Annotated in this window: 58 protein-coding genes, 2 tRNA genes and 1 pseudogene; 25 read left to right on the top strand and 36 right to left on the bottom strand. The window is 51.6% G+C overall.

From position 1 onward, the window contains the following. Positions 1–265, bottom strand: a pseudogene (locus RJ53_RS02770) (hypothetical protein); the annotation flags it as partial. Between the two features lie 282 nt (positions 266–547). On the opposite strand from RJ53_RS02770, the gene RJ53_RS02775 reads away from it, so the two are divergent. The 14 genes from RJ53_RS02775 (at position 548) to RJ53_RS02840 (ending at position 21,854) form a co-directional block, all read left to right on the top strand. Then, entirely contained in the window at positions 548–2,443 is a 1,896-nt protein-coding gene (locus tag RJ53_RS02775) for an ATP-dependent nuclease (RefSeq protein WP_211530099.1), read from the top strand. Then, positions 2,433–4,352 (top strand): UvrD-helicase domain-containing protein, encoded by a 1,920-nt coding sequence (locus RJ53_RS02780; protein ID WP_211530100.1) that lies wholly within the window; start codon positions 2,433–2,435, stop codon positions 4,350–4,352. Before RJ53_RS02775 ends, RJ53_RS02780 begins: the two co-directional genes overlap by 11 nt. A gap of 70 nt (positions 4,353–4,422) precedes the next feature. Continuing rightward, a complete protein-coding gene (locus tag RJ53_RS02785; protein WP_211530101.1) occupies positions 4,423–5,343 on the top strand; it encodes a hypothetical protein in 921 nt (306 codons plus the stop codon). Continuing rightward, positions 5,336–5,875, top strand: a complete 540-nt coding sequence (locus tag RJ53_RS02790; RefSeq protein WP_246495955.1) for a BREX protein BrxB domain-containing protein — start codon at positions 5,336–5,338, stop codon at positions 5,873–5,875. The genes RJ53_RS02785 and RJ53_RS02790 overlap by 8 nt, the downstream gene beginning before the upstream one ends. A gap of 5 nt (positions 5,876–5,880) precedes the next feature. Then, entirely contained in the window at positions 5,881–9,348 is a 3,468-nt protein-coding gene (gene brxC, locus RJ53_RS02795) for a BREX system P-loop protein BrxC (RefSeq protein ID WP_211530103.1), read from the top strand. Next, positions 9,345–12,626, top strand: coding sequence for an Eco57I restriction-modification methylase domain-containing protein (locus RJ53_RS02800; RefSeq protein WP_211530104.1), 3,282 nt, complete (start codon positions 9,345–9,347; stop codon positions 12,624–12,626). The genes brxC and RJ53_RS02800 overlap by 4 nt, the downstream gene beginning before the upstream one ends. A 19-nt stretch (positions 12,627–12,645) precedes the next feature. Further along, on the top strand, positions 12,646–14,289 hold the full coding sequence (locus RJ53_RS02805; protein ID WP_211530105.1) for a DUF2254 family protein: 1,644 nt from the start codon (positions 12,646–12,648) through the stop codon (positions 14,287–14,289). 63 nt (positions 14,290–14,352) lie between these two features. Further along, a complete protein-coding gene (locus RJ53_RS02810; RefSeq protein WP_211530106.1) occupies positions 14,353–14,760 on the top strand; it encodes a hypothetical protein in 408 nt (135 codons plus the stop codon). Beyond that, entirely contained in the window at positions 14,757–15,854 is a 1,098-nt protein-coding gene (locus tag RJ53_RS02815) for an AAA family ATPase (RefSeq protein ID WP_211530107.1), read from the top strand. Before RJ53_RS02810 ends, RJ53_RS02815 begins: the two co-directional genes overlap by 4 nt. Before the next feature lie 4 nt (positions 15,855–15,858). Continuing rightward, on the top strand, positions 15,859–16,533 hold the full coding sequence (locus tag RJ53_RS02820) for a DUF4276 family protein (RefSeq protein ID WP_211530108.1): 675 nt from the start codon (positions 15,859–15,861) through the stop codon (positions 16,531–16,533). Further along, entirely contained in the window at positions 16,530–18,827 is a 2,298-nt protein-coding gene (gene pglZ, locus RJ53_RS02825; RefSeq protein WP_211530109.1) for a BREX-1 system phosphatase PglZ type B, read from the top strand. Before RJ53_RS02820 ends, pglZ begins: the two co-directional genes overlap by 4 nt. Before the next feature lie 4 nt (positions 18,828–18,831). Then, a complete protein-coding gene (gene brxL, locus RJ53_RS02830; protein WP_211530110.1) occupies positions 18,832–20,868 on the top strand; it encodes a BREX system Lon protease-like protein BrxL in 2,037 nt (678 codons plus the stop codon). Between the two features lie 76 nt (positions 20,869–20,944). Then, positions 20,945–21,382 carry an EVE domain-containing protein gene (locus RJ53_RS02835; protein WP_211530111.1) on the top strand — a complete coding sequence of 146 codons (438 nt, stop codon included), beginning with the start codon at positions 20,945–20,947 and terminating at the stop codon, positions 21,380–21,382. 7 nt (positions 21,383–21,389) lie between these two features. Beyond that, entirely contained in the window at positions 21,390–21,854 is a 465-nt protein-coding gene (locus RJ53_RS02840) for a DUF365 domain-containing protein (protein WP_211530112.1), read from the top strand. 289 nt (positions 21,855–22,143) lie between these two features. Here the strand turns inward: RJ53_RS02840 and RJ53_RS11840 are convergent, their stop codons facing one another. Beyond that, positions 22,144–23,040 (bottom strand): PDDEXK nuclease domain-containing protein, encoded by an 897-nt coding sequence (locus RJ53_RS11840; RefSeq protein WP_343221820.1) that lies wholly within the window; start codon positions 23,038–23,040, stop codon positions 22,144–22,146. 388 nt (positions 23,041–23,428) lie between these two features. Continuing rightward, the gene (locus tag RJ53_RS02850; protein ID WP_246495970.1) at positions 23,429–24,373 is read right to left on the bottom strand and encodes a PDDEXK nuclease domain-containing protein; all 945 of its coding nucleotides are present in this window, start codon (positions 24,371–24,373) and stop codon (positions 23,429–23,431) included. Between RJ53_RS02850 and RJ53_RS02855 the strand changes: the two genes are divergently transcribed. The 4 genes from RJ53_RS02855 to RJ53_RS02870 all read left to right on the top strand — a co-directional run bounded on the left by RJ53_RS02855 (position 24,351) and on the right by RJ53_RS02870 (position 27,319). Further along, the gene (locus RJ53_RS02855) at positions 24,351–24,794 is read left to right on the top strand and encodes a DUF365 domain-containing protein (RefSeq protein WP_211530115.1); all 444 of its coding nucleotides are present in this window, start codon (positions 24,351–24,353) and stop codon (positions 24,792–24,794) included. The two genes, RJ53_RS02850 and RJ53_RS02855, sit on opposite strands and share 23 nt — an antisense overlap. A 148-nt stretch (positions 24,795–24,942) precedes the next feature. Beyond that, the gene (locus RJ53_RS02860; protein ID WP_211530116.1) at positions 24,943–26,088 is read left to right on the top strand and encodes an AAA family ATPase; all 1,146 of its coding nucleotides are present in this window, start codon (positions 24,943–24,945) and stop codon (positions 26,086–26,088) included. Positions 26,089–26,092: 4 nt separating this feature from the next. Then, on the top strand, positions 26,093–26,770 hold the full coding sequence (locus RJ53_RS02865; RefSeq protein WP_211530117.1) for a DUF4276 family protein: 678 nt from the start codon (positions 26,093–26,095) through the stop codon (positions 26,768–26,770). Between the two features lie 33 nt (positions 26,771–26,803). Then, positions 26,804–27,319: a TATA-box-binding protein gene (locus RJ53_RS02870; protein ID WP_211530118.1), complete on the top strand. Its 516-nt coding sequence runs from the start codon at positions 26,804–26,806 to the stop codon at positions 27,317–27,319. A 253-nt stretch (positions 27,320–27,572) separates the two neighbouring features. Here RJ53_RS02870 and RJ53_RS02875 read toward each other — a convergent pair whose 3' ends face one another. Beyond that, positions 27,573–27,899, bottom strand: coding sequence for a HepT-like ribonuclease domain-containing protein (locus RJ53_RS02875; RefSeq protein WP_211530119.1), 327 nt, complete (start codon positions 27,897–27,899; stop codon positions 27,573–27,575). Continuing rightward, a complete protein-coding gene (locus tag RJ53_RS02880; RefSeq protein WP_211530120.1) occupies positions 27,889–28,209 on the bottom strand; it encodes a nucleotidyltransferase family protein in 321 nt (106 codons plus the stop codon). Before RJ53_RS02880 ends, RJ53_RS02875 begins: the two co-directional genes overlap by 11 nt. A 134-nt stretch (positions 28,210–28,343) precedes the next feature. On the opposite strand from RJ53_RS02880, the gene RJ53_RS02885 reads away from it, so the two are divergent. After that, positions 28,344–29,669, top strand: a complete 1,326-nt coding sequence (locus RJ53_RS02885; protein WP_211530121.1) for a sodium-dependent transporter — start codon at positions 28,344–28,346, stop codon at positions 29,667–29,669. 95 nt (positions 29,670–29,764) lie between these two features. On the opposite strand, the gene RJ53_RS02890 is transcribed toward RJ53_RS02885, so the two are convergent. Genes RJ53_RS02890 through RJ53_RS02905 form a run of 4 tightly spaced genes read right to left on the bottom strand, consistent with a single transcriptional unit; the run spans position 29,765 to position 32,673 of the window. Then, the gene (locus RJ53_RS02890) at positions 29,765–30,004 is read right to left on the bottom strand and encodes a type II toxin-antitoxin system MqsA family antitoxin (RefSeq protein WP_211530122.1); all 240 of its coding nucleotides are present in this window, start codon (positions 30,002–30,004) and stop codon (positions 29,765–29,767) included. Next, complete coding sequence (locus RJ53_RS02895; RefSeq protein ID WP_211530123.1) at positions 30,001–31,956, bottom strand: type B DNA-directed DNA polymerase; 1,956 nt, start codon at positions 31,954–31,956, stop codon at positions 30,001–30,003. Before RJ53_RS02895 ends, RJ53_RS02890 begins: the two co-directional genes overlap by 4 nt. Then, on the bottom strand, positions 31,943–32,170 hold the full coding sequence (locus RJ53_RS02900; RefSeq protein ID WP_211530124.1) for a hypothetical protein: 228 nt from the start codon (positions 32,168–32,170) through the stop codon (positions 31,943–31,945). The genes RJ53_RS02895 and RJ53_RS02900 overlap by 14 nt, the downstream gene beginning before the upstream one ends. After that, positions 32,170–32,673, bottom strand: coding sequence for a hypothetical protein (locus RJ53_RS02905; RefSeq protein ID WP_211530125.1), 504 nt, complete (start codon positions 32,671–32,673; stop codon positions 32,170–32,172). Before RJ53_RS02905 ends, RJ53_RS02900 begins: the two co-directional genes overlap by 1 nt. Before the next feature lie 103 nt (positions 32,674–32,776). Here RJ53_RS02905 and RJ53_RS02910 point away from each other — a divergent pair, with 103 nt between their 5' ends. Further along, positions 32,777–34,075 (top strand): STAS domain-containing protein, encoded by a 1,299-nt coding sequence (locus RJ53_RS02910; RefSeq protein WP_211530126.1) that lies wholly within the window; start codon positions 32,777–32,779, stop codon positions 34,073–34,075. An 8-nt stretch (positions 34,076–34,083) separates the two neighbouring features. After that, positions 34,084–35,145 carry a magnesium/cobalt transporter CorA gene (gene corA, locus RJ53_RS02915; RefSeq protein WP_211530127.1) on the top strand — a complete coding sequence of 354 codons (1,062 nt, stop codon included), beginning with the start codon at positions 34,084–34,086 and terminating at the stop codon, positions 35,143–35,145. Here the strand turns inward: corA and RJ53_RS02920 are convergent. The 27 genes from RJ53_RS02920 to RJ53_RS03050 all read right to left on the bottom strand — a co-directional run bounded on the left by RJ53_RS02920 (position 35,118) and on the right by RJ53_RS03050 (position 54,274). After that, a complete protein-coding gene (locus tag RJ53_RS02920) occupies positions 35,118–35,825 on the bottom strand; it encodes a hypothetical protein (protein ID WP_211530128.1) in 708 nt (235 codons plus the stop codon). The genes corA and RJ53_RS02920 overlap by 28 nt on opposite strands. A 9-nt stretch (positions 35,826–35,834) precedes the next feature. Beyond that, complete coding sequence (locus RJ53_RS02925) at positions 35,835–37,511, bottom strand: glutamate--tRNA ligase (protein ID WP_211530129.1); 1,677 nt, start codon at positions 37,509–37,511, stop codon at positions 35,835–35,837. Between the two features lies 1 nt (position 37,512). Further along, positions 37,513–38,475 carry a polyprenyl synthetase family protein gene (locus RJ53_RS02930; protein WP_211530130.1) on the bottom strand — a complete coding sequence of 321 codons (963 nt, stop codon included), beginning with the start codon at positions 38,473–38,475 and terminating at the stop codon, positions 37,513–37,515. Between the two features lie 13 nt (positions 38,476–38,488). Further along, positions 38,489–39,829, bottom strand: a complete 1,341-nt coding sequence (locus tag RJ53_RS02935) for an RNase J family beta-CASP ribonuclease (RefSeq protein WP_211530131.1) — start codon at positions 39,827–39,829, stop codon at positions 38,489–38,491. Next, on the bottom strand, positions 39,795–40,901 hold the full coding sequence (fni, locus tag RJ53_RS02940; protein ID WP_211530132.1) for a type 2 isopentenyl-diphosphate Delta-isomerase: 1,107 nt from the start codon (positions 40,899–40,901) through the stop codon (positions 39,795–39,797). The genes RJ53_RS02935 and fni overlap by 35 nt, the downstream gene beginning before the upstream one ends. Continuing rightward, positions 40,898–41,659, bottom strand: coding sequence for an isopentenyl phosphate kinase (locus tag RJ53_RS02945; RefSeq protein WP_211530133.1), 762 nt, complete (start codon positions 41,657–41,659; stop codon positions 40,898–40,900). Before RJ53_RS02945 ends, fni begins: the two co-directional genes overlap by 4 nt. Beyond that, on the bottom strand, positions 41,652–42,521 hold the full coding sequence (gene mvk, locus RJ53_RS02950; RefSeq protein WP_211530134.1) for a mevalonate kinase: 870 nt from the start codon (positions 42,519–42,521) through the stop codon (positions 41,652–41,654). Before mvk ends, RJ53_RS02945 begins: the two co-directional genes overlap by 8 nt. 1 nt (position 42,522) lies before the next feature. After that, positions 42,523–43,311 carry an AmmeMemoRadiSam system protein B gene (gene amrB, locus RJ53_RS02955; RefSeq protein WP_211530135.1) on the bottom strand — a complete coding sequence of 263 codons (789 nt, stop codon included), beginning with the start codon at positions 43,309–43,311 and terminating at the stop codon, positions 42,523–42,525. A gap of 38 nt (positions 43,312–43,349) precedes the next feature. Beyond that, complete coding sequence (gene rpsB, locus RJ53_RS02960) at positions 43,350–43,973, bottom strand: 30S ribosomal protein S2 (RefSeq protein WP_211530136.1); 624 nt, start codon at positions 43,971–43,973, stop codon at positions 43,350–43,352. After that, positions 43,970–45,160 (bottom strand): phosphopyruvate hydratase, encoded by a 1,191-nt coding sequence (gene eno, locus RJ53_RS02965; protein WP_211530137.1) that lies wholly within the window; start codon positions 45,158–45,160, stop codon positions 43,970–43,972. Before eno ends, rpsB begins: the two co-directional genes overlap by 4 nt. Next, a complete protein-coding gene (locus RJ53_RS02970; RefSeq protein ID WP_211530138.1) occupies positions 45,157–45,351 on the bottom strand; it encodes a DNA-directed RNA polymerase subunit K in 195 nt (64 codons plus the stop codon). Before RJ53_RS02970 ends, eno begins: the two co-directional genes overlap by 4 nt. A gap of 31 nt (positions 45,352–45,382) precedes the next feature. Beyond that, positions 45,383–45,457 (bottom strand) — tRNA-Pro (locus tag RJ53_RS02975). Then, positions 45,458–45,646, bottom strand: coding sequence for a DNA-directed RNA polymerase subunit N (locus RJ53_RS02980; RefSeq protein WP_211530139.1), 189 nt, complete (start codon positions 45,644–45,646; stop codon positions 45,458–45,460). Between the two features lie 32 nt (positions 45,647–45,678). Next, on the bottom strand, positions 45,679–46,080 hold the full coding sequence (locus tag RJ53_RS02985) for a 30S ribosomal protein S9 (RefSeq protein WP_211530140.1): 402 nt from the start codon (positions 46,078–46,080) through the stop codon (positions 45,679–45,681). Between the two features lie 13 nt (positions 46,081–46,093). Then, positions 46,094–46,516: a 50S ribosomal protein L13 gene (locus RJ53_RS02990; protein ID WP_211530141.1), complete on the bottom strand. Its 423-nt coding sequence runs from the start codon at positions 46,514–46,516 to the stop codon at positions 46,094–46,096. Positions 46,517–46,522: 6 nt separating this feature from the next. Further along, positions 46,523–46,885, bottom strand: coding sequence for a 50S ribosomal protein L18e (locus tag RJ53_RS02995; RefSeq protein ID WP_211530142.1), 363 nt, complete (start codon positions 46,883–46,885; stop codon positions 46,523–46,525). Further along, positions 46,886–47,713, bottom strand: a complete 828-nt coding sequence (locus RJ53_RS03000) for a DNA-directed RNA polymerase subunit D (protein WP_211530143.1) — start codon at positions 47,711–47,713, stop codon at positions 46,886–46,888. Then, positions 47,713–48,108, bottom strand: a complete 396-nt coding sequence (locus RJ53_RS03005; RefSeq protein ID WP_211530144.1) for a 30S ribosomal protein S11 — start codon at positions 48,106–48,108, stop codon at positions 47,713–47,715. Before RJ53_RS03005 ends, RJ53_RS03000 begins: the two co-directional genes overlap by 1 nt. A gap of 2 nt (positions 48,109–48,110) precedes the next feature. Then, entirely contained in the window at positions 48,111–48,656 is a 546-nt protein-coding gene (locus RJ53_RS03010) for a 30S ribosomal protein S4 (RefSeq protein ID WP_211530145.1), read from the bottom strand. A gap of 12 nt (positions 48,657–48,668) precedes the next feature. Then, entirely contained in the window at positions 48,669–49,115 is a 447-nt protein-coding gene (locus RJ53_RS03015) for a 30S ribosomal protein S13 (protein ID WP_211530146.1), read from the bottom strand. Between the two features lie 28 nt (positions 49,116–49,143). Continuing rightward, a tRNA-Ser gene (locus RJ53_RS03020) sits at positions 49,144–49,228 on the bottom strand. A 106-nt stretch (positions 49,229–49,334) separates the two neighbouring features. After that, entirely contained in the window at positions 49,335–50,303 is a 969-nt protein-coding gene (locus RJ53_RS03025) for a deoxyhypusine synthase (protein WP_211530147.1), read from the bottom strand. An 86-nt stretch (positions 50,304–50,389) separates the two neighbouring features. Continuing rightward, a complete protein-coding gene (locus RJ53_RS03030) occupies positions 50,390–51,166 on the bottom strand; it encodes a CBS domain-containing protein (RefSeq protein ID WP_211530148.1) in 777 nt (258 codons plus the stop codon). Continuing rightward, complete coding sequence (locus RJ53_RS03035) at positions 51,163–51,999, bottom strand: CBS domain-containing protein (RefSeq protein ID WP_211530149.1); 837 nt, start codon at positions 51,997–51,999, stop codon at positions 51,163–51,165. The genes RJ53_RS03030 and RJ53_RS03035 overlap by 4 nt, the downstream gene beginning before the upstream one ends. 5 nt (positions 52,000–52,004) lie before the next feature. After that, positions 52,005–52,946: a CBS domain-containing protein gene (locus RJ53_RS03040; RefSeq protein ID WP_211530150.1), complete on the bottom strand. Its 942-nt coding sequence runs from the start codon at positions 52,944–52,946 to the stop codon at positions 52,005–52,007. Positions 52,947–52,955: 9 nt separating this feature from the next. Next, positions 52,956–53,714, bottom strand: a complete 759-nt coding sequence (locus RJ53_RS03045) for a CBS domain-containing protein (RefSeq protein WP_211530151.1) — start codon at positions 53,712–53,714, stop codon at positions 52,956–52,958. After that, positions 53,711–54,274 carry a CBS domain-containing protein gene (locus RJ53_RS03050; protein ID WP_211530152.1) on the bottom strand — a complete coding sequence of 188 codons (564 nt, stop codon included), beginning with the start codon at positions 54,272–54,274 and terminating at the stop codon, positions 53,711–53,713. The genes RJ53_RS03045 and RJ53_RS03050 overlap by 4 nt, the downstream gene beginning before the upstream one ends. Positions 54,275–54,494: 220 nt before the next feature. Between RJ53_RS03050 and RJ53_RS03055 the strand changes: the two genes are divergently transcribed. The 4 genes from RJ53_RS03055 (at position 54,495) to RJ53_RS03070 (ending at position 57,308) form a co-directional block, all read left to right on the top strand. Beyond that, positions 54,495–55,136 carry an Era-like GTP-binding protein gene (locus RJ53_RS03055; protein WP_211530153.1) on the top strand — a complete coding sequence of 214 codons (642 nt, stop codon included), beginning with the start codon at positions 54,495–54,497 and terminating at the stop codon, positions 55,134–55,136. 6 nt (positions 55,137–55,142) lie between these two features. After that, positions 55,143–55,520: a DUF2073 domain-containing protein gene (locus RJ53_RS03060; protein WP_211530154.1), complete on the top strand. Its 378-nt coding sequence runs from the start codon at positions 55,143–55,145 to the stop codon at positions 55,518–55,520. A gap of 7 nt (positions 55,521–55,527) precedes the next feature. Then, positions 55,528–55,914: a Zn-ribbon domain-containing protein gene (locus RJ53_RS03065; protein WP_211530155.1), complete on the top strand. Its 387-nt coding sequence runs from the start codon at positions 55,528–55,530 to the stop codon at positions 55,912–55,914. Positions 55,915–56,141: 227 nt separating this feature from the next. Further along, entirely contained in the window at positions 56,142–57,308 is a 1,167-nt protein-coding gene (locus RJ53_RS03070; protein WP_211530156.1) for a KamA family radical SAM protein, read from the top strand. Positions 57,309–57,494: the final 186 nt, after the last annotated feature.

The following is a 57,494-nucleotide window of genomic DNA, read 5'->3' on the forward strand; positions in this document are numbered from 1 at the left end:
ACTCGGCACGAACTTCAGGTCGGTTGATCCAGTTATGAGACCTCTTAATGCTGAAGTTATCCGTCAGTTTGTAGCTGATGAGTGCTCGAAGCAGATTATTGATATCGATACCTCTTGTCTTGTGTTTCCTGAAAATATCGCGAAAGTCAAGGGCTTCATACAGCTGATTAACGAGGAAAATAGTACCGATAGGAAAGGATATATTCTCATTCGGCGCAATTTCATTTGTTCTTAGTTTTGTTTGCATTTTGGTCGATTCAAACATCACTAAGAACACATTTATTTCTTGTTAATGGCAAAGTTGGGCTAAAGGAGGTGGATAAGATGAAACTGAGATTGACAAAGACATATATTGTAATACAATGGACATTGGAAAATTCTAACAGGCAAATTTGATCTGCAATTCAATCTTCATTATTATGTTGTGATGTCTTGGAGAGTTATATGGGGTGGTGTTTACCGTACTAATAATTCCAAATGGATTGAATCATATTTGCCTATGTGACCGATCAATTAATTCTCACTTTAAAGGAAAAAGGCGGATATAATGTATCTTTCCGAAATAAAACTTTGGAACTTCAGAAAGTTTGGAATGATTGGGGAGTCGATCGAAAATTCACAACCTGGTTTATCGATCCAATTTAGTGAAGGAATGAACGTTCTTATTGGCGAGAATGATTCGGGTAAGACGGCAATTATTGATGCAATCCGTTACACTCTAGGAACTCAAAGTGGGGATTGGATCCGCTTGAGTGAATCTGATTTTCATATAGAAAGAGGACAAAGGGCGCAAGAATTGCGAATCGAGTGTACTTTCCGCGGTTTTACAGATCAGGAAGCAGGGAGGTTTCTAGAATGGATTGGATATGAGGATGTTGAAGGTTCCAAATATTATGTCCTTAATGTTCGATATACTGCAAGAAATAAGGGAAATCGAATTTTTACAGATTTGCGAGCGGGTCCTGACCAAATTGGAACTTCGATAGATGGTGAGGCAAGATCACTTTTACGTATTACTTATCTCAAGCCTCTGCGTGATGCAGATGCAGAATTAACTCCTGGAAGACGTTCACGTTTTGCTCAAATTCTCAAAGCTCACACTCTTTTTCAAAAAGATGGATCCAATAGGCATGATCTGGAAGTAATTTTTGACAATGCGAATGAAGCTATCGAAGGTTACTTCCAACAGAACGAAGATGGTTCTAACGCCAGTGAACTGATGAAACTATTGAATATATATGTGGAAGCATTTTTCCCTCAAAATGAACCTTACGTGCCTTCCGTCACGATTTCTGGGAGTGATTTGTTTGATATTCTCCAACGCCTCTCATTATCACTTGGTCAAAATCCTTCTGGACTTGGGGCAGCTAACCTCTTGTTTATGGCGACAGAACTGTTATTATTACAATCTGAAGAGAATGTCGGCCTGAAACTTGCGCTGATCGAGGAATTAGAAGCTCATTTACATCCACAGGCCCAGCTTCGTCTCATTCATTATCTAAAAGAAAAATCTACAAAGGGTCAATACATTCTAACCACTCATAGCACCACTTTGGGTTCAAGCATTCCACTTGAGAGCCTGATACTCTGCAAAGAGGGTAAAGCTTTCCCAATGGGAAGTAATTATACAAAACTTAAGCAAAGAAACTATGATTATCTTTATCGATTCTTGGATGCAACCAAGGCAAACCTGTTTTTCGCTCGTGGCGTGTTGCTCGTAGAAGGTGATGCTGAAAATCTTCTGATTCCAACCCTCGCTAAAATAATTGATCGGCCGCTGCACCGCTATGGTGTTTCAATTGTGAATGTAGGTAGTACAGCATTTTCCCATTTTGTGGAAATCTTTCGTCGTCAAGATGACCAACCAATGGGAATCAAAGTTGCCCTCATCACCGATATGGATGTTAAACCTTTAGAGTACAACGAAGTATACCGTGAGGAAAAAAAGGAAGAGCAAACCGAATCTGATATAGAATCTGCCAAAGAACAAAGAATATTGAAACTCTCAATATATACTAATGACGAAATTAAAGTATTTATTTCACCAAACTGGACTTTGGAATACGAATTTGCTCTTTCATCAAAGTTTCAAAAGGATTTCTATAAATCACTATTATTGGCAGAAAAAATAGCAAACTCACAGAGTGGCATTCCCCAAGAAAGAAAGACTGGGGAAGTCGATGAGATGGTTGAGGTAAATTATAATAAATGGTTAGAGGAATGGGATGGCGACCCTCGAATCTATGAAAAAATCGCTTTTGAAATCTACAAAAAGGGGCTGCTTGATAAAGGAATCTCAAAGGCCATAACCGCCCAAGTATTTGCAGAGACTATAGAGGCTAAATCACCGAAATCCGATCTTCTGGAAGCCAATTCTATTCAATATCTTTTCGATGCCATCTACCATGTTACTGAGCCGAGGGAACAATCCAATGTTCATTGAGATAACTGAGGATGATATCGTCTATGCGGAGAAATTGCTACTTCCAGCAGGACAGTCCTTCAATGATGAGCGTAGGGCATTCATTCGCTGCATGGAGTCACGCGATGTCATTGCCTGCCCTGGAAGCGGTAAAACAACCGCGTTACTCGCTAAACTTGTGATATTGGCAAGAAAGGTGCCATTTGAGGAGAATCGCGGGATCTGTGTCTTAACGCACACGAATGTAGCAATTGATGAGATAAAACGACGAGCGGGTCATGCAGCTGATGTATTATTTCAGTACCCTAACTATTTCGGTACAATACAGAGCTTTGTTAACCAGTTTTTGGCAATACCTGGTTATAAATCAGAATTTGGAAATGCTATTGTTGCAATCGATAACGACCGCTTTTTTTCTATACTGGAAAAAATGTACTTAAGAGGAGACTACGGATTTAAGCGTTGGATGGCAGAAAAAGGTGGAATAAGCACCCTTGGAAATTACTGGCTTCATCCAGAGACGTTGAAAGTTGGAAGAAGTCTAGATGAACCGATACGTAACCTCGGGGAACATACACCAACACATCAAAAAATAACTGATATCAGGATGAAGGTTTTGAAGAGCGGTTTTCTCAGTTTTAATGACGCATATTCTATCGCGTTAAGATATATACATCTCGTTCCAACAATTCACCAGGCATTTCAAAACCGTTTTTGTATGGTATTCCTTGATGAGGCTCAAGATACATACGAGCATCAGTTTCGGGTTTTGGATGCCATTTTTCAATCGGAAAAACTCTTGGTCCAACGCATAGGTGATCCCAATCAGGCCATCTTCAATTCAGATAAGGAGAGTGATAGGGTATGGGAACCACAATCTCCGCTTAAATTCTCAGACTCCCACCGTTATGGTGAGACAATTTCCAAGTTGTTGACTTCTGTCCGGTTTTATAACGATATCTCTTTAAGAGGTTTCCAATCAAGGATTTCTTATACCCCTCAGTTAATTACTTTTTTACCGGGTGAGGAACATCAAGTTTTACAAGCATTTGTGAAACTGGTTCATAAGTTTGAGTTGTCTGAAAATCCATGCTATGCAATTGGCTGGATAGGAAAGGACAAAACTGACGAAAATAAACTCTGTATTCCAGCATACTTTCCTCAGTATAATAGATATCAGAAACAATCTAACATGCATTTTTCCAATTTGATTTCTTATGCCGCGTATGCTATCAAAAATGCAAAAACGGAGTCTTTAAAACACTTTTTTGAAGTCATTCTCCAAGGTGTTGCTGATGCGCTTGATGATGCCGGGATTAAAATCGAGGAGTCTAATCGGTCTTATACCCGACATAATGTTGAGAAATTTTTGAAACGGCAGAATGGGAATGGATATAATGAATTTCGTTCGCAAATCATAGTCCATTACCTCCGGGCTCTTGATTCATGCCTTGGTGCGATTGAACTCAGGGATTTTATCAAAGCATCTATTGTGCAAAACTGGTCAATAAATGATACAGAATCATTTCTGATCTCCGATAAGATCGACTTCACAAATCAACCTGATACAAAGGAACCGATCAATCAGTTTATTTCAGATAGTGGGATAGTAGTGAATGTCGGAACTGTTCACTCTGTTAAAGGCGAGACGCATGCTGCTACGTTATACCTAGAAACAGATTATTATGGGAAAACGGATGCACAGCGATTAATTAACTTCCTTAAAGGGGAAAGAAATTCGAGTGAATTAAAGAAAAAACGTCATATTTATAACCTAAAAGTTGTACACGTTGCTTTTAGTCGTCCAAAACATTTGTTAGCCTTTGCATGCCAGGCATTAAATGTTGATGAACATAAAGGAGAATTGAAGAATAATGGTTGGGAGATTCATTCAGTCTCAGAGCTTATCTGTGATAGAGAGGAAGTATGATGACCTTTACTGGATCAAACACCATTGAGTAAATGAGCCTCAACACTGTCACCCACCAGCTGCGAAGCAATTGGCCTTCGATCAGGAAAATTCTCTTCGCTGGGGTAATTCACTAGGCGGCGATCTCTATCTCGCTTTATTATTCCCCTCAAAATCAAATCTAACCCTTTATAAATGTGGAAGGAACATACTTCCTTTTGTGCCAGGAAAAACGCCTAAGGCAGAGAAGAAATCAGACGATATTGGCCAAGATAGCACTGCAAGTGCCCATACTGGCCGTACCCTGATGTTCAATGAATTATCACACATTCTTGATATTACACCTATTGATTGCTCAATCAGTGAGATCAAGCGGTTGGTTTATGAGGAGAATATTCTACAAAAAAGCAGCTTCTCCAGCAGAAAAATGAGTTTTTATCGTTTAAAGCTCCTGTATACTCTCGATATCCAAAATACCGCCTTTAAAACCCTTCGTTTCTTCTGGAATAAAGCGCCGGATGAGAGGCCGCTAATTGCTCTGGAAGCTGCTCTTGCACGAGATCACATCCTGCGCTATTCCGCGCAAAAAATTCTCCCTCTTAAATGTGATACGCTGATAACAAAGGAAGAGATGATCAAAAACATCCAGCAGGAATATGGTAAGCTCTATACTCAAAACGTACTAGAATCAACTTCCCGCAATCTCCTCTCATCCTGGGTACAATCCGGCCATCTGAGCGGAAGGGTGAAGAAGAGTCGGAGAAAAGCAACAGCAGGTCCTGCATCCCTTACATATGCCCTCCTCCTTGGCCAGCTCTCAGGTGTAGAGGGGTCATCACTCTTTGAAACTGTCTTAGTGCATGCACTGGATGCAACCGATACCGAGATCCAAGCATACCTCCATGCTGCGATGAGGAAAGGGTGGCTTATGTACCGGAATGCCGGAGGTATCATTGAACTTACAATAACATTGGATCTGAATGGAGAGGTGAAGAAGAATGGGCATGATTGAGAACCTTATTGATGCATATCAGCGGCAGGTATCGCTCCCCTGGGAAGAGATGCTTTCGGAACAGGAGAAGATCTGGTTCTGTGTCTATGAGCCCCCCTATGAGCGGCGAATAGAGGCACGCCTCGAAGAGTTCAGGATCAAGACTCTTGAATCAGGCCATTTATGGAGGCATATCAATATTGCAGGGGCATTTGAATCATGGCTGATCGAAAACGAGTATCATGAAGAGTACTTCAGAGTCCCCTCCGATCTCGAATATGATCTTTTGGATTTCATCAGGCACCTCGTTCTTCTTTTGAGGAAGGAGATAGAAGAGACGGATGCGAATACCATTGTTGCAGTCACCGGGATCGGATCCCTCTACGGGATCGTCCGTGCCAGTGCAGTCATCGATCAGGCGGTCAAAGAGACCCCGATACCAGGGAGGCTGGTATTCTTCTTCCCAGGAGATCGTGATGCGAGAAACTACCGTCTCTTAAAAGCCCGGGATGGGTGGAATTATCTTGCGACGCCCATTGAAGCAGAGGAGTGATACTAGTGAACGAATATGACACAATCCTGAATAAACAGGTTTTTTATAGCGATCCGACGAGCTACACCATACCAAATGACGGTGTAACCAAAGTCGGCCCAATCACCGATGAGAATCAGCTTGCAGTAGCCCGGTACGAACTTGCCAACTTCGTCTGTGAGGGATCATACCATCAGGGGCTCAAGGCGATCCTTGAGTCGTTCCTTGATAATCTCGACAATCCGGTTCAGCCTGCGGTATGGGTGAGCGGGTTCTTCGGATCAGGCAAATCGCACCTCGTCCGTGTACTTGAGTTCCTCTGGAGTGATCTTCCCTTTCCTGATGGAGCAACTGCACGGGATATCGCCTCACTCCCGCAGGATATCAAAGATGCTTTAAAGCAACTCACCACCGAGGGGAGAAGAAATGGCGGCATATGGTCTGCGGCAGGAACCCTGAGTTCCGGGGTTGGAGACAACCCCCGGAACGCCATCCTCCAGGTGGTCCTCCGTGCAGCAGGTCTCCCTGACAACATCGATCTTGCACGGATTCATCTCTGGCTTGCTGAGTACGGAATCCTTGAATCAATGCAACAATGTCTCTCTGAACAGGGGAAGCAAAAGGATATGTCACGGCCTTTCGTCTCAACTGCCTTTGCAGAAGCCCTCATCGCTCTCCATCCTGATTTTACAACCCGTTCCCCCGAAGAGGCACGTGAAGATCTCCGCCGCCAGTTTAAAACCGATTTTCATGTGACGAATGCCGTTATGGCAGAGATGCTCAATGAGATCTTTGCCATGAAGAGCACCCAGAAAGGGAAGATGCCGCTCGTCTTAATTGTCCTTGACGAGGTCCAGCAGTACCTGACTATCGGTGAGGGTGCAGACCAGCTCCTGGCATTTCAGGGAGTGATCGAAGATATCAGCAGCAGGTTCAGATCACGGCTACTGATCGTCGCAACCGGTCAGGAGGCACTCCTGGCAAATAAACTTCTGCAGCGGTTGCAGGGGCGGTTCTCTCAGCGTGTCACTCTCGATTCTAAAGATGTCGATGTGGTCCTCCGGCAGACGGTCCTTCGGAAGAAAGAGTCGATGAAGGCACCGCTTGAAGAGATCCTCGACTCGGTCAACGGCGAGATCTCACGCCATCTTGACGGATCAAAACTTGCACACCGGTTTGATGATGAACGGGTACTCCCCCTCGATTATCCCCTCCTGCCAAGCAGGAAACGATTCTGGGAGCGGGTGCTCCATTCGGTGGATACCGGCGGGATGAGCACACAGCTCCGAAACCAGCTCCGTATCACTTTTGATGGGGCGAAGAGGTATGCAGATAAACCACTGGGAACAGTAATTCCGGCAGATTTCATCTATTCCCAGCAGAAGACACACCTGATCAGGAATAATATCCTCTCACAGCAGATCTCAGAGAATATCGCAAAAGAGGATGATGGAACGCCTGAAGGGGAGCTGAAGTCGCGGATCTGCGCCCTCCTCTTCCTGATACAGCAGATAGACGAGTCTTTTGGACTCCGTGCAACGCCGGATACACTGGCCGATCTCCTGATCACCGATCTCGCCAGCGGATCAGAGAACCTCAGGCGGGAGATCCCCGGGCTCCTTGAGGATCTCCATGAGGGCGGTGTCATCGCAAAGGTCGGGGATGAGTATCGTATCCAGACTGAAGAGGGGAGTGTCTGGGAGGGCGAGTACCAGAAGCGGAAGACCGATTACAAAGCAGATGACACACAGGTGATCTTTAAAAGAAACGAACTCCTGCAGGCACATCTTCGCGACCATCTGGGCAGGATCACAATCACACAGGGGGAGACCAGGACCCCCCGTGATATTGACCTCGCCTATTTCTCGTCTCTCAGACCGGAGATCGGATCAAAGATCCCGATCTGGATCAGGCATGGCTGGGAGGTCTCCGAGTCGGCAGTGAAGGCAGATGCAGCAGCAGAAGGAAATGACAGCCCGCTTGTGATGGCATTTATCCCAAAGAGAGACCATGACGCCTTCAGAGATGAGATCGCAGGGCTCCTTGCCGCTGAGAATGTGATAGCGGACCGGCCCGCACCGACGACACCGGAGGGTGATCAGGCACGATCAAATATCCAGGCAAAGAAGACCGGGCATATCCAGCGGATTGAGCGGATCATCGGTACACTACTCTCCAACGCATCGGTCTATCTTGGAGGGGGGATGAAGATCGAGGGTGACTCGTTAGCCGGTGCCATCCAGACAGCTGCAGCACGTGCGGTCATCCGGATGTACCCCCGCTTCCCTGAAGCCGATACGAAGGGTTGGGATCAGGTGATCACAAGGGTGAAGAGCAGTGATCAGACACCCCTGAAGAAGATCGGATATGAGAGGGGACCCGAGGAGCAGCCGGTCTGTAAAGAGATCCTGAAACGGCTGGCGAACCCAAAGAACGGAAATGAATTGAGAAAGTCTCTTGACCAGCCGCCGTTTGGCTGGCCGCGTGATGCAGTCGATGGTGCGGTGATGGTGCTTGTTGCATCGAACCATCTGAAGGCGAGCATAAACGGAAAGCCGTTATCGGCAGTGGATCTAGACCGGCAGCAGATTGGAAAAGCAACCTTTGCTGCTGAAAACATTGTCCTGACACAGACCGAGAGGCTGGCGGCCCGATCATTGTACCGGGAGTTTGGGCTGAGCACTGAGGCGGGCCGGGAGACTGAGGAGGCGATCCGATTCTTAACCGCTCTTGAAACACTTCTTTACAAGACCGGTGGTGAGCCTCCGCTTCCGCAGGTAATAAAGCCGGGGTACCTCCCTGAACTTCATGGGTATTCAGGGAATCAGCTTGTCCGGGAGCTGGTGATCAGGCAGGATGAGATCAAGGCCGACATAGGGCGCTGGCAGACAGTTGTAACCAGGATTTCGGTTAAGAGACCGGGCTGGGAGGCACTTTGGCACCTGATCGACCATGCCGGAGGGCTGCCTGAACTTGACGAGATCCGATCCGAAGCAGCGGTGATCACAGAATACCGGAGCCTCCTTGCTGATCCCGATCCGGTAGAGCCGCTACTTTCCGATCTGCGGAACGGGCTCCGGGAAGCGATCAGGGAGGGGAGAGAGCGGGTTGAAGCCGCACGTTCTGGTGTCATGGCCGCACTTAAAGACGATCCCCTCTGGCTGAAGCTCTCTGATGGTGATCGTGCCGGGCTGATCCGAACCTATACTCTTGAGGAGCTCCCCCCCTTAAAGACAGGAACCGATGCTGAGATCATCGAGCAGCTGAAGAAGACGCCGCTTCGATCCTTTGATGGGGCTGTCCGGCTTATTGAGGGGGCACTCACCAGTATTAGGGAGAGGGCGGCACAGATTCTTGAGCCGAAGACGGTGATGGTTCCTCTTGGGAGATCTCTGACCGTGAAGACAATTGAGGACCTTGATGAGTATTTTGCAGAGGTACGGGGCAGGGTTCTTGCAGAACTTGAGAAGGGCAATCCGGTGATGCTGAAATGACCGTCCTCTCCCGTGAGGACCGGGGCGCCCTCGATACCGCCGTCCAGGCGGCTCGTCGGGTGGCAGAAGCAGGGGCACGAAATGCACTCTCTGTCCTCGGCATCTGTGACGAGAAGAAGCCGCCTCATCTGACTCTGGAGCAGGCAGAACTCCGGCGGCTGCTCCGGGTAGAACTGAGGCGGCTTGGGGGGGTTAATGCAGAGGGGTTTGAGGCACTCATCCGGGCGGTCGCCTATGAGCAGTGGCACAGGATGCTCTTTGCCCGGTTCCTTGCCGAGAACGATCTCCTCTTCCACCCAACATACAAGGTTGCTGTCACACTCGCCGAGTGCGGGGAGATCGCCCGCGAAGAGAACCGGGATCTCTTTGAGCTTGCGGCAGAGTATGCCGAATGGATGCTCCCCGGCATCTTCAGGCAGGATGATCCGCTCCTTTCGATCCGGTATGCACCCGAAGATACCGCAGGGCTTCATTCGATCCTCTCCGGGATCTCTGATCTGACTTTCCTTGCCGAGGATGCACTCGGCTGGACGTACCAGTTCTGGCAGACCGAGAAGAAGAAAGAGGTGAACGTATCTGAGCGGAAGATAGAAGGGTATGATCTCTGTGCTGTCACGCAGCTCTTCACCGAGCCCTATATGGTGCAGTTCCTCTTAGAGAATACGCTTGGAGCCTGGTGGCTCTCACTCCATCCGGAGAGCAGGCTCCGATCTGAATGGGTCTATTACAAGGAGCAGGTCCAGCACGACTTCTCGACCTGGCCAACCGCCATCAACGATCTCAGAATCCTTGATCCCTGCTGTGGATCAGGGCATTTTCTGGTCCGGGCGTTCCATATGCTCCTTGCGATGCGGCAGGAGCTCGGTGAGGATGACGAGTCTGCCATCGCCGCAATCATCGGAAAGAACCTTCACGGCCTCGAACTCGACCCCCGGTGCATCCAGATCGCCACCTTCGCCCTCGCCCTTGAGGCATGGAAGGCGGGATTCTCACCGACGAAGTCATACCTGCCGGTACCAAACCTCGCCTGCACCGGTATCCCGATCAAAGCTGAGAAAGAGGAGTGGCTCCGGCTCGCGGGCGGGGATGGTTCGCTTGAGATAGAGCTTGAGAAGTACTATGAGCTCTTTAAGAATGCCGACACCCTCGGAAGCCTGATTCAGGTCGATTCCGGCGAGACACTTGCGAACGCCGAAACCCTGAAGAAGGCATTTGAGCGGGCAATTAAGAAGGAGAAGGATGCCGGTGATCCGGTTGCCGCGATCTTCGGGGAGACGGCACACGGGGTGATGAAGGCGGTGGATCTTCTGTCGCGGAAGTATGACTGTGTCGTGACGAATGTGCCGTATCTCTCCGGTGGAAAGCATGGGAGTCTCCTGAAGTCATTCTGCCAAGATAATTATTCTGATGCAAAGAATGATATTGCAACGGTCTTTCTCAAACGATGCCTCTCGTTATGCCGGAGAGGCGGGAAAGTCAGTGCCGTCATGCCGCAGAACTGGCTCTTTCTGAAATCCTATATGAAGTTCCGGGAGGGGTTGCTGAAGCAGGAGCGGTGGGATCTGCTGGCGAGGCTTGGAGAAGGAGGTTTTCATAGCTCTGCCGCCGCAGGTGCATTTACCATTCTCCTGAGTATCAGCCATACACAGGCACCAGAGGGGCATATGCTCTGCGGGCTCGATGTATCGGAGGAGCGTAGCGCGGCGGCGAAGGCCGGGGCTCTCGTTGATGCAGAGATGAAGTGCGTGGAGCAGAAGGGGCAGTTGGAGAATCCGGATGGAAGAATTGTTTTTGAAATGAATACTAATGAAACATTACTATCTACAATTTCTTACTGCTATCATGGATTAACTTCTGGCGATATGCCAAGAATGAAATTCTGTTACTGGGAGATTACTGAATTAATGGATATTTGGATGCCATATCAAGGAACTATCTCAAATCATATTTTTTTCGGAGGAAATGAATGTTTATTACGATGGGAACACGGTAACGGAGCTATTCGTATATTGCCTGGAGCTCGAAGGGATGGTTTGGAAGCGTGGGGTAAACAGGGGGTCTTAATAAGTCAAATGAGAGTTCTTCCATCAACCATCTTTAAAAAAGAGGCATATGATAACAATACTGCAGTTATAGTCCCCCATAACCCCGCCCACCTCCCTGCCATCTGGTGCTTCTGCTCCTCCCCCGAATACAACACAGCAGTCCGTAAAATCGATCAAAGCCTCAAAGTCACCAACGCTACCCTCGTCAAAGTCCCCTTCGACATCGACCACTGGACGAAAGTTGCCGAGGAGCAGTACCCTCATGGCCTTCCAGAACCCTATTCAGACGATCCCACCCAGTGGCTCTTCCACGGCCACCCCTGCGGCTCGGTCATCTGGGACGAAGAGACAAAAAGGCTCACCCACGGGCCGATCAGGACCGATGCAACCGTCCTCCATGTCGCCATTGCCCGCCTCCTCGGGTACCGCTGGCCCGCCGAGACCGATCCCGGGATGGAGCTTGCCGCAGAAGCACGGGAATGGGTGAAAAGATGCGATGCCCTCCTCCCGTTCGCCGATGATGACGGCATCGCCGGTATCCCCTCGCTCCGGGGAGAAGGGCGGCTTGTGGATCGGCTGCGGTCGCTCCTTGCCGCCGCATACGGGACTGCGTGGTCGCCTGAGATGGAGAACAAGCTCCTCCGGGCGGCTGGCTATACAAAGAATGACGGACAGCTGAAAGGGGATCTCGAGAGTCTCCTCAGGGACGGCTTCTTCGCCTCACACTCACAGCTCTTCCACCACCGCCCCTTCATCTGGCAAATATGGGACGGGAGGCCGGACGGGTTTTCGGTCCTCCTCAACTATCATAAACTGGATCGGCGCAACCTTGAGCGGCTCATCTACACCTACCTCGGCGGCTGGATCACCCAGCAGCGATCCGAAGTCGCCGCCGGAAACCCGGGTTCAGAAGAGCGGCTGGTTGCCGCCCTCGACCTGAAAGGACGGCTTGAGAAGATACTTGAGGGTGAGAAGCCCTATGATATTTTTATCAGGTGGAAACCGATCCATGAACAACCTATCGGCTGGGATCCCGATCTCAATGATGGTATCCGTCTGAATATCCGGCCATTTGTTGAGGCGGGGGTGCTTCGATCCACCCCGAAGATCCACTGGAGGACAGACCGGGGGAAAGATCCGGTGCCAAACGCATCCGGGACGATGGAACGGCATAACGACCGGCACTTCAAAATCGATGAGAAGAAGCAGGCAAGAGTGGATTGGGATCTATAACTATATCACCGTGATGACAATGAGCGATAACCAGTACACAGATCCGCAAGGAAAACCTGGAACGTTTACCAATAGGGTAAGGCGTACATTTCTCGAGCTTGATGAAAAACATCCAAAGCAGTTCTGGTTTCTATTCTACGCTCTTATATTCTTCATTGCCGCTATTCTAGGAGCAGGCTTTGGACTCCTATTTCCGTACAAAGCAATCGATGTCAATAGTGCCAGATACATTCTGAGCGCACTTATTCAAAGCCAGGCTGCTGTGATCTCAATTGTAATATCATTGACATTGATTGCAGTACAATTGACAGCACAAATATATTCACCCCGTATCACTGAATTTTTCAAGAGTCATATCAATATGTGGTGCTTCTTGGCTAGTTATATTATATCGATAGCATTTAGCTCGTTTTTACTGATACTTCTTGTAGGGACCGATCTCACTAATAGTGCAACTGTAAGGATACTCCTCTACTTTTCCCTATTTCTCGCAATTTTTTTGTTTTTTGCTCTAATACCATATATTTACATCACCATGAACCTACTAAATGCCGACACTGTTATTAAACGGCTTACAGCTGCTATCCAAATACCTGATAGTCTTGATCCTGAACATGATCCGTTTCAGCCAGTATTTGATGTTATTTATGGTGCAATTAAGCGTTTTGACTTTATTGCTATGAGTAATGGATTCACACAAATAGTAAATAACTATGAAAAAATTGTAATGGATAATCGAAAACACGCCCAACTAGAATATATTAATTCTAGATTTTTTGATGATTTTAAGCGATGTGGTGTTTTACTCATTGAAATACGAGAAGAGAAATTTGTATTTGAGGTTGTCCATAAGCTCTCTCTCATCATCAATTGGAGTGTTAAAAATGAATTAAAATCATCATTTCATTGGTGTATCATAACTTTATGCGAAATTGGTGTTAAATCCGCAGAAAATGGAATGCGTTCCCCTTTAAATGAGACTATAACCTCAATAGATGAAATTATTCAAGACATAGAGCTTGAAGTCGGTCCAAACGATCTGAATATCAACTCTAAGATCTACCAATTGATAAAGTGTCAGGAGAAGCTAGGAATCACCGCAGTATCGAACAATATTGAGGATTCTGCAAAAAAAGCGGTTGATTCGATTCAAAGCAATATTGAAAGAATTATAGAATTTAATACAAACAATAATTATGACATCTTTTTGGATTTTTATTTAACCATAGGGAAGGACGCACTAGAGAAGCACTCCGCTCTTGTTATGATTGAAGTATTGGATTCAATTGAAAAAACTTATAACATAGCCATTACGCATAAAAATATAAAGCTAGCGGATGATTGTCTCCGAACACTCAAATCTCTCGGGCTCATCGCTGGAAAACTTGGATTGAAAAAACAAATTAGCAATATTTTAAACAGTATTTTTCATATTACTGTTAAAGCTCGCGATAAGAAACTGGACCAACTTTATCGGACAGGTCTTGAACAATTAGCAGAAATACGACTAACGTATCCAGATATCTTTGATAAACACCAATGGCCAGACTATAGGTTTGATGGTATTTCAGATTTTTATGTAGAAAGGAATTTTGACATAGAAGAAGAAGTCATAATTTTGGATCATCAAATAATTGATGATTGGATAAAAAAAAAGAGATGATTATATCAATCACTTAAGGAAAATGGAGATTATATGATCCAAAAAGTCTTAGAATCTGTCGCATTGGTTAGACAGAAAACAATTAGATGCCATAAATTTGAAGATATCAACCCCTTCGTTGCTGCCACCCCCGGTTCAGAAGAGCGGCTTGTTGCCGCCCTTGACCTGAAAACACGGCTTAAGAAGATACTTGAGGGTGAAGACCCCTATGATATTTTTATCAGGTGGAAACCCCTGCATGAGCAACCGATCGGATGGGACCCGGATCTTAATGATGGCATCCGGTTGAATATCCGGCCATTTGTTGAGGCGGGGGTGCTTCGATCCACCCCGAAGATCCACTGGAGGACAGACCGTGGCAAAGATCCGGTGCCGAATGCATCCGGGACGGTGGAGCGGCATAACGACCGGCACTTCAAAATCGATGAAAAGAAGCAGGCACGGGAAAGAGCGAAAGGAGAAGAGAAATGAGGAAACTGGATACGATCCATATTTCGGGTTTTAAATCGATAAAGAACCTGGATGTCACCTTACACGATCTCAATGTCATGATCGGTGCAAATGGTGCCGGAAAGACCAATTTTATCTCCATCTTCCGGCTCCTGAACGAGATGGTTGAGGGGAGGCTCCAGTTCGCAGTGGCAAAAGCAGGAGGGGTCCGCTCACTCCTGCATTATGGTCCAAAGACCACAAAGAAGATCGAGGTCAATCTCCGTTTCGGAAAGAATGGATACTCCTGCATCTGGGATAGTGCAGGGGATGAAGGTCTTATCTTCCAACGAGAAGAAACAGAGTTCTATGGTCATGGACCGGATGCAACCCCGTACTATGATCTGGTTGAAACAGGTCATCGGGAGACAAAGCTGAATAATTATGCAAAATTACCTGGTCACCAGGTATCGCGTTTTGTTCTTGAGAGCCTGAAGAGTTGGCGGGTCTATCATTTTCATGATACCAGCAATGAATCCCCGATAAAAGCGATAGAACAGATCAATGACAATATGTACTTCAGGTACAATGCATCGAATCTTGCTCCATTTCTCTACTACCTACAAAAAATCCATGAAAAAAACTATAATGATATAAGAGATATGGTTCGGCTTGCCGCACCGTTCTTCGATGATTTTATCCTCAGACCACTCCCAGAGAACAATGACCTGATAAAGCTTGAATGGAAGGAGAAAAACTCAGACTACCCATTCCTTGCCCACCACCTTTCAGACGGGACACTCCGGTTCATCTGCCTTGCAACACTCCTCCTCCAGCCGGATCTCCCGGAGTTAATCCTCATTGACGAGCCGGAACTTGGCCTGCATCCGTATGCCCTGAATATCGTTGCAGACCTGATCATGAGTGCATCAAAACGCTCACAGATCATCCTCTCAACACAGTCTGTCAGTCTGATCAACCAGTTTGAACCTGAAGATATCCTTGTCGTTGACCGCCATGATGGAGAGACGACGATCAAACGGCTTGTTCCAGAAGATCTCGAAGACTGGCTCTCTGACTACTCTCTTGGCGAGCTCTGGGAGATGAACATCCTCGGCGGAAAACCCCAGCGGTGATTGCATGATCAGGTTAAAGATCATCTGTGAAGGTCAGACCGAAGAAAGTTTTATCAAAGAAGTAGTAACGCTCTATCTCAAAAAGTTCCAGATTGAGGTCATAGCGATCATCCTCCCCACATCGATCAGAGAGAGGACATATCGCGGAGGAATTGGACCCTATTCTCGTGTAAGAAAAGATATTCTCCGATCTTTTGAGAGGGATGGGGCCTATGTCACAACCATGTTTGACCTCTATAAATTGCATCATTCATTTCCCGGGAAGGGTGAGTCAGAAAAAATTTCGGATATCTATGAACGTGTCAGGGTGATTGAAGAGGCACTTATGGCGGATATTAACAACCGCTTCTTCATCCCCTATATCCAGCTCCATGAGTTTGAAGCTCTCCTATTCTCAGACATCTCTACCATTGATGAACTATTGATACCCAGCTCTCAATCCAAGATCCCAGAGTTAGAAACCATTATCCGAAACCATCCAAATGGTCCGGAATCGATTAATGATGGTGAAGAGACAGCCCCATCAAAAAGGCTTCTGAAATTGTACCCCTCATACAAGAAGAGAACACGAGGCATTCAGATTGCAATGAGAATACCTCTTGAAATTATGCGGGAACAGTGCCCGCACTTTGATGCCTGGCTCATGAAAATTGAGCAGCTCTCCGGAGACAGAGCATGAAAACCACATTCCTTGAAACAGTTCACAACGCCCTGAAGAACGCGACAACTGAGTATAATCGCAACGATGCCGCACCCCCCGTTGCCCTGCTCTGGACAGATCCCACAGAGGAGTGGCGACCAGTCGTTTCGCTCTTAAAGAAGACATTTCAGATGCCGATCATGACGCTTGGCTCTTATGATCCGGACTCATGGCAGGGTCCCGCCATCTATCTCAGGTGTCTCCTTGAAGAAACAATCCCAGACACTACATTCCCAAAAGGTGACTGTCCTATCATCTACCTTCCGGGGTATTCGCGAGATGCATTTAGGAATAGCCGGGACTGTCCGGATATGATCAAGCCACTCATTGAGCTCCAGTACCGTGGCTTGCTCTGGTCGCACAAGAACGGGAGGGACTGGACGATTGCAGGCTTTCTTCAGGCAAACTATAGTATCGAAACACAGCCGGATCAGGCGACAAAAGATGCACTCAGAAGCTCGATAGAGAAACTCTGCCAGGAGACGATACAGACACTCAGATCAAACCAGCCACTCAAAGCCGGTTTCTTCACCAGCCTCACTCATCCTGATGAAAAGAAACAGATACTTCTCTGGATGAATGCTCCTGAAGAGGAGCGGGGAAAGATGTCGCAAGGTGATTGGACATCCTTCCGTTTTATCTGTAAAAGTGATTATAAATTTGATCCCCAGATCGATGGCGTGGCAACCGCAGCTGAGAAACTCGCATCCCAGGAGGAGAGGAGATGGCAACAAATATGGGAGCGTTTTATCGAGACGCCTGAGAGGTTTCCTGATATACCTAATCTTCTTAGAAACCTTGTCCGACCTTCATTTATCGTCTTTAAGGATTCGTGGCCCCAGATCAATGATGAAGAGGAAAAGAAACTTCATACTGACCTCCTCGCACTTGAGCAGGTATCTGCAAGGGAAGCTGCTGAAACAATTCAAAGGCTTGAAAAAGCCCATGCCGAACGGCGGAGCTGGGTCTGGGCAGCAGTAGGGGAGAGTCCCCTTGCGATGGCATTACAACCATTGAACGAACTTGCAGAGCTTTCTGCACATTATACCTTTGGCGGAACGTTGGATGAGCAGGCGAGACGCTATACCGAGACGCTCTATATGGCAGACAATGCCATCCTGCGTAGTCTTGAGTATGCAACCGATGCCGATACAACGAAAGCAGTAACCACTGCTATCAGAGCAGTTGCTCTCAACTGGCTCTCTGCACGTGCAGAGGAGTTCCAGAAAGCATGGTGCTCATCTCCGCCCGAGCAGATGAAACAAACAAGTCCTCCCGTTGTGGGAGAGGTGCTCCTCTTTGTTGATGGCCTTCGTATGGACTGCGGTCACCGGCTCAAAAAAATCCTCGGGGATGCAGGGGAGGAATGCAGCCTTTCATACAGGTATTCGGTGCTCCCGACCCTGACCGAGACGGCAAAGCCCGCTGTGATGCCCATAGCCGGAGAGCTTGCATCAGGAGAAGGGCTTACCCCATGCACGCAGAGCGGTGCTGCAGCAGAGATCCAGGCACTCAGACGGCTCCTTGAGGCACATTCGTATCAGGTCCTGAAAGAAGGAGAGTATGGTGATCCTGCAGGTTCGGCATGGACCGAGATCGGCAACATCGATCATAGCGGCCATGACAGAGGGATCGCCCTTGCCTCAACCCTTGATCACGAACTCTCGCTCATCGGGAATCGGGTACACTCTCTCCTTCAGTCAGGATGGTCACAGGTTCGGATCGTCACCGATCACGGCTGGGTCCTTATCCCTGGAGGCCTGCAGAAGACTGATCTCCCCCCGGCTTATACAGTTGTCAAAAAGGGGAGATGTGCCCGACTCCATCCGGATGTTCAGGTCTCCTATCCTGTGCTTCCGTGGTTCTGGGATCGGAACGTTCGGATCGCCCTTGCTCCTGGTATCACCTGTTTTGAAGCTGGAAAGGAATTTGATCATGGGGGATTGAGCCCTGAAGAGGCCGTTGTTCCCGAGATCATTGTCAGGAGGGGTGGGGGTGTTCAGTCTGTGATAGAGGTCGAACCTCCGGTTTGGAGAGGTTTGCGCCTCTCGGTAGATACGAGTGGTGCAGAAGGATCTCGAATTGATATCCGTGAGAAACCCGGAGATCCGGCAACCAGTCTCTTAGAGGCGAGCAAGACGATCCCCGCAGATGGAAAGGTATCGCTGGTCATACCGGATGATCGTTTCGAAGGAACAGAAGCGTTCATCGTAATTCTGGATGATAATGGCAATCCATCTGCCCAGAGAAAGGTGATTATTGGAGGAGAATGAGAATATGCCAGCATTGGATCAACTCGATCAGCTCGTCACAAAAGCTTTTGACGGCTATGTCGTCCGGAAGGATCTCGCACAGAAGTTCAAAGGTAACTATGCGGTTCCAACCTATGTAGCCGAGTTTCTCATCGGCAAATACTGTGCCACCACCGATGAAGAGGAGATTAAGGAAGGGCTTGAGATCGTACAGCGCCAGTTAAGCGAGCGGATTGTCAGGGCAGGGGAGCAGGAACTCTATAAGGCTAATGCGAAGGTGCACGGAACCGTCAAGGTGATCGATCTTATCACGGCACGTCTGGATGTAAAGAGCGATACTTTTCTGGCGACTATCCCCTCTCTTCTCTTAAATGATGTCCATATCTCTTCTGATCTTGTCTATGAACATGAGCGAATGCTGACGGGTGGGTTCTATGCAGAGGTAGAAATTGCGTATGGCGACCCGGAGAGCAACCGTCCGTTCTCCCTCGAACGCCTCCGTCCAATCCAGCTCTCAAAACGCGGTGTTCTTCAGGATGTTGCACGTGGCCGTGAAGAGATGACGACACAGGAGTGGAAGGACTTTCTTATCCGGAGTGTTGGCATTGAGCCATCCTCACTCTCAGCTCGTGCACAGGATGTCCTCTTCCTCCGAATGGTTCCCTTCGTCGAGAAAGGGTACAATATGATAGAGCTTGGCCCGAGGGGTACCGGGAAAAGTTACCTCTATCAGCAGATCAGTCCTTACTCACACCTGGTATCCGGAGGGAAAGCAACGGTTGCCAAGATGTTTGTGAATAACGCAAACGGGCAGAGAGGCCTTGTCTGCCAGTATGATGTCGTCTGTTTTGATGAAGTATCCGGGATCAGCTTCGACCAGAAAGACGGCGTCAATATTATGAAGGGATACATGGAGAGCGGCGAGTTCTCACGAGGCAGAGAGAGTATCCGGGCTGAAGGCGGCATCGTCATGCTCGGCAACTTCGATGTCGATGTTGAGCATCAGCAGAGGATCGGCCATCTCTTTGGTCCCATGCCAAAGGAGATCCGTGACGATACGGCATTTATGGATAGAATCCATTCCTATGTTCCGGGATGGGACTATCCGAAGATCCACCCTGACATGATGACAGAGCATTACGGATTGGTCAGTGACTTTCTGAGTGAAGCCTGGCGACAGCTCAGGGGTGAAAGCCGCCTCCATCTCATCAATGATCGGATCTTCTTCGGGGATGCACTCAGTGGTCGTGATCGGCGTGCGGTGAATAAGACGGTGAATGGTCTTCTCAAGATTCTTTACCCCTCTTCAGAGATGGAGATTGAAGATGATCAACTTGAATGGGTTGTCAGGATTGCACTTGAATGCCGCCGGAGAGTAAAGGAACAGCAGAAACGGATCGGATCAGCAGAGTTTCGGAATACGATGTTCAGTTACCGGCTCGGAATTGATGGAATCGAGCAGTATGTCTCGACCCCCGAGCTCCATAGTGACAGCGAGATATCGCCGGATCCCCTCCCTCCGGGACAGGTCTGGGCTATTGGACCGGGTGAAGCAAATGAAGGGAGTGGCCTTTATAAGATTGAAGTGACTGTCACACCAGGTTCCTCCATCCGGCTTGTGAATGTCCGTGCACCATATGGTCTGAAAGAGAGTCTCCGTGCAGCAGAGCAGGTGCTCTACACGCAGAACAAACTGCTGATAGGGGATCGTGATCCCCATGGAAATGAATATTCCGTACAGGTCAGAGCGCTGAGTGCTGCAAAGGGAGCATCCTCAATAGGAATACCAATTCTCCTTGCCCTTTCATCAGCAGCACTGGGACGTAGTCTCAAAGGAGGAGTGGTGATAGCCGGGACGATGAGTGTTGGTGGAACCATTGAACCCGTCTATAATGGACTTGATATGGCAGAGATGGCAGCAGATAATGGTGCATCAGCCATATTACTACCGGTATCAAGCAGGAAACAACTGAATGATATGTCCGATGATCTCGCTTCAAGACTGATGGTGATCTATTACAAAGATGCCCGGGATGCTCTCTACAAAGTGCTTGGAGATTGAAAACAAGTGACCGGTGAGTAGGTCAACACATTATTATCCTGCAACCTTTATCCTCTCCCCCCTCGAACTCCCCTTCATGACGTACTGGTTCGCCTCCTCCAACCGTGACAACTGGGAGATCATCCGGCAGAAGAACATCTGGGGCATCCCGAAGCGGAACAAATCGATCATCGATCGGGTGACGCCCGGCGACGCCATCCTCATTTATGTCGCCCAGCAGAAGGATGGCGATGAGATCCTCCCATCTGCCGTCGCCGGTGCATTCGAGGTCGTATCGGATGGATATGAGGATTCGGCGCCGCTCTTCATAACCCCGGAGCGGATGGGGGATGAGGTCTTTCCATATAGGATGAAGCTGAAGCCGATCAAGGTCTTCAAGGAGCCGGTTGCGTTCAAGCCGCTCATCCCGGCACTCTCCTTTATCAAGAACAAGACGATGTGGACCGGTCACATCCGGGTGGCGATGCGGGAGATCCCGGAGGAGGATTATCGGCTGATCCTCAGCAAGGGGTGAAGATAGCATGACGACACCTCTACCAGTCACCGGCGTCACCTTCCCCGTCCCAAAACAGTACATGCACCGCTTCTTCAAAGAAGGTAAAACCGTCTTTGTCAAACCGACGACCGTCTTCAAGGAGCTGCGGCGGGGGATGCGGCTCGTCTTCTACCAGTCGCACGAAGATACCGGGTATGTGGGAGAGGCGACGATCAGGCGGATACTGATCGCAGCAGATCCCCTCACCTTCTATGACACCTATGGCGATGCCGTCTTCCTCACACGGGATGAGATGATCGCATATCTCGGGAACCAGGAGCGGTGGAAGGCCGTCCGGGTCAGGAAGGGGAAGGAGAATGAGAATGGGAGTGAGAATAAGAGCCGGAAGCGGGACTGGATGGCACTTGAACTTGAGGATATCCGGGCGTATGGGGCGGTGCAGAAGCCGGAGCGGTTTGTACCGGTTGGTGGGCAGTATCTAAGGGATTGAAATCAATAGAGTACTACAAGTGAGACCAGAGACTCAGGGATTTAAAGACATTGAATGAAGATCATGAATATCGTCTGCCCCGGCGACCCCCAATAGTTCCTCCCCTTTCAGCGGATGGAGGAAAATCCCTTCCCTCACCCTATCGTTGCATTGGCAGAGCAGGTTCTCTTCCCGGCCCTTCTCTCTTTTGATTTCGAATCCATCTGGAAAAAGAAGCTGGTACTATATCAAAGTATGATCTTTCATCATATCCTTCTCCCCCATGGTATCCGGATTCATGTCTGAGTTATCAGATCTCATCCTCCAGCAGTTTTGCAATCTCTTCAGGCCCCGGCAGCTGGCCTTGAAGCTCAGAGGGGAGCTCACTTACAATCCTGTATGTAGCAACTCCGATAGGTGTTGTGGAAGACTGAAGGGCATATTCAACTACAGTACGGTTCTTCTCCTTACACAGAATAATGCCTATGGAAGCATGTTCATTGTTCTCACGTACCTGCTGGTCAAGAGCCGTCAGATAAAACTGCATCTTACCTACAAATTCTGGCTGAAACTCACCGACTTTAAGTTCGACTGCAACAAGACAACAAAGCCTGCGGTGAAAGAGAAGAAGGTCAATAAAATACTCCTTATCACCCACTTCAAGCCTGAACTGGCTGCCTAAAAAGGCAAAGACCCCGCCCATTGCACGAAGAAAATCTTCAATCCGGTTTATCAGTGCTCGTTCAAGTTCCCTTTCGGAATGTTCCTCTCCAAGTTCAAGAAAATCAAAAATGTATTCGTCTCTTAAAGCCAGTTTTGCCTGTGCCCTTATCTCCGGCGTAAGCTCCGTATCAAAATTATTCTGACCGGAAAGCATCTTCTCATATGAATGGTTCTCTATCTGGTGAATCAAAACGTTCTTTGACCAGCCAAATTTCCGGGTCATTCGAATATAGAATTCACGTTGCAGAGGATCTTTGCAGCGTGACATTATAACGATATTATGACTCCAGCTAATTTCTCCAACCAATGGCTGGATTTTTTCACTCGTGCAATACTCCAGGTAAAACTGGCGCATATACCATAGATTCTGAACTGAGAAGCCTTTTATACCCGGAAATTCGCGTTTTAGATCATCTGATAGTTGTTGGACTACAGATTTCCCATAGCCCTGTTCAATCTGTCTGCTGGCAATAATACTGCCAATATCCTAGTAAAGGCCGACAAGCTCTTTGTTAACGGCACGAAGTGCTGTATACTGTGCTTCTCTTAACCGGTCTTTTACCTTTGAAAGTAAGACATTGTATCCTTCCGGAAGGCCGGATGTATCCATCATAATTCTCCCTATCTGATATTTCAGAGAAGATATACCCTGCTATTTGCTACAAGATAAATCCCCTCAGCTCATCATTATTGATGATCCTGAGCCTGGATCCCATCATCCACACTCCAAGGTAGTGGCATACCTGATCGGTGGTACACCACACCGTGAGTCAGATCGTGGAGTCTTTTGAATAATCTCTCCATATACTCCTCTCCTCATGCAGATCCTCTTAAGATCGTTACCTTACCCGGTACAGACGCCCCCTCCCCATTCAGCCCTCTCTCCGCCCCAGCTCCTCTTCCAGTTCATCCACCGTCGGCAGTCTCCCCCGCAAATCCTCGGGAAGGTGAGTTGTCAGTTCATATCCGGCGACGCCAATCGGCTTCTCCATATCCCTGAGGGCATACTCAGCAATGATGCGGTTCTGTGACTTGCAGAGGATGATCCCAATGCTTGGGCTATCATCAGGGTGGCGGAGGAGATCATCAACCGCTGAGAGGTAGAAGTTCATCTTCCCGGCATACTCCGGGATGAACTCTCCAATTTTCAATTCGATCACCACGTATGACCGAAGTTTGAGATGGTAGAAGAGGAGATCAATAGAGAATTCTCTCCCTCCAATAGAGAGCCTGTACTGATTCCCGATGAACGCAAAACCTACCCCGAGCTCCAGAAGGAAATCGCGGATATGTTCGATCAACGCCCGCTCCAGCTCCCTCTCGGCTGCATCCTCCCCGATCCCGAGGAAATCAAAGATATAGGGATCTTTGAGTACCGATCGTGCAAGATCTGACTGAGGTGCAGGAAGTGCTGATGAAAAGTTCGTCACCGCCCGCCCCTCGCGTCTGATAAGCCCACTCTCGATCTGATGCACGAGAACGTTCCTTGACCACCCGTTCGCAATTGTTCTCTGGATATACCACTCCCTCGCTGCCCGTTCAGATATTTTGTCAAGGATTACGCAATTATGAAACCAGGGTATTTGTGCAGCAGCCCGCTGCACAAATTCAGGATCGGGCCATGCCCCTGCAAACGAGCGCATATACTTCAGGTTTCGGGGAGAGAAACCCCGTACCTCCGGAAACTCCTTTCTGAGATCGTCTGAGAGCCGGTTGATCACCTTTGATCCATACACGTTCTCCTCGTTCACCACACAATAGCCTTTAAGACCATCGATACCAATGGATCGATTCATGGAGAGCGAAGAAACGACCATCACCGGCGTCACCTTCCCCGTCCCAAAACAGTACATGCACCGCTTCTTCAAAGAAGGTAAAACCATCTTCGTCAAACCGGCGACCGTCTTTAAGGAGCTGCGGCGGGGGATGCGGCTCGTCTTCTACCAGTCGCATGAAGATACCGGATATGCGGGAGAGGCGACGATCAGGCGGATACTGATCGCACAAGATCCCCTCACCTTCTTTGACACCTATGGCGATGCCGTCTTCCTCACACGGGATGAGATGATCGCATATCTCGGGAACCAGGAGCGGTGGAAGGCCGTCCGGGTCCGGAAGGGGAATGAGAGCCGGAAGCGGGACTGGATGGCACTTGAGCTTGAGGATATCCGGGCGTATGGGGCGGTGCAGAAGCCGGAGCGGTTTGTGCCGGTCGGAGGACGATATTTAAGGGAATAATGCCAACTATCTTCAATTGCCATGAAGGTGTAAAACGTTCATCTGCTGCCTTCCCTACATTCCGGGCAGGGAAGCACCCGCTAAGAGATGCAGCAAAGAGATGGATGAACAAGATGCATGAAAGAGATGCAGCAGAAGGAGAGGAGAGATGGAGAACCTGTACAGCATCAGAATTCAGGGGTACAAATCAATTCGGGATCTCACACTTGACATCAGGGCGATTACCATCCTGATTGGAGCAAACAGCTCCGGCAAGAGCAATATCCTGAGCATCTTCAAACTACTCAATGCAATCGCCAAAGGAAGGCTCAAACTAGCCATGAGCAGGGGCGGTGGCGCATCCTCAACACTTCACTATGGACAGAAGCGAACAGGTGAGATGGCCATAGAAGTCAAACTTGGACCTCACCAGTATCAGTGTGTCCTTGCTCCTGCACAAGATGGGCATCTCATCTTCACTGAAGAAAGACCGGGGATTCATCTGGATCTTCAGCCGTCATTTGTCAGGGATCAGGGGACCTCTGCTGGCGTTGAGGGGAAAGGCCGATCAAACTGGCATCGTTCAATTGATGCAGGCGGCAATTGGGAGAGTTCCCTCTCAAAACTGGCAGAAAAGGGAGATCCTGCATCAAGGCAGATCCTCAGGACCTTCAATGATCTCCGGGTATATCATTTCCAGGATACATCAGATACTGCTGATGTGAAAGGGATACAGCAGATCAATGATAACCTCTACCTCCGGGAGGATGGAGGAAACCTGGCCCCTTTTCTCTATGCACTTTCCCATACACACCCCGATCATTATACGAGAATTGTTGAGACAATACAGCTTGTTATCCCGGGTTTCGATGACTTTACCCTTCGCCCAATGGTGGAAAATACCAATATGATGCGACTTGAATGGAGAGAGATCGACTCGGATTACCTATTTCTTGCGCATCAGCTATCGGATGGAACCCTCAGATTCATCTGCCTTGCAACTCTTCTCCTCCAACCGGATCCACCTGATCTGATCATCATTGATGAGCCGGAACTTGGTCTCCATCCATCTGCCATCCAGGTTCTGGCAGCACTGATCGGGAGTGCATCACATCGGACACACGTGATTGTAGCAACACAATCAGCGATGCTTGTTGATCTTTTTGAACCAGAGGATGTTGTTGTTGTCGATCGGCTGCAAGGAGAAACAACCGCAAGAAGACTCAATCAAGAAGAACTGGAGTCATGGCTCTCAGAGTATTCACTGAGCGAGCTCTGGGAGATGAACATCCTTGGCGGCAAACCCGTCTGGTGATTTGATGATAAGGCTGAAGATCATAACCGAGGGTCAGACCGAAGAGTCTTTTGTACGATCCCTCCTTGCTCCTCATCTTGCAGGACATCAGATCATTGCAATTCCAATTACCATACCAACAGCAGTTGGAAAGAGGACTCACCGTGGAGGAATTGGAAGCTACACTCGTATGAGAAGATTAATTCTCGGATCTTTTGAACGGACTGGAGCATATATCACCACGATGATTGATCTGTACAAACTACCAGAGTCATTTCCGGGCATGCAGGAGGCTGCACCTATCACCGATCCTTATCAGCGGATTCAGTTGCTTGAGGAGGCTCTGCGTCTGGATATTGACAATCGTTTTTTCCTCCCTTATATCCAGCTTCATGAATTTGAAACACTCCTCTTCTCTGATATTGAGGGTATTGATGCGCATATGAGAGTCTACACCCGCTCCCGGCTCCGTGATCTCAGAAATATTCTGAGAGACTATCCTGGCGGACCCGAATATATTAACGATGGGGAGATGACTGCCCCCTCAAAACGACTTTTAAAAGTCTATCCCTCCTACCGAAAAGTGCTCGATGGTAGTCAGATTGCAAAACGAATCAGCCTTGGTCCCATGCGGGAGAAGTGCCCGCATTTTAATTCCTGGATCTCCGGACTTGAAGAGCTCTCCAGAAGGGAACCTATCTGAGGAAGAAGCACCAACACTCTCCCCAGACCTCCGATGAAGATCATCAATATCGTCTGCTCCGGGGACCTCCGTCAGGCCATCCCGTTCCAGCGGCTGGAGGAGCTCCCATCCGCATCATACCGCTATGACCCCGAACAGTACCATGGGGCGTATATCCTCATCTCCACCGGCAAAGTCACCCTGTATAAAAGCGGGAAGTATATCATCTACGGCCTCAAATCCCTCGATCAGATCGACGGAGCCTACCAGGAGTTCCTCGCCATCATCTCCCCGATCATCGACCCTGCAGCCGCCTCGCCGCCGAAGGTCCAGAATATCGTCGGGATGGAGGACTTCGGGATGGCGATCAACCTCTCCCGGTTCGTCATCGCCGAGGGGATGGAACGGGTCGAGTACGAACCCGAGCAGTTCCCGGGCGTCGTCTACCGGGGGGAGACGGGGACCGCCCTCCTCTTCTCATCAGGGAAGGTGATCTTCCCGGGATTCAAAGATCCGGAGACGATGGAGGCGTTTGCGGCAGAGCTGAAGGAGAGGACGAGCAGGATATGAAGTAAATATCATTGCTTCCTCACACAAATTCATCTCCGATGCTGATATGATGTGCCCGTCGGGAATAATGTGGGATGGCAAAAAGGCTCTCCTTCCGGCCGTTGTCGCCTCAAAGAACGAAGTCACGTACCAGAGATTGCGAGCAGGTGGCCGGGGAGCACGGTCCAATCGCCATAGCTGAGTGTCGCAAGTGAGTATGAACAATCCACTATGGACTGGTAATGACAGGTTATTCTTATGCATATGTGCTCTTTTATAGGATGCTATTGATTTTATCTTCTAAATCTGGTATCTCATGCGTAAGAATATTCCAGACTATTCTCCAGTCTATATCAAAATAGGCATGAATCATCTTATCACGTGAACCTGCGATCAGTTTCCATGGAATGTCAGGATGTTCATCTTTCAACTCTTGGGAGAGATTCTTTGTTGCTTCTCCAATTATCTCGATAGAACGGATAATAGCACGTTGACGAATTTGATCGTCTATTAGCTTATCATACGTTAACCCCTTACCAGCTAACCTGAGAAAAGCAATCTCCTCCAGGATATGTCCGAGGAATAGATCATCACGCTTCACACCAGACAACCTCCTTCTCAACAGTGTGCCGGATATAGTTGCTTAATCCCTGATCGGTAACAAGATCTACATTGCGGCCAAAGAGATCTTCGAGATAATAGACCAGCTCCATGAAATTTCGAAAGGTTGCCTCTCCAGGTGCAAACTCAACCAGCAGATCGACATCACTATCCGGGCGATCTTCTCCCCGCACTACCGAGCCGAAGAATCCGATTCTGGCAACACCATAACGCTTTCTGAGATGGGGAACGACTGCTTCAAGCTGACTGATGATGGAATCGTTCCTTCCCCGGGATGCCTGAACACTCATAATAGGAAGAGCACCTCCTGATGTTATCTCTGTGTGAGATGATGATGAAGTTTTGCCCATTTTCTCTGCATCCCTCCACCCCCAACCCCCTGTCGATCCACAACCAATATCTCCCCGGAGATCCATCCACCTTCATGGAGCTCTGGTCATCCCGCCTCGGCTTTATCCTTGCTGCAATCGGATCAGCCGTCGGCATCGGGAACATCTGGCGTTTCTCAACAGTCGTCGGTCAGAACGGCGGCGGCGCCTACCTCATCCCCTACCTCACCGCCGTCCTCCTCGTCGGCCTCCCGCTGATGATCCTTGAGATGCAGGCGGGCCAGCGGACCCGGAGCACCGTCATCGCCGCCTTCAACAAAGCCGGAGGGCTGGGTGGAAGGAAGGACGGCGACACATCCCGGTCGCCGATCAGGTTCGCCGGCTGGATTATCTGCATCGTGATGACCGGGATCTTTTCGTACTATCTGGTCATCACCGGCTGGACATTCGGGTACCTTGCCTTCTCTGTCACCGGAACCATTGCACCATTCTCGGAGTTCACGGGATCCTATCTCCCGATCCTCTTCTTCGTCCTCTCGGCAGTTATCTGCGGGATCATCATATCCTCGGGCGTCCGAAGAGGGATCGAACGCACGACGACACTCCTCGTTCCGATCATCTTCGTCCTCCTCGCTGCGATGATCATCGTCGCCGTCCGCCTCCCCGGGGCAGGTGCAGGACTTGCCTTCCTCTTCACCCCTGACTTCTCGGTCCTCTCCGATCCCCTCATCTGGGCAGCAGCCCTCGGCCAGGCCTTCTTCTCGCTCTCGGTCGGGTACGGGACCCTCCTCACCTATGGTGCATACCTCGGATCTGCCGAGAAGATCCCGGCATCCGCTGCAATCGTTACCATCGCGGATGTCTGCGTCTCCCTTCTGGCCGGGATCGTCATCTTCTCGATCGTCTTTGCCTTTGGTCTTGAACCGGCAGCAGGCCCGGAGCTCGTCTTCACCACCCTTCCGTACGCCTTTGAGATGATGCCGCTTGGGGCAGTCGCCGCCGTCTTCTTCTTTGCAATCGTCTTCTTTGCCGCGATAAGCTCGGGAATCTCCTTCATCGAGGTCCCGACCGCCGCCCTGGCAGAGACGTTTGGGCAGTCGCGGAAGAAGATGGCGGCCCTTGTCACCGGTATTGCCATCCTCGCAGGGCTTCCCGCCGCTGCAAGCTATAGCCCGCTTGCCCTCTCCATTGCGGGCATCCCCGTCCTTGACCTGATGGATGAGATCTTCGGGACAATCGGCCTCTCTGTCACCTCCCTCCTCATCGCGGTCACCTTCTCCTGGTTCTTCGATCCCAAAGCCCTCTGGGGCGACCTCTCAGGCAGGCATCCCCTCGTCCGGGCACTCCCCCCGCTCTGCAGGTATCTCATCCCGGTCGCCCTCCTCATCACCACGACGTTTCGGATCGCCGCCCTCTTCTGAAAGGTGCTATCCGAACTCCCCCCTTTTGAAGAGGTGGATATCCATCGATATCCCATCTCTGGTGGTAGAGAAGACCATCACCGGCTGGTATACTCTCAACAGGTTACAGAACCTGGAACATATCTGCGGACACTGATACACATACCATTCCGAGCCATCTGCTCAGCCAGCAGCATGATCTCATGGGTGATCGACGCATCCACGTAATCTTCCCCGCAGTTCATGCAGATCTCTGCCGGGACCTCCTTCACCACCAGAAGAACCCCCTCCCGCTCGAAGGTGATCGTGGTCGTACCGTGCTGCCTCTCTCCACTCCTGCAAACTACACAGATCATCCTCTTCTCTCTCCATTATCATCTCCCCTCCTCGGAGAAAAAACAGGTGCCACCTCCTCCAGTGCCCGTTCAAGGAGCACCTGGTAGTACTGCAGATCTGCCGTTGTTGCCTCCCAGGGGGGATCGACGAGGAGCCGCTTCCCGTCCCGGACCACATACCCGATCTCCATCCCCGCCTCAACCGGGACACCCGCCATTCCATAGGCACGGATTGCAGATGCCTCGAGGCAGCGGCGGGTATACTCGGTCCTGCTCACCCGCCGGGTGATGACGAGATCCTCCATCGCAGCAGCCGGGAGGCCACGTATCGCATCATGGAGCATCCGGCGTGCCTCCCCGGCAAGCCCGGGCAGATCACCCGCAGACCCTGCCCTCTCAAGGATGGCAAACAGCCCCTCCTGGAAGGATCGAACATACGGGGGGGTATCCCTCCGGCGGGCGGCAACTCCCCGGATCTTCATCCCCCCTCCCCTCAGCCGTCCGAAGTACCGGTTATATGCCCCGGTCCCGTCTGCCATCGGGAGGAACGCAATCCAGTGATATTCCTCAGACTCGGTCGCAATCCCCGTCTCCCTCTCCGTCTCCCTGATAAACGTCTCACTATCGCCCCCGGTTACCCAGAGCGAATCGACGATCCCATGAAGGACGGTGCACCCCGCATCCTCGGCGATCTCCTTTGCCCGGATCAGAATCTCGCGTGCATGCCGTGTCACCGCCTCATGCACCTCGATCCGCCCGAACTTCGCGTTTCGATACCCGGTATAGCCAAAACTTGTCACCAGCATCCATTTCAGCAGGCTGTCCATCCCCGCATACCGGGGCTCCTCCTTCTTCAGCCCCTTCGTCCTGATCCGGAGTGCAAGCACCGGAGCAAGGACCGAGGCGAGGAACCCCTCACCTGTTGACCCAGTCACCGTCTCGGGGGAGAGGTTCTGGCCGACGATGATCGAGGGGTACATCGAGGTGAAATCGACCTGCAGCAGATCATCATAGACCCCCGGAACCGGCTGGAAGATCATCCCTCCCTTATCTGCCTCCCGGAGCATCGAGATCGGACGCGACCCTTCCGCATCCCATTTCCGGTACGGCACCGCGATGCCACGCCGGATCGCCTCATAGTTCTCATAGGAGGAGATGAGGGTCCCCGGCGTAAACCGTGCCGTCAGGTTTGGGGAGAGGCCGGTCAGGCGTGCTGCAAAGAGCACCCCCGCAAGGCCGCACTCACGGTACGTAAAGCTCCGGTCCGTATCGATGAGGCACCGCCCCTCCGGGATCACCGCCCCTTCGCGGTGGACCATCTGCCCGTAGCTCCAGTATGACCGTGCAGAGAGGCGGCTGTACCTCCCCGTCCTGCTGATCGGAACGATCACCCCCTCTCTCTCCGCCTTGTCGATGAGGATCGGCATCCAGTAATCTGCATGGGGGAAGAGGATCAGATCCGGATCAACATCATCTATCAGCCCGGCAAGCCGGTCGATCACCGGCCCGGTGATCGCGTCTCCATCAACCGTGATACCATGCACCCGGCGGCTTCGGTACGGGGGATCAGAGACCTCGATCTCCATCGTCGCCAGGGTCCGGTCAAAGACGGGGCTGAACCGGTCCTCTCCCGGTACAGCGCAGAAGGTGATCCCTGCTTCTGCAAGAAACCGCTGATCAGCCCTGAGATCAAGATTATAGATCCGGGCGGTATGGCCGCTCTGCTCCTCGATCAGCCCTGCAACCCGGCGTGACGCAACGATGCTGTACCCATCCTCGACCCCGAAGATCGTCTCTATCCGGCATTCGGAGAGGCCATACCGGTCATCCAGGGCATCGAGCATCTCACGGTGGCGGTGGGGATCCTCGATGACAAACGAGAAGGCCGGGGTATAGGTGACCCGCCTCCTCTCCCCGCCCCGGCCGAAGAACCGGATCGAACCCCCGTCTATGGCAGCATCAAGGATCCACATCGCGTTCCTTCACCAGTTCGAGGAGGACCGAGAAGACCGCCGCCTCAAGGGGATCATCGAAGGCATAGAATCCCTCCCCGGTATGTGCCCGTGCCATCTCAGCCAGCCGGGCGGCATACGGCCGGTCCTCCTTCCGTAATGCCCGGCCTGCCCGTTCCCACCGGCGTGCAGTCTCATTGACCCCCTGCCGGACGCTCTCGATACTCCGGCCCATCAGAACGCCCCCAGCGAGACCTGGCCGGCCGGCCTCTCACGCGGCCCTTTTCCTCCTTTCGGCTCTTCCTTCTGCTCAGGTGCAAGCGTGACGATCCGATCGGCATAGTCGGCGAGTGTTCCAAATGTCCGATCAGGAACCGGGGTGTACAGAATAACAATCGAACCCGCCGCCATCTCCTGGATCGTCCGTCCAACAGTGGTGATCAGGTGAGCGGGTACTCCATCGAAGAGGGTCGGATCATGCTCGATGAAGACGATCGTATGTGCAGCCTCACGGAGGATGGTCAGGAGCTGGTGGGTGGTGAACGCCCGCCTGACATCAAACCGTGCCCTCCGGTCCCCGACCCGTGAGAGGAGCCGGGAATAGTTCCCGGAGATGTACAGAAAGAGGTATCGCCTCAGCTCCTCCCGCCGTGTCAGCAGGCGGACCATCTCCTCCTCAGACGAGACGATTGCAGAGAATGTTCCGGTTGTGAGGGTGATCCAGGGTGTCAGTCGCATCTCCATACCATCAGTATGGATGAGCCGGGTATTGATGATCAGCGTGCGGGGTGCGAAAGTGAACGGGAGATATATATCTCTACCTCTCCAAGCTACCTGTATCATGCAGATAACAGTTACGCGAAACGATGGTATCCTGGTCTTTCTCCTGGACGGGCGGCTCGACGGCCATGGAGCCGGTATCCTTGAGGAGGCCATCAGGTCCGCGTTCCATGATGACGACACCGCTGCAACCGTCGATATGTCCTCTGTCGGGTACCTTTCAAGCGCAGGAATCCGTACCCTCCTCACCCTTGCAAAGGAGGTGAAACGGCGTGGCGGGGTGATGGCACTCGCGGGTGTCCAGGAGTACCCCCTGAAGGTGCTGAAGATGGCAGGGTTCCAGTCGATCTTCTCGATCGTTCCGACGGTTGGGGAGGCGATCCGGATCTGCGGGAAAGGAGATGTCACCCTCTCCCTCATCGATGAACTCTCCCTCCCCTCGGTCACGAAGGATGGTGTACGGTACCAGACCGAGGTTGCAGAGGTTGCCCCTGCCGGGCTGAAGGTCCGGGGCAGCCTTGATACCCTTCTCCATGCCAGGATCACACAGGATGACCTCAAAGAGGCGTCTTTTTCATCCATTGAGTACTCGTTTGGCCTTGGGGCGCTCGGGCCGGATGCCGCGTCCTCCCTCCCGCTCCTCGGTGAGATGATCACCCTCCATGGAACGATGATCTGGCTCCCGACCGATGGCAACGACACCCCGGACTTCCTTGCACCTGCAGGAGATACGATGGATATCCCGGTCTATACCGCCTTCAATGTCACACTTGAAGGGCCATTCCATGAGTATGTCTCCTTTGAATCCGATGATCCCGCCGGGGTTTCCCTCGCCGATCTCTACCGTCAGATCATCTCGGCCGCCCGCGTCAGGCGCAGGGACTTCAAAGGGATCATCGCACTTGCCATCGCCGGGGTCAGTGCGGGAGTCACCGGATCAAGCATCACCCGGGCACCGCTGAAAGAGTACTCCGGTGGCCTCAGCGGGACCATCATGGAGGGTGATGCATCCGGCGACTGGATATCGACCAACGAGTATCCCCTCTACCAGGGGGACACCCTCGTCTCGTTTGGAGTCGGGGTCGATATGACGGCCGACCTCTCGGCCTATGATCCCGCTGCCCTCCACGCCCTCGCCTCAACCCACCCGGCAAAGAGAGGGGAGGAGGATCTCAGCCTCCATAACCACGGCGTCATCTTCAAGGGGAAGCCCTGGGACCGAAACGCCGACCTCGGACGACAGATCCAGGCCCTCATCGATACCGGCGAGGTGACTGATATCCGCCACCTGAGCGATACGACCCGTCTCCGGCGCGGAAAGATCGGGGTCGCCTATATCGGTGCGGTCGTCGAGGAGTAGGCAGGCGTATGTTCCCACACCGGTTTATCAAGCCATCCAGAAAGGCGGGCCTCCCGCCCGGCTCCCTCGTTCATATCGGGGAGAAGCCCGGTGAGCCTGTCTCGATAACGGTGATGGATTATGATGCCGGTGATTCATTTCGGGAACTCTGCCTCCTTGATCCGGATACCATCAGCCAGTACCGGGACAGCCAGTCAACGACCTGGATCAATATCAACGGCATTCATGATACTGATGTGATCAGGATGATCGGATCGCTCTTCTCGATCCATCCGCTCACCCTCGAAGATCTGATGAATACCACCCAGCGGCCGAAGCTTGAGGAGTTCCCCTCCTACCTCTTCATCGTTCTGCGGATGCTCTCGCGTCAGGACGGCGAGATCCGTTCGGAACAGGTGAGCCTGATCCTCACAGAAAACTGCGTCATCTCCCTCCAGGAACGTGCAGGCGATGTCTTTGATCCCATCCGCACCCGGATCCGGAATAAAGGGCGGATCAGATCCTATGGATCAGATTTCCTCTGCTACTCGCTCATCGATACCATCGTCGATGCATACTTCGGTATCCTTGAGTCACTCGGCGATGATATCGAGACGCTTGAAACAACCCTTCTGACGGATCCAAATCCCGAAACCGTCCAGACGATCCGGAGTTTCAAACGGGATCTCATCATGCTTCGAAAGGCGATATGGCCGCTTCGTGAGGTCCTCTCCGCCATCGAGCGGACAGAAACCCCGCTCATCTCAGCAAAGACCGGGATCTATTTCCGTGACATCTATGATCACACCATCCAGGTGATCGATGCCATCGAGTCGCTCCGCGATATCACTGCGGGGATGCTTGATCTCTACCTCTCAACCATATCGTTTAAGATGAACGAGGTGATGAAGGTCCTGACCATCATCGCCACCATCTTCATCCCCCTCACCTTCATCGCCGGTGTCTATGGGATGAACTTTGCGTACATGCCCGAGCTGGAATGGACTCTCGCCTACCCGGCCGTCCTCGCCCTGATGCTTGGCATCTCCCTTCTGATGCTTGCTTACTTCCGGAAGAAACGCTGGATATAGGAGAAGAAACCCTCCTCCACTCTCTCTTTTCTGAGGATTGCGGCCCCATCCGTCACCTTCGGATGCGGGATCGGCCGCCTCTTCCTCCTCGGTGCTGTCAGCGTCCCGGCGACCTCCTCCCTGAGAGCAGGGAGATCCGGCCTGATGATCGGGTATCCCCCCTCCGCAAAGAGGGGGCCAAGTACATCGGGTGGAGGGGATGGAGAGAGATAGAGGAAGATGATCTCCCTCCCCGCTGCAAGATCCGAGAGGAGCGCCTTCTTCTCCCTCACCTCGCTGATGAACGAGGCAGGTGGGGGAGCAATCGTCGCCTCCCCAAAGAAGATCCGCCCCCGGGCATCTGAGAAGAGGAGATCGATCTCTGCAGCGATAGCCCCGTCCCGGCAGATCCGGATATTTCCGTCACGGGTGTAGCGGATCCCGTTCTTCGATCCGCTCTCCTCCGGCACATCCGCACCAAAGGCTGCTATGGCTGTGATCAGGGGGCTCTCTGCTCCGGCTTTCCTGAGGAGTTCATAGATGATCGCCTCAAAAAATCTCCCCTCGGATCGCCGCCTCGTCTCATGATCCTCTGCAGCAAGCCCCTGCCGGATCGGTAGCGGAAGATGGCGGAGTGCCGCGACGGCATCGGCTCTCTGCACAGATGCCTCTCTCAGGAGGGAAACAACCGGATCATCCATAAAAAAGTGTTATCTGTGGGTGAAGTATGCGGTGACGCATCCATCGGCGACGGCATCAATCCTGACAAAGCCGAACCGCTCAAACTGGATCGTCTCGCCGACACACCCGGCAACCCCGGCTTCACAGACGCCGCTGATGATCCCCTCCGGTGTCAGGATACGGCAGGGAACTGTCTGATCCGGCGGGAGCCACTGGATGATTGGGCCTTTCGCAGCCCGTATCTCGGTGAGGGAGTCGCCTGCATAGACTGCGGTATTCTCGCCCGTCACCCTGATATTGAAGAGATCCTTCAGCCGGATCAGATCATTTCCTTCCATCTCTTTTCCAGGGATGAGTATCTCCCCGTTGAAGGTGATCGTCCGGTACCCACGCTCCTCATCACCCGGATAGAGGGGTGCATGCGCCGTCTGTTCCGGCCCGTCTTTCACCGTGAGATGAACCGGATCCTGGACGAAGAAGTACCGGTCTGATCCTTTATCGATCAGCTCCCGGTTCTTTGCAAAGAGATTATCCCATGAAAACGAGATATCGGTCCCGCCACAGCCGATCTCGATGACCGCTGCCCGGACCGCCTCAGGCCGGATACCCCGGCGGGCCATGGCACGGAGTGTTCCCAGCCTGATATCATCCCACCCGGTGAAGGTGCCGTCTGCGATCCCCTGATGCATGGAGGAGGTCGAGAGGACGAGCCCTTCGATGGACATCCTCCCGTAATGGAGATAGTGGGGGGGCTTCCATCCGAAGTAATCGAAGATGTACTTCTGCCTCCGGGTATTGGCGATATGATCCTTTCCCCTGATCACATGGGTCATCCCGAGGAGATGATCATCAATTGCAACCGAGAAGTTCATCAGCGGATAGACGGTTGCATCGACACGGGGATGGAGTGTGGTATTGACGATCCGCATCGCCGAGAAGTCACGGATTGCCGGGTCCGGGTGATCGATCTCGGTCCTGATCCGAACGGTCGCCTCCCCTTCGATGAAGGTCCCGTCGAGCATCTGCTCCCAGCGGAGAAGATTCTCTTCAACAGTAAGATCCCGGCATGGACATGCCTTCTTTGCAAGCTTCAGCTCACGGAACCTCTCTGCCTCACAGGTACAGACATAGGCACCGCCGATCCCGATGATCCGGCGTGCATACTCATAGTAGATCCCGAGACGGTCGCTCTGGTACACAATATCAGAGATCGCAATCCCGAGCCATTCGAGATCCTCGCGGACCATCTCATATGCCTCCGGAACGACCCTCTTCGGATCGGTATCTTCGATCCGGTAGATGTAGGATCCGCCGTACCGCCGGACATAATAGTCATTTAAGATGGATGCACGGGCATGGCCCAGATGCAGGGGACCGGATGGATTTGGGGCAAACCGCATCACAACCCCGCCTTCTGCATCAGGGAGCGGAGGGAGATCTGATGACTTCTCCCTCTTCTCATGCATCGAGGCGATGAGATCCGGCGCAATCTCTGCAAGCCTCGCCTCCCGCTCCTCATGGGTGAGGGCTTCGACTCCGGCAAGGACTGACCCGATGATGGCGTTCAACTCCTTCGCCCTGCTTCGAAGCTCTGCGTGCTTCCCAAGGATGGCGCCGATCACAGCCCCGGCACGGGGGACGTCCTGATGCTTTACTGCATTCTGGAGTGCGTACTGCTCAAGGATCGTCCGGATCTCATCACCCATCTCAGAACCCCCTCGTCACGAAGAAATCGACCATCTCATTGATCAGTCGCTTCTCTTCGGACTCGGGAATGACGGAGAGGCCTTTCTTGGCATTCACTACAAGATCATGGGCAATCTTTTTGACTTCATCGATGACTCCCGCATCCTGCAGCTCGGTGATGATAGCATCGATCTCGTCATCGGTGAGATCCTTCCGGTATGGTGCAAGATCGATCCCCTTCTCCCGTGCGACGATGGCGATCAGGGTCTGTTTCCCTGCTCTGAGATCAGATGCCCGGTCTTTCCCGCTCCCGTCCCGTGATGAAAGGAGATCGATGAGATCATCCTGGATCTGAAATCCGATACCTGTCGTCATTCCGAGGTTATAGAGTGCCTCTGCCTGTGGTGGACTCGCTCCTGCAAGGATCGCACCGATTCCGGCGGCGGCCGCATACAATGCCCCGGTCTTCTTTCGTACCATCTCCAGGTACTCGCCACGGGAGACATCGTCCCTCTTCTCAAAGGACATGTCATCTGACTGTCCCTGGCAGATCTCTGCACAGGCGTTGGCAAGCATCGAGACGGCACGCACCTGTGCGGCGGGCTCGGCCGTTGCCTTACAGATCAGGTCAAAAGCCCGTGCATACAGGACATCTCCTGCGAGGATTGCGGTCGCCTCATCCCAGATGGTATGGACGGTCGGAACCCCCCTCCGGAGCGAATCCTTATCCATGATGTCATCATGGACGAGGGTGAAGGTATGGGTCATCTCAAGTGCCAGTGCTGCCGGAAAGATCCGGTCTGGTGCCTTTTTGTCGATGGCACCGGCTGCAAGCATCACCAATGCCGGGCGGAGGCGCTTTCCCCCGGCGAGCAGGAGGTGGGCGCTTGCCTTGTTCAGGTCTCCCGGAGCATCTCCAAGGAAGCGAAAAAGTGTCTTGTCGACGAGATTTTCAACATTTGACAGATATTCTTTCAGATCCATGATTGTTCCCTCTCTATTTCTGTATCAGAATCCTCTGACCATTGCTCATCAGGTGGACATCCTTGTGGAGTGTGTATCCGAGCTCGGCTGCAAATGCCGCATATGCCCCGGACATATCCAGGCCTCCGTGCGATGGGATGATATGCTGGGGATTGAGCATATGCACAAAGTCATAGTGATCCTCCCGGTAGGCATGGCCGGTCACATGCAGTTCATCAAAGATACGGGCCCCCCTCATCGCAAGCCTCGTCTCGGTGAGATACCGCTGCCCGTAGTTCATCGGGTTTGGGATCACCTTTGCGGAGAAGAGGACCTTGTCCCCTTTCTCGATCTGATAGGGTGTATCTCCCTGGGCAATCCTGGTCAGGACCGATCCCGGCTCACCCTGGTGACCGGTGATGATCGGCATGAACTTCTCCTTCCCCTCCTTCATCATCCGCCGGAAGATCCGATCCACGGTTCTCCGGTTCCCAAAGACCGAGGTGGATCTGGGGAATGCGACAAGTTTCATCTGTTCTGCCGTTGTCGAGTACCGTTCCATCGACCGGCCGAGGAGCACAGGTTTTCTCCCGATCTCATGAGCCGCTTCCGTCAGTGTCTTCAGACGGGCGACATGAGATGAAAACGTCGTCACAAGGATCGCGTTTTTGTCATCCTCAAAGCTGGTGATGACATCACGGACGAGATCCCGTGCGATCCTCTCGCTTGGTGCTCTCCCCTTCGAATCGATATTGACGCACTCTGTGATGAGACAGAGAACGCCCTCCTTCCCGATCTGGGTGAGACGCTTAAAGTCCGGAGGCTCTCCGATCACCGGCGTACGGTCCAGTTTAAAGTCATTTGCATAGATGACCGCACCGTGAGGTGTGTGGAGAACCGCCATGACGGTATCGATGATCGAGTGCTGGGTTCTGACAAACTCAAGCGTCAGGTTCTGCGAGATGGTGTACTTGCCACCTGCCTTCAGGGCAAAGAGTTTGTTATTCACTCCGAACTTCTGCTCACCCGCAATCTGCTGCCTGATCAGCTCGGTTGTATATGGTGTCGAGATGATGGGTGCATTATATCTGTGGGCGAGTTTTGGGAGTGCCCCGATATGGTCGAGATGCCCGTGCGTACAGACGATTGCCTTGACTGTTCCCTCGATCCCGTTCATCACGGTATCATCAGGGATGGCCTTCATCTGGATCAGATCGAGGGAATGCATGTTCTCGACCTCGGCATCCTCATGGATCATAATCCGATCGAGGCGCAGGCCCATGTCAAAAATGACGATATCTTTACCGCAGCGGACGGCGGTCATATTCCGACCGACTTCTTCATATCCGCCGACGGCTATTACTTCTATCTCCATAGTGTTTTTCACATCCTGGTTCTTGTATCATATCGCGCGTATCTCCGGTTATATACGTCCGGACTCTTCGCATATCGCGTATCGTCGCGGCTCCCGAGAGGAACATCGCTACTGTTAGTTCTCTGTGTATCTCTTCGATTTTTGAATTGAGAGCTGCATCGCTCTCCATCGCTGGTGCAAGGAGCGGAAGTGCCATCCCTGCCATATCAGCACCGAGTGCGAGGGCCTTTGCAATATCGAGGCCGTTACGGAGACCTCCTGTTGCAATAACCGGCCCTCCGGTCTCTCTGACTTCCATCAGGCTCACCACTGTCGGGATCCCCCAGCTCTGGAAGTCGTCACCGAGGCGTCTCTGTACCGGGTCACCTGCCTCGTCGGCCCGGACCCCTTCGACACGGGCCCACGATGTCCCCCCGTATCCTCCGATATCTATCGCCTGGACTCCGGCGTTCCAGAGGTTGCGGGCTGTCTCCCGAGAGATGCCTGACCCCGTCTCTTTTGCGATCACCGGAAATGAGACGCGAGAGCAGAGCTCTTCTATCGCCTTGAGACATCCGGTTGCATCATGATCGCCTTCAGGCTGGATCGCTTCCTGGAGTGGATTTAAATGGATTGCTATAGCATCTGCCTCGATCATCGAGACAGCCTCCTCAGCCCAGGCAGGACCATGATCACGGAGCTGTATCGCCCCTATATTTGCAACAATGAACGCAGTCGGGGCCTCTTCCCTGACAACAGAGAATGAGTGTCTGAGATCAGAGCGCTCAAGTGCTGCCCGTTGTGAGCCGACACCGATTGCACACCCAAACCGCTCAGCCGCACGTCCAAGACGGCGGTTCACCTCGGTTGTTCCGGGATGGCCACCGGTCATCGCGGCGATGAAGAGAGGGGATGAGAGAGTAGTATTGAGGAACCGGCAGGAGAGATCGATATGATCCATATCTGCCTCTGGAAGTGCGGAATGAACGATCCGTACATCGGAAAATCCCGAACACCCTGTTTCAATCTCCTTCTCACTGCAGATGCGAAGGTGATCGAGTTTGCGTGATGTCGTCTGTTCAGGCAGGGTCATAACTGCTCCATGACGATCTCGGTTCCGCCGTGATCGTCTCCGGCGAGAAAGTCTCCAAGCCGCTCAATATGAAATATAGATGACATGATGCCCGTATCCGCGAGGGCGAGGAGCTCCTGAACCTTCCCCCGCATTCCTCCGGTTACATCCATCTTCTCCGAGTCTCCGAGATCGACAGCATCTGCTGTTGACCTTGTCATCATCCTGACCACCTCTCCTTCGGAGAGAACACCCGCCACATCGGTGGCAAGGCCGACACGTTCTGCCCGGACTCCCTCTGCAATTCTGAGGACGAGCTGATCCCCGGAGATGATGCAGCCCCCCCGTTTTCTGTCCATAACGACGTCACCATGGAGGACCGGCACGATACCAAGATCTGCCATCATTGCAAGCTGCCTGGTCTCAAAAGAGATGAGCCGCCCCTCCTCTGCAAATGAACCGCAGAGAGGATGTACGCCGACGGCATCGATACCGGCATCCCGGAGTATCGAAACAACAGTACTGTTGAGACCTGCAACGGCACGGTGCGTCTCTCCGATACCTGCCGCATTCTCCCGGCCGACGCCGTCAGGAATTCTGTACTGGTGGGCTTCGGGGTGACCGCAGGATCCTGCTCCATGGACGATGATGAGGGGGAGATCCCGATGGTGAGCGATAGTCTCCGCTATCGCCTGGAGCCGGGTGGTGTGTATCACCCCCGGATTCTGTTTCTCGGTGATCACGGATCCCCCGAGCTTGAGTACAATCGTCTTACTCATCCTTCTCTTTCCGGACACCCTGGGTGTCGATGGTGGTGATGATTGCCCGTGCATCGCATGCCTCAATCGCACCGGCGACACGGGTTTTGGCACTCTTTGAACAGAGTGCAAACATGCATCCGCCGCCTCCGGCCCCTGTCACCTTTGCCCCGAGTGCTCCGGCTGCCCGTGCTGCCAGGACGAGACGGGATATCTGGGGATGGCCGACTCCGAGGGCATCAAGGAGTGCATGATTCATATTCATCAGATTGCCGAGTTCACGCGGATTGTTGAAATGGTGCATCGAACATCTGGTGACTGCGGCGATGGCATCGATGATCGGATCAGCTATCTGAGGCCGTGTCCTCTTCAGCTCGGCGACCTTGCCGACCATCTCAGATGTATTGTGATGGGTGAGGCTGTTTCCGATGACGAGCTGAATTGGTTGTGGGGGAAGGCGTCTCTTTGTGTTGCCGGTGATGAGTACCATCCCCCCGACGGTTGAGACATATGTATCTGTTGCACTTGCCCGCCCCTTCTGAACATTCTTCTCAACAATATGAGCAAGAGATGATAGCTCTTCCGGACTTTTCCCGATATCAAACTCATCATTTATCGCAAAGAGGGTTGCAACAGTTACTGCCGCCGAGGATCCAAGCCCTGATGAGCTTGGAAGCTGGGACCGGACATAGACCGATCCGGAAACCCCCATCTGCCGGAAACATTCGGCAATATAGGATGAGTTTGGTTTCTTCTGTCGTTTGGCTTTCCGGACAGTGACCATAACCCTTGGTTTGATCGCCATTGCAATACCGGGCTTGCCATATACGACAGCATGTTCACCAAAGAGGAAGATCTTTCCCGGAGCACTCCATGTTGCCACCCTACACCACCGCAATGGCCGCATACCCGACGACATCCGGATCTCCGGTGATATCGCCGCTTGTCATATAGGTAAGAAGAATTCCCTTTTCAGCACCGAGATCGGCTGTTGCACGGAGCATGGTTGCGATAGGGCCAACACCACAGGCCGATACCCGAAGTGTCCTGATTTTGTGATAAAACTCACTGGTGTCAAGCGAGAGGATAGGTTTAATCGCTTCAGCATCGATCTTCTCAGCAGTATTCTTTGGTATGTAATGTGAGAAGTCACTTGATGCAACGATGATAACGTCCCTTTTTGTCCTCGAAACTGCACGGATGATCTGAGCTGAAAGACGTTCCGCCTCTTCCGGGGACTGATCGCCCATCAGGATCGGTGTGATCCTGGCTCGTGGGAACCGGTATTTGATAAGAGGCATCTGCGTCTCAAGTGAGTTCTCATCATCCTGATGTGCAGCCTCATCAACAGGAAGGTCAAGTGCCAGTGAGAGTTCCTCATCATTTGTGATGATCCCAAGCGGCGTCTCCCAGGGGAGTGCAGAGACACATGTCCTGTATCCGCGATGACTTGGGCCGATGATGATGAATGTCCCGGAGAATCCGGGATCAACGGTGCTGTATCCGCGGGCGGCAACAGCACCGGAGTATGGATACCCGGCATGCGGAACAATGATGCCAAGGGGGTGAAGCTGCTCCCCCTGTTTTTTGAAGAACATCTCAAGCACCTGCTCAAGGTGCCCAGGTTCTCCGGGATAAAACATCCCTGCCACAGTACACCGTCGGATCTCCATAGGTTCGCACCTCTTCTGGCAGTTGTTCTTCTGACTATTTAAAGATCGGTCTCGAAGTCTTCAGGGGTGAGTGAGGTTGTAATACCACGGATTCTGAGCATCTCTTTTGTCAGGAGATAGTAGATCATGGAGAGAGCCTTCCGCCCCTTGTTGTTCGTCGGGATGACGAGATCGATGTTCTTTGTATTGTTGTTCGTGTCACAGAGGGCAATGACGGGAATACCGTTTAAGACCGCCTCGCGCACAACCTGGGCATCGCCGATCGGATCAGTGACGATGACGACATCGGGCTCGATGTACTTCTGGAGGGATGTCTGATTCAGGGCAGGATTTGTAAGGGTTCCTGGGATGAACCGTCCGGTTGTTGCCATTGCTCCAATCGTCTCTGCAAACTTCCTGGCAGGATACTGACCGTACTGACGTGATGTGACGGCAAGAATTTTTGGAGCCTCAAAACCGGAGAGGAACTTTGCAACCTGCTTGATCCGCTCATCAGTCTTTCTGATATCGATGATATAGAGACCATCTCCGCGGACGCGGTAGATGAAATTCATCATCTCATTGCTCTTCTGCTGCGTTCCGATGTGAACACCTGCTGCAAGGTACTCCTCGACGGGGACGAGGGGTTCGTTCAGTTCGATATCAAGTTCTGTCTCGCTCATGCGAAATTCTCCGAAATACGAATTAATTCATTTAATTTTGCTATTCTTTCGCCACCAACAATACCACATTTGAGATAGATGCATCCAAATGCTGTTGCCAGGTGGGCGATGGTTGTATCTGTCGTCTCTCCGGATCGGTGGCTCATCACCGTCTCCATACCTGTTCTGTGTGAGAGGCTCACGGCTTCGAAGGTATCCGTCAGGGTTCCGATCTGGTTGGGCTTGATCAGGACCGCAGTTGCAGAGGAGAGTTCAACTCCTCTCTGGATACGCTCAGGATTTGTGACGAAGAGGTCATCGCCACAGATGAGGCAGTTATCAGGGATCTGACTGGTGAGGGTTGAAAACCCTTCGAAATCCTCTTCATGGAGTGGATCCTCAACATAGATGAGGCCGTAGGTGTCGACGAGATCGGCGATATATGCAATCTGATCTTCAGTTGTGCGGCTGATATCACGGTATGCATACCGCTCACCGTCCCAGAGCTCGCTTGAGGCGACATCCAGACCGATTCCGACGGTGACACCGGTCTCGTCGGTGACGGTATCAATCGCCTCTCCGATAATACCAAGCGCATCAATATCGCTGATCTGTGGTGCCCAGCCACCCTCATCTCCCTTACCGCAGGTGATGCCCCGTCCGGTCAGAAGTTTTTTTACTTCCTTGTGGACGAGTGCATTGGTAAAGACCGCCTCTTCTGTTGATGAGGCACCGGTAGGTACGATAAGAAACTCCTGAATCTCGGTCGCTCCGGGTGCATGAGCGCCTCCTCCGATGACATTACCAAGCGGCAACGGAGCTTCATCAGCATAGACTCCACCAAGATAGGTGTAGAGTTCTATACCGATCGCTGATGCTGCTGCCTTTGCGTTTGCAAGTGAGAGAGCAACAGCGATGTTAGCCCCGATTCCTTCAAAGGTTCCGGTTCCATCGATCTCATGGAGGATTCGATCAAAGGTAACCTGGTCACGGGAGTCGAGACCGACCAGTTGAGGGATGACCGTATTGTATGCATATGGTATCGCCTCTTGTGGAGGTCTGACGACCGCCTCGTATCTTCCTGTGCTGGCTCCGCTTGGAGCTGCAGCACGTCCGTACCCGCCGTTGACAATCACATCGGCCTCAACCGTGGGATTCCCACGGCTATCGAGGATGGTCCTGAGTGTCACTGCTTCAATCGATGTCATGCCACCACGACTTCCAGATCCCCGAAATGACGCTTGACGGTGATGGGTACAAGACCTTTATCAAACTCCTCAAGTGCTATCTCCAGCGGATCGATTCGTACGGTTTTAAAAAGCACCGGGGCTCCCATCGATATCTGCAACGCTCTGGCTCCGATGATCCTGGCTCGTTCGTATCGAGTGTAGGATATCATAGTAATCACTCCGTAAAATTTTGAACAGAAATGGGGTCGCTGAGATTCGAACTCAGGTCACTGCGTCCCGAACGCAATAGGATAGTCCAGGCTACCCCACGACCCCTCACTGATAGGGATACTGTTCATCAATAATCTCCTTATGTGAGAGGAGCATCCTTCTGCAACAGTACCGCTCTAAACCGAGGGAGTCGAGGATCTCTTTTGGATCCTCACCTGCCGCTTTCCGCTCCTTGAACTCATCCCATGCCGTGGAAACAACTTTTCCACAGGTGAAACATCGTACAGGTATCATTTGTCCTCGATTCCTTATTATCCTGCCTGTATTTAACGGTATGACTTCTGGAACTTCTTCCGGGCACCACGGCCGTGCGGCTTCTTCGCCTCTTTCTGGCGCGAGTCATTGACGAGGAGCGTCCTGTCGTATCCAAGATATATCTCTTTGATAGCAGGATCATTCGTCCAGCCCAGAAGGCCTCGTCCAAGTGCCGTCCGGATTGCCTCAGCCTGACCGATGATACCGCCCCCACTGACATTGATCTCGATATCAATCGAGTCATTGACGCCAGGTGCAAGGGCGAGTGCCTCGCTGATCTTCATTCTGATAAGTTCAGATCCATAGATCTCAAGAGGTACCGAGTTAATTCTGATCCTGCCCTTCCCTTCCCTGAGGGTTGCGCGGGCGACGGCTGTCTTTCTCTTTCCACTTGTATTGATAATTTTTGCCATATCTCGATCCCTCTTAGAACTTTGCACCAAGGTTCTGGCTGACTGTACCAAGCGTTACGTACATGGGCTTGTTCAGCCTGTTACGGTGCGCTTCGTCGATGATCTCCATCTCCTGGCCTGCAAACTCGTCCGGAACTCCGACATATGCCTTGACACGGCGGAGCGCATCTGCACCCGGGCCGGTCTTGTACGGGATCATTCCGCGGATTGTCCGCTTCATGATATCATCCGGACGGCGGGGGAAGAACGGACCTCCCTCGACAGATCCACGGGTTCTCTTCTCATGGTATTTGGTCAGAACATGTGCCCTGCTTCCTGAGATGATCGCCTTCTCTACATTAACGATGGCGATCTCTTCACCTTTGATGACCCGCTTTGCAACGATGCTTGCAAGTCTTCCGAGGAGGAGATTTTCTGCATTGATGATTGTTGTCATCGCCATTCACCTCAGTATCCTGACCCGGCTGCCAGCAGGATTTGCCGAGACGAGCTCTTCGATCGTCATACAATCTCCCTCAGCCTGCACAATCTTCTCACGGGCTGAGTCGGAGAAGTGAAGTGCCGCTACCCTGACGGACTGATCAAGTATACCGCTTCCGAGGACCTTCCCCGGGACGAGAATGATCTCGCCTGCCTGAGCATAGCGGTTGATCTTGCCGATATTGACTTCGGCATAATTACTACTGGACGTGTCGAGCCTCCGTGCAATCTCACGCCAGATACTCGCCTCGTTCTCATGGGATGCGGACTTGAGCATCCTGATGAGGTTGACGAGGCGCGGGTTTGTTTTGCCCGATCTCTTCATCTACAGTCCCTCCGTGGATATTTCCTGTAACGCTTCTACCAGGGTGTCTGACCTGGATCTGATATATCGTAGCCCCTCTTCGACGATCTGTTGTGCGGATAGGGATCCGTCACCTTCGACGACAAAGAGGAACTTTGTCTCATCTGTATCTATTTTGATGGCAGATTCTTCCCCGATACCGGTTCCTATGCATGCCTTCTCACAGAGGCGGCAGAGTGAACAGGCTTCGAGTTTACCGTCAACGACACGCACGGTCTGCCCTTTGACTTCAAGGACATTCCGGGGGCACTCATCGACACACATCCCGCATCCGTCACATTGATCGGTGATCTCGATTACGGGATACTCTTTATACCCGCAGGCGATTGTCGGTTGCCACTTTGCATGTTCGGTTCCGATATTCAGAACTGCCACAGCTTCAAGAACGAGTTTCTGATCTTCCCAGAGCTTGACAATGGGAATATTCGCTTCGACAGGCCCGGTCATCGGGTCATCAGATATCATGTCACCTGAAAAGACCGTTGTTGGTCCTTCAATGGTGATGGTGAATGTGACCTGGCAGTGGGGGCAACCTGCACCCTCACAGGTGCAGTCTTCCTTCCTCACAAATCGGGACAGGTCTGTCTTCAGCGGGATCATACCGATACGGTGGGCGAGCATCTCGTCAAAGAGGACGCTTGTGTTATCATAGATCCTGATATCTTCGATGGCGAGTGTCGGAACCTCACCCATCATCGCCCGCCTGAGGCTGTTTGCAAATGCCACTGACGACGAACTGAGGGTGAACTGTGCAACTCTCTCGTCAAGCCTGCCGAATACGATCTCCATCAGACTCTCCTTCCCCGCCTGCCACCCTTGGTCCGGATACTGTCATGTGAGACCGGGGTGACATCTTCGATTCTGCCGATACGGACACCTGCGCGGGCAAGAGCCCGGATGGCCGCCTGAGCGCCGGGACCCGGGCTTCTCTGCTTTCCGCGGCCTGGTGCACGCACCTTCACATGCAGACCGACGAATCCCTTGTCACGAGCTGCATGGGCAATGTTTGTTGCCATCTGCATTGCGGCATAGGGCGAGCTCTCGTTTCGTGCCTGTTTCACAACCATGCCACCACTGCTCTTACAGATCGTCTCAGCTCCTGAGAGATCTGTGACGGTGATGATGGTGTTGTTGAATGATGCAAATATGTGGGCAATACCCCACTTATCCTTCTCAGATGCCATGGTTATGCCCTTACATTATTGATTCGGCCGCGTTCAGGGTTACTCTCGCTTGAGAGCGGCGACGTCTGGTAGTAGCCAATCTGCTCTTCTTCAGCCCGTGTGACCATATAGCCCGGAACTGAGACACGTCTGCCGTTGATGGCAATGTGGCCGTGGCCGATGAGCTGGCGTGCCTGTTTTGGTGAGCGTGCAAGACCCTTTCTGTAGACGATGGTCTGGAGACGGCGTTCAAGGATCTGATTCACCGTCAGCGACAGGACATCATCGATCGTTGCCCCTGCACCGATGATAGCGTACCGCTGCAGGTGCTGGAGGAGCTCCTCACGCCGGTCATCGATCCGCTCTTCATCGATACCGCCGGAGATCATCGCAAGGATGTTCCGTGCACCCTGGCGGTGGCGACGAAGAATATGGGTTGCCTTCCAGATCTCCTTCTTATTCCGGAGACCAAAGTCTATCGCGATCTTACGCTCATCGGTGATCCGACCCTTCTCAAAACGGCGTTTCGGCGACTGGTACTGCTTGTGGTTCTTTCCTGGGTATCCCATTCAAATCACCGCTCACTTCTTCTTCTTGGAGACACCGACGGTTGTGCCGGTTCTGCCTGTGGACTTTGTCCGCTGGCCACGTACTTTCTGTCCGGTCTCGTGTCTGATACCACGGTAGCACCGCATCTTCTTCATGATGTTTAAGTCCTCTTCACGTATGAGAGCGACATCAACACCGATGATGTGGCGGGCTTTCCCTGTATAGAGATCTTTTGGGCGGTTCATCATCCAGGTGGGAGCTGTCTCTACGTACTCATCCACGACGGTGCGGATTCGGTCAACCTCTTCATCTGAGAGTTTTCCCATTAATGCATGGGTGTTGACGTCTGCCTTCCGTGCAAGGATGAGCGCGGTGTGGAGCCCCACGCCCTTGATGCCCGTCAGAGAGATCTGGACCGACTGTGTGCCGTCGAGATCTGTGTTACTGACGCGTACGAAGTAATTCAGTTCTTCTTCCATGGATTTTCCTCTTATCTTCTCCTTGGAGCGCTGAGGGAGGGATTTGAACCCTCGAGTCCCAGGGGGACACAGGTTTAGCAAACCTGCGCCATACCAGGCTTGGCTACCTCAACAGAGATATGTCGCATCTTTCGACACTCGCAGTGCACTTTGAATCACTGCTCCATGAATTGAGTGCTCTAATAGATTGGTGCAAAAGAGTATTAATGGTTGTGGCTGTCAGCCACGATCTGCCCGCTGGATCCCTGAGGATACGAGGGCAGAGGTCATCAGAGGAATGGCAATCGTCGCATCGCAGAAACACTGGACTCTCGGGCAGGTGATCGTCTCCTTGCCCCAGCTGATCGCTTCCTCGAAGGTGCATCCCGAGAGACCTCCCCAGTGCGGGGCATCGGTTGTGAACTGGATGGCATAGGCATGCCCTCCGAGATCACTGTCATGGATGGATGCGATCACCTGCGTCTGCTGGATGAAGTTCTTCGGCACTCCTCCCCCGATATAGATGACTCCGGTCTTTGGCGCCTTCTCAACGATCACTGTTATCTCATCGGCATCGCTGATCTGATCGATCTGTACATCGGTCCCCTCACGCCGGGCCATCACGAGGCTGATCCCGATGGAGGAGTCGGCGAGGGCAGGAACAAAGATTGGGATTCCCTCAGTGGCACAGGTGGCGGTGAGCGACCGTCCTTCCGGCCGGACCTCTATGAGCCACTCTCCAAGCCTCTTGATCAGTTCACGGCTTGATCCGTGAAAGGGTGCGATACTGGCGATGAAGTCGGCAACCTGCTGATCGACACTCCGGAACTGCTCTTCATAGGCGAAGACATCATAGATCCGGTCGATCCCCTTCTCAAAGAGGGCGGCATCATCGGCATGATGATGGCCCCGGTAGTGCCTGATGCCGAGGTGTTCACAGATGTCATGAAAGATATTTGCGCCGGTTGAGACGATGGCATCCATATAGTGCCGTTCTGCGAGGCTGATTAAGCATTCCTGCATCCCGGCAGGGACCATTGCACCGGAGAGGCCAAGAAGAATGGCACAGTCCGGATCCCGAATCATCTCCTTCCAGATGATATATGCCTCACCGAGTTTTCGCCCCTGAAAACCGGTTCTGCTCATAGCCTCAAGGAGATCTGAGACTCGCTCAGTCGGTTTGACAGGGGTTGTAGGGGTCAGATCCATGGCAAGTATGTTTCTCATAGACGGTATTAAATGAGATGATGCAGACGGCATACTGCCCCTATCTGCGGGAAAAAAAGTGTGGTTTATCAGAGCGCGTTGATGAGCGATCTGCGGGTGACAAGGCCGACCGGCTTTGTATCGTTTGTTACAAGGACGGTGCTGATGTTCTTCTCTTCCATCAGGGCGATAACATCATCGACGGTCTTGCCTTTCTCAACGGAGGTGACCGGGGTGCTCATGATATCCTGTGCAATCAGATTCCTGATACGGTTATCATGGTGTTTCACCTCGACAAGCTCTTTGAGCTTCATAATAGCCTGGGCGAGGTCGGTCTCGGTGACAATACCAAGAACCCTGCTATTGTCGGCAACGATGAATCGTGTTGCCGAGTCATCGACCATCCTCCTGTGAAGGTGAACAATCCGATCCTCGGGTGTGATCTTCGGTGCAAGCTCGATGACGTCTTCAAGCGGGCAGTCAGGTTTCATCACTCTGAGGAGATCGCCCATTGTCACCATGCCGATGAGCTTGTGCTCTGCATCCAGCACGACGACGATCTTATAGCTCTGGAGGAGGGGGATGAGGATGTCAATATCCTGATCATGGTAGGCGAAGGTGTAGTCTTCTTTGGTGACGTTCGCTACATGAATCTGCGTCGGGGGAATGGGCCCACTCCTTATGCTACCGATCTTTTCGGCAATAGTGCGCCGGGATGCAGTCCCTACGACCTGATTGTTGTGCGTGACGATGATCGGATCGACTCCCTCATCGAGCATGCGTTCGAGTGCCTCGGTGATGAGTGAGGATTTTGCGATACTGACGGGCTTTGACATGACGTCTTTGATGGTGATCTGTGTTGTCATTGTGCTACCTCTTTCAGTATGTCGTCTCGTTTTAATATTCCTTTGATGTCGGTGCCCTCAACAGCGATGATACTGTTGATATTGTGCTTGCGCATCAGTGCGATCGCGCCAGCGACAGACTCGGACGGGCTGATGGTGATCACGGGCCGTGACATGACATCCTCTGCGATTGCTGAAACGCTCCTGACATGTCGCAGGCTCTTTCTCCCCCCGCTCTCTTCACGCCGCAGATGCATAATCTCCTTTTCAGGAACTCCGTTTTCAAAGATATACCCGTAGAATGCAATATTTGACTCGGTGATGACACCTGCAAGCGTGCCGTCATTATTGACGACAAGGAGCTTGTCGTTTCGTTCCCGTATCACATCGATGACATGGCTGAGTGAGTGGTACCGGGAGATCGTCACCACATCCTCCATGATATCAGCAACTGTCGCCTTGATCTTCTCGACATCGGGTGCAGCCATAATATCCGTCTTTGTGATGATCCCAACCACGGTACCAAGATCGGTCACCGGAAGACTGCTGATATCATGCATCATCATCATACGTGCTGCCTCTTTGAGATCAGCCTCCGGTGAAATCGTCATCGGATCCTTCTTCATCATCACCTCGACCGGAATATTATCGATCGGGCGTCTCCTCCAGAGAGGATCGCTCTGCCGGAAACCATGGGCAATATCCTTCTTGGTGATGATACCTGTGAGATTCTCTCTATCCATTACCAGAAGCCGTGAGATATGGTGCTTCAGTAACAGGTTGCGTGCATACGCAATGTTCTCTGTTTTGCTCACGACATAAACCGGGGATGACATCATCTCTCTGACAATCATGGCTCTCACCTCTGTGCGAGTGCTTTAACAAGATCATATTCTGTTATCATTCCGATAAGGCGCGCATCTTCTGTGACCGGAAACGCACCAATCTGCTTCTGAATCATCTCACGTGCGATCTCGTGTATGTCCTTCTGAGGGGTGGTTGTGTAAAGATTGCCGGAGATGATCGATCGAATCGGGCGTGCCGTCACTTCTGCAACCTCGCCCGTCTGCATCGATCGGAACACTTCTCCGGAGCCGACATATTTCATGATGTCTGTTGCGGTGACGATGCCAAAGAGCACATCATCGGAGACGACCGGAAGTCTCCTGAAATGATATTTGTTCATCTGTTTTGCAACTTCAGCAATTGAACAGTCAGGGTAGGTTACCCGCGGTGAATAGGACATCACGTCCTCAACAGTCAGCTGGCTCTGTTCGATGGAGAGCGATTTCAGGAGATCATATTCGGTGACGATACCAACGACATGCTCATCATTATCGATGATCGGAACCCCGCCATGCCTCTTTTCGACGATGATCTCGACTGCAGCCTGCATATCGTCGTTTGTATGGAGGGTCATCACATTCTCGGTCATGATGGATCTGAGATTCTCGTTGATGGCAGAGAGGAAGTTACCCTGGTGTTTGTTCCTCACCAGATTGTGCCGGTCCCCACCCCCCATGAAATCAACGATGTCAGTAACGGTGATAATGCCACGCAGCTTCCGACTTCCTGCATCTGCTATCGGCAGCCTGCGGAATCCCTCGCGGGTCATCGTCTCGACGCCATCGCAGATGCTCATCGTGGGAGGGACGCATACAACATCGCTGACTCCGATGTTCATTACTCCGCCCTGACGATCAGCCGGGCGTGACCTGAACTCAATGGGTCCACGATCCTGCTTACCGGCTCTCATTAGATAGCGCTCACCTTTGTTATGGCCTGAATTATTATCGTGCATGGTGGTTCCTTACGCCTTTTTGACTATGGTTCTCAGGACATCATGGCGATCCAGGATGCCAACGACAGTTCCCTCAGAAACAACCGGCATGCGGCTGATATCATGAGATACGAGGAGGTGTGATGCTTCGGACACCGGCATATCCGGTGTTGCCGTGATGACCGGGGTGGTCATCACCTTGCCAATCCGGGTATTTGAGCTGTTCCCAAGTGATCGCCTGATACCGCCGTTTTCCACAAGATCCCGGCGTGATATCACTCCGAGAAGCTCCTTCCCCTTGACAATGGGGAGAGATGCATATCCGGTATCGGTGATAAGGGAGTAGACCTTCTGAATGGTGTCTTCAGTATCACAGCAGACGACATCTCCTGTCATAACGTCCTTGACATTTCCGGTGATCTCATGGCGTGAGACCAGTATCGGAAAGAGATCGCGAAGAAGGATGGATCCGACAAACTTCCCGTTCCCTGCGGATACCGGAATGCTGTCGGTTCCTGTCTTCAGAATGGTAAGGGCGGCATCCTCAAGTGGTGTATCCAGAGAGATACCTGGTACATCACGGATGAACCCTGCAATGGTGACATTTGATCGTGTGTCTGGTACCCTGAGGACATCGGTGATATCGATCATCCCGCTCAGGTGTCCCTGATCATCTGTGATGTAGATCTCTCGGTAGACATCATCACGAAGAATCTGCCGTGCTCTGGTGACATACTCGTTCTTTTTAAGAGATGTCACCTCTATCATCAGGTCACGTGCAACTTTCATACGATTGACTCCTCATCACGGCATATCGGGCAGAGGTTCTGGTTGTCGATGTATCTGAGCTCATCTGATAGGCTTCCGCATCGGTCGCAGACGCCGTCATTGTAGTCCTGCACCCGGTTAATCACAATCAGGTCGCTCATGATCTCATTCATCTCGGTCGCAATGCTGAGGATATCACGTACTGTGATGATCCCGATGACCTTCTGATCTCCATTGACGACCGGGAGTCTTCGGACACGACTTTGTGACATCATCCGTGCAGCTTCTGCAATGGTTGCATCAGCCCCGATGGTGATGAGGGGCGTGCTCATTACTTCCTTAACAAATACCTCTCCAGGTTTTTTGTCGAGTGCCATTATCTTGCAGTTAAAATCCTCCTCGGTTACAATACCAATTGGAAGGTTATTCTGCAGAACGATGCAGCTGCCAACCTCATCGCGGCACATCGCCAGTGCTGCCTCGGCAGTTGTTGCATGTGCATCAATTGTGGTCGGATGAAGTTTCATTACTTCGCGAACCGGAATGCGTGTTTCGAAATCCATGTTGTCACTTTGTTTCATCTCTCTTCACCTCCTTTCTCTTTTCCGCTGATGACATCTTCTACTATGCAATACCCCTATTAAAAGGATTCGTAACCGGAATGGAGACCTGTTGAACTCCTTCAGGGAAGGAATTAAACGCCAATCCGGGCGATGATGAGGAGGGTAGTATTATTAGGAATCGGGAAGAGAGTACAATAACTATCATAGTTGCAATAATTTTTCATGAAGGGGTTGACAGATGGGTATGTTTGACCGGGCTAAAAAGAGGTTCAGGAGATTTCTTCAGATATTATTTCGGAGGAAACGATCCCGTATAGGGATTTATGGTCCGCCGAATGCGGGGAAGACGACGCTCGCAAATCGAATCGTGAGAGACTGTTCAGGTGACGCCATAGGTCCTGTCTCTGAGATTCCGCATGAGACCCGGAGGGCACGACGGCGTGAGGATGTTGTGATCACCGGAGCAAATGGAAATACACTGACGCTGGATATCGTCGACACTCCGGGCGTAACGACAAAGATCGATTATCATGAGTTTCTGGAGTACGGCCTTGAACAGAATGAGGCGATCTCGCGTGCACGTGAGGCGACTGAAGGTGTTGCCGAAGCGATGCACTGGCTTCGGGAGGATATCAACGGCGTCATCTATGTGATGGACAGCACTCTGGATCCATTTATGCAGGTGAATATCATGATGGTCGGGATCATTGAGAGCCGGGATCTTCCGGTCGTCATTGTCGCTAATAAAACCGATCTGCCTGATGCCGCGCCTTCCCGGATTAAGAGCGCATTTCCGCAGCATCCGGTCATCATGGTCTCCGGACTTGAAGGCACGAATATGTCAGAGCTCTATGATATAATGACAGAGCACTTTGGGTGATACGCGATGATACAGGGAGTACAGATAGAACTCATCTCTGCGGATCGCCTTTCAAGTCTCACAACACTTGAAAAGATCCGGACAATCCTTGACTCGGTCATGCTTGGGAATATCGTTGTACTTGAGCGTGGCCTGAGTCCGGATGAACAGAGTATGCTTGTCGAGGTAACGATGAGGGAGATACAGCCAGGTGGTTTTTCAGGGATTGAGATGGAGACGTACCCTGGAAAGGACGCTGCAAAAGGAGGATTCTTTGCACGGCTTTTCCAGGGAAAAGGACCTGAAGGGAGGATGACGGTCATCGGCCCTGCCGGCCAGCTGAAGATGCTGAAGATAGAGAGGGACCGCCTGGTTGCCTGGGCTTCCCTCTCTTCAGGGAGGTGAGGATCCAATGCCTCACAAATGTACACAGTGCGGACGGGAATTTCGGGATGGCTCAACCGAAATTCTCAGGGGGTGTCCAAGCTGTGATGGCAAGAAGTTCCTCTACGTCAGTGAGAGGGTGAGGCATCAGGATGTCCTGAATGAGAAGACGATTGAGGAGATCGCCAGTGAAACGAATGAAGAAGTTCTTGAGGTCAGGACTCCTGAGAAGAAACATGCCGATTCATATGAGCGGGTCGAGAGTGTCAGGATTGTCGGACCCGGCACGTATGAACTCAATATTGAAAAGCTTGCCTCAACCGACGAGCGGGTGATCGGCGTCGGGAAAGACGGGAGTTACGTCGTCGATCTCATCTCGATGTCGAAGGTCAAAGGAAAGAAACTGAAGCGTTAAATCCTTTTATTTTTGGATATTTTTTCTTTTCAACCCCTTTTTGGTCTTCTCTCCCTTTCTTCGGGTATGATTTATATATCTGAATGACCTAGTATCTGTCAGAATTTTCAACGGTTTAAGACCCGTCTCTGTTCATGCACTCTTTGTCGTGTATTCTGCCAGAGCCGGGTATTTCCTCTCTGTACCACAACCTGGTACATGACGATACCTGTTCCGGAGGTGATCCTGTGAAGACACACTATCTGACATCCGTATCCCAAATCATAGGCCTTTCGCCAGAAGAGCGGAAGGAGATCGCTGAAACTGAGAAATGGTTCTCATTCAGAGCGACCGACTATTATCTGAACCTGATCGACTGGTCTGATCCGTTTGATCCGATCCGCAGGATCATTGTTCCTGATATTGCTGAACTGGAAAAAGATGGCGATCTCGATCCATCCTCTGAATCCTCCTACACGATGGCTCCCGGCCTCCAGCATAAATATGCACGTACGGGTCTGCTGCTTGTCTCTGATCAGTGTGGCGGGCTCTGCCGGTACTGTTTCAGGAAGCGACTCTTCGTTGATAACGCCGATGAGGTTGTCCCGGATGTCTCTTTGGGAATTGAGTATATACGCAATCATCCTGAAATAACAAACGTCCTCCTCACCGGCGGCGATCCCCTGATGCTTCCGACCCGGGAACTCAGAAAGATCATCGAAGAGATCAGGGATATTGAGCATGTAAAGATCATCCGCATCGGGAGCAAGATGCCGGCATATTATCCGATGAGGATCTCAGGGGATCAGGAGCTCCTCGATCTCCTGGCCGAATATAGTCTTCCCGAGAAGCGGATCTATCTGATGAGCCAGTTCACGCATCCGAGGGAGATTACTCCTGAGGCGATGGAAGCGGTCACCGCCCTCCTTGATCATGGTGTGATGATCCTCAATCAGACACCGGTACTCAGGGGGATCAATGACTCTGCCGAGGTGCTTGGTGAGCTCTTCCGGACCCTCTCGTTCATCGGGGTCTCTCCTTACTACATCTTCCAGTGCCGCCCGACACGTGGTAACAGAACCTATGCCGTCCCGATTGAGGAAGGATACCGTATCTTTGAGGAAGCACGTGCAACAGCTTCAGGAATAGCCAAGCGTGCCCGCTTTGTGATGTCGCATGCGACAGGAAAGATTGAGGTGGCTGCCTGTACGAAGGAGTACATCGTCATGAAGTATCATCAGGCGGCAGATCCCGAAGAGATGGGGAAGGTTCTCGTCTTCCGAAGAGATCCCTCGGCGTACTGGCTGGATGATTATTCTGTTCCTGTTGACAGCTGCGATGTAACTGACCTTAATAATCATAGATCGTCTCATACTATGCGGCAATCAAATGAAGCGGACACCCTTTCGGAGTAGTGGGATTCCCCTTCCCCTCCGATACCCTTAATCCCTCTTCTGATCAACATAGTATCTGCACATCATGTGCTGGCTGAGGTAAGTCCGACGTGCTCAAGTAGCACTGCCCTGTATGTGGGCTTGGGATTGCGGCGAGTCAGATACGGCTCTTTTCGTGACTTACGGTGAACGGTATGACCGGACACA

Source organism: Methanocalculus chunghsingensis (assembly GCF_018132105.1).
GTDB classification, from domain to species: Archaea; Halobacteriota; Methanomicrobia; order Methanomicrobiales; family Methanocorpusculaceae; genus Methanocalculus; species Methanocalculus chunghsingensis.

Bases quoted from the DNA above. Each gene is read 5' to 3' on its own strand.
- corA (WP_211530127.1), top strand. From the start codon at position 34,084: ATGTTCCCACACCGGTTTATCAAGCCATCCAGAAAGGCGGGCCTCCCG.
- pglZ (WP_211530109.1), top strand. From the start codon at position 16,530: ATGAAAACCACATTCCTTGAAACAGTTCACAACGCCCTGAAGAACGCG.
- RJ53_RS03030 (WP_211530148.1), bottom strand. From the start codon at position 51,166: ATGACAACACAGATCACCATCAAAGACGTCATGTCAAAGCCCGTCAGT.
- RJ53_RS02835 (WP_211530111.1), top strand. From the start codon at position 20,945: ATGACGTACTGGTTCGCCTCCTCCAACCGTGACAACTGGGAGATCATC.
- RJ53_RS02840 (WP_211530112.1), top strand. From the start codon at position 21,390: ATGACGACACCTCTACCAGTCACCGGCGTCACCTTCCCCGTCCCAAAA.
- RJ53_RS02855 (WP_211530115.1), top strand. From the start codon at position 24,351: ATGGAGAGCGAAGAAACGACCATCACCGGCGTCACCTTCCCCGTCCCA.
- RJ53_RS03040 (WP_211530150.1), bottom strand. From the start codon at position 52,946: ATGCACGATAATAATTCAGGCCATAACAAAGGTGAGCGCTATCTAATG.
- RJ53_RS02850 (WP_246495970.1), bottom strand. From the start codon at position 24,373: ATGGTCGTTTCTTCGCTCTCCATGAATCGATCCATTGGTATCGATGGT.
- brxL (WP_211530110.1), top strand. From the start codon at position 18,832: ATGCCAGCATTGGATCAACTCGATCAGCTCGTCACAAAAGCTTTTGAC.
- RJ53_RS02805 (WP_211530105.1), top strand. From the start codon at position 12,646: ATGAGCGATAACCAGTACACAGATCCGCAAGGAAAACCTGGAACGTTT.
- RJ53_RS02860 (WP_211530116.1), top strand. From the start codon at position 24,943: ATGGAGAACCTGTACAGCATCAGAATTCAGGGGTACAAATCAATTCGG.
- RJ53_RS03045 (WP_211530151.1), bottom strand. From the start codon at position 53,714: ATGAAAGTTGCACGTGACCTGATGATAGAGGTGACATCTCTTAAAAAG.
- RJ53_RS03050 (WP_211530152.1), bottom strand. From the start codon at position 54,274: ATGAAACAAAGTGACAACATGGATTTCGAAACACGCATTCCGGTTCGC.
- RJ53_RS02905 (WP_211530125.1), bottom strand. From the start codon at position 32,673: ATGCGACTGACACCCTGGATCACCCTCACAACCGGAACATTCTCTGCA.
- RJ53_RS02970 (WP_211530138.1), bottom strand. From the start codon at position 45,351: ATGATATCCTACACTCGATACGAACGAGCCAGGATCATCGGAGCCAGA.
- RJ53_RS03055 (WP_211530153.1), top strand. From the start codon at position 54,495: ATGGGTATGTTTGACCGGGCTAAAAAGAGGTTCAGGAGATTTCTTCAG.
- RJ53_RS02890 (WP_211530122.1), bottom strand. From the start codon at position 30,004: ATGATCTGTGTAGTTTGCAGGAGTGGAGAGAGGCAGCACGGTACGACC.
- RJ53_RS03060 (WP_211530154.1), top strand. From the start codon at position 55,143: ATGATACAGGGAGTACAGATAGAACTCATCTCTGCGGATCGCCTTTCA.
- RJ53_RS02790 (WP_246495955.1), top strand. From the start codon at position 5,336: ATGATTGAGAACCTTATTGATGCATATCAGCGGCAGGTATCGCTCCCC.
- RJ53_RS02945 (WP_211530133.1), bottom strand. From the start codon at position 41,659: ATGAGTAAGACGATTGTACTCAAGCTCGGGGGATCCGTGATCACCGAG.
- RJ53_RS02775 (WP_211530099.1), top strand. From the start codon at position 548: ATGTATCTTTCCGAAATAAAACTTTGGAACTTCAGAAAGTTTGGAATG.
- RJ53_RS02920 (WP_211530128.1), bottom strand. From the start codon at position 35,825: ATGGATGATCCGGTTGTTTCCCTCCTGAGAGAGGCATCTGTGCAGAGA.
- RJ53_RS02900 (WP_211530124.1), bottom strand. From the start codon at position 32,170: ATGGGCCGGAGTATCGAGAGCGTCCGGCAGGGGGTCAATGAGACTGCA.
- RJ53_RS02885 (WP_211530121.1), top strand. From the start codon at position 28,344: ATGGAGCTCTGGTCATCCCGCCTCGGCTTTATCCTTGCTGCAATCGGA.
- RJ53_RS03035 (WP_211530149.1), bottom strand. From the start codon at position 51,999: ATGATTGTCAGAGAGATGATGTCATCCCCGGTTTATGTCGTGAGCAAA.
- RJ53_RS02930 (WP_211530130.1), bottom strand. From the start codon at position 38,475: ATGGATCTGAAAGAATATCTGTCAAATGTTGAAAATCTCGTCGACAAG.
- eno (WP_211530137.1), bottom strand. From the start codon at position 45,160: ATGACATCGATTGAAGCAGTGACACTCAGGACCATCCTCGATAGCCGT.
- fni (WP_211530132.1), bottom strand. From the start codon at position 40,901: ATGACCCTGCCTGAACAGACGACATCACGCAAACTCGATCACCTTCGC.
- RJ53_RS02925 (WP_211530129.1), bottom strand. From the start codon at position 37,511: ATGGGTGATGAGATCCGGACGATCCTTGAGCAGTACGCACTCCAGAAT.
- rpsB (WP_211530136.1), bottom strand. From the start codon at position 43,973: ATGAGCGAGACAGAACTTGATATCGAACTGAACGAACCCCTCGTCCCC.
- RJ53_RS03005 (WP_211530144.1), bottom strand. From the start codon at position 48,108: ATGGCATCTGAGAAGGATAAGTGGGGTATTGCCCACATATTTGCATCA.
- RJ53_RS02895 (WP_211530123.1), bottom strand. From the start codon at position 31,956: ATGTGGATCCTTGATGCTGCCATAGACGGGGGTTCGATCCGGTTCTTC.
- RJ53_RS02980 (WP_211530139.1), bottom strand. From the start codon at position 45,646: ATGATACCTGTACGATGTTTCACCTGTGGAAAAGTTGTTTCCACGGCA.
- amrB (WP_211530135.1), bottom strand. From the start codon at position 43,311: ATGGAGATCCGACGGTGTACTGTGGCAGGGATGTTTTATCCCGGAGAA.
- RJ53_RS02985 (WP_211530140.1), bottom strand. From the start codon at position 46,080: ATGGCAAAAATTATCAATACAAGTGGAAAGAGAAAGACAGCCGTCGCC.
- RJ53_RS02990 (WP_211530141.1), bottom strand. From the start codon at position 46,516: ATGACAACAATCATCAATGCAGAAAATCTCCTCCTCGGAAGACTTGCA.
- RJ53_RS02935 (WP_211530131.1), bottom strand. From the start codon at position 39,829: ATGGAGATAGAAGTAATAGCCGTCGGCGGATATGAAGAAGTCGGTCGG.
- RJ53_RS03015 (WP_211530146.1), bottom strand. From the start codon at position 49,115: ATGGAAGAAGAACTGAATTACTTCGTACGCGTCAGTAACACAGATCTC.
- RJ53_RS02880 (WP_211530120.1), bottom strand. From the start codon at position 28,209: ATGAGTGTTCAGGCATCCCGGGGAAGGAACGATTCCATCATCAGTCAG.
- RJ53_RS02995 (WP_211530142.1), bottom strand. From the start codon at position 46,885: ATGAAGAGATCGGGCAAAACAAACCCGCGCCTCGTCAACCTCATCAGG.
- RJ53_RS03025 (WP_211530147.1), bottom strand. From the start codon at position 50,303: ATGGATCTGACCCCTACAACCCCTGTCAAACCGACTGAGCGAGTCTCA.
- RJ53_RS03065 (WP_211530155.1), top strand. From the start codon at position 55,528: ATGCCTCACAAATGTACACAGTGCGGACGGGAATTTCGGGATGGCTCA.
- RJ53_RS03000 (WP_211530143.1), bottom strand. From the start codon at position 47,713: ATGGAGATCGTATTCGGCAGGCTTGACGAGAGAGTTGCACAGTTCACC.
- RJ53_RS02910 (WP_211530126.1), top strand. From the start codon at position 32,777: ATGCAGATAACAGTTACGCGAAACGATGGTATCCTGGTCTTTCTCCTG.
- RJ53_RS02865 (WP_211530117.1), top strand. From the start codon at position 26,093: ATGATAAGGCTGAAGATCATAACCGAGGGTCAGACCGAAGAGTCTTTT.
- RJ53_RS02815 (WP_211530107.1), top strand. From the start codon at position 14,757: ATGAGGAAACTGGATACGATCCATATTTCGGGTTTTAAATCGATAAAG.
- RJ53_RS02800 (WP_211530104.1), top strand. From the start codon at position 9,345: ATGACCGTCCTCTCCCGTGAGGACCGGGGCGCCCTCGATACCGCCGTC.
- RJ53_RS03010 (WP_211530145.1), bottom strand. From the start codon at position 48,656: ATGGGATACCCAGGAAAGAACCACAAGCAGTACCAGTCGCCGAAACGC.
- RJ53_RS02870 (WP_211530118.1), top strand. From the start codon at position 26,804: ATGAAGATCATCAATATCGTCTGCTCCGGGGACCTCCGTCAGGCCATC.
- RJ53_RS02820 (WP_211530108.1), top strand. From the start codon at position 15,859: ATGATCAGGTTAAAGATCATCTGTGAAGGTCAGACCGAAGAAAGTTTT.
- RJ53_RS02780 (WP_211530100.1), top strand. From the start codon at position 2,433: ATGTTCATTGAGATAACTGAGGATGATATCGTCTATGCGGAGAAATTG.